The sequence below is a fragment of the Microbacterium sp. Z6_144 genome (genome assembly GCF_057197625.1).
This window is the reverse complement of sequence record NZ_JBXVPT010000001.1, coordinates 224753-281295: the sequence shown is the minus strand read 5'-3', so window position 1 is coordinate 281295 and position 56543 is coordinate 224753. Positions and strand designations below refer to the sequence as shown.

Sequence of the window (56543 nt, the reverse complement as noted above, 5' to 3'; positions counted from 1 at the left end):
ACCGACCAGACCATCACGCACGCGACCATCCGCGTCGAGGAGGTCGTGGACTGGGCCACCCGCGGTGGCGCCAAGGCTCTGGGCAAGTGGGACCAGGTCGGAAGCCTCGAGGCCGGCAAGCTCGCCGACATCGTGCTGATCAAGAACGACAACTCGCCCACGATGTTCCCGATCCTCAACCCCTACTCGCACGTGGTGTACCAGGCGCAGCGCGGCGACGTGCACACCGTGCTGGTGGGCGGCGAGCCGGTCAAGTTCGACGGCAAGCTCGTCTCCGGCGACCTGCAGGGCGTCCGCGCGAAGATCGAGGACACCGTGGAGTACCTGCGGTCGGAGCTCGGTGAGGACACCTGGAAGTCGGGGATGAACCCGGAGATCCCCGAGAAGGAGATCCTCTCCAACCCGTACCAGTACCGTCGTGAGACCGAGCCGTCGCACTGACGCCTGCTCGCACGAAACGGCCCGTCCCTCCGGGGGCGGGCCGTTTCGCGTATCCGACGGTCAGGGCGCGAAGGCGCGGGCCCGCCCCCTCCGTCGACTCGCCACAAAACGTCCGGATTCGGCCGAAAATCGAACGGATCGTGGCGACTCGACGGGCGGGGCGGAGGGCCTGGGAGAATGCGGGGATGACCGCCGCCGAAGGTCCCGTCGTCCGCACCCGCAAGGGGTCGGTGCGCGGCCTCGCGCGCGAGGGGTCGGCGGCGTTCCTGGGCATCCCGTTCGCCCAGGCGCCGGTGGGCGCGCTGCGGTTCGCCGCCCCCGTGCCGCCGGAGCCGTGGGAGGGGATCCGCGATGCCACCGCCTATGGCCCCACACCCCAACGCGGAGACACCGGGGTCACGCTCATCCCCGAGCCGAGCATCCCGGGCGAGGCGACACTGAACGTCAACGTCTTCACGCCGCGGCCGGGGGATGAGGATGCGGCGCTCCCCGTGCTCGTCTACATCCACGGCGGCGCCTACGTCTCGGGGTCGCCGGCGAGCCCGTGGTACGACGGCGCGGCGTTCGCGCGCGACGGCGTCGTGACCGTGACACTCTCGTACCGCCTGGGCTTCGACGGGTTCGGCGCCATCGAGGGGGCGCCGTCCAACCGCGCCGTGCGCGATTGGCTCGCCGCGCTCGCATGGGTGCAGGACGAGATCCGCGTCTTCGGGGGCGATCCGGCGAAGGTCACGCTGATGGGGCAGAGCGCCGGGGGCGGAGCGGTCCTCACCCTGGTCTCCCTGCCGGCGGCGCGCGGGCTCTTCCGCTCGGCCCTCGCGATCTCCCCCACGCTCAGCGATATCGACCGCGAGCGCGCCGGCGCCGCGGCCGGGCGCCTCGCCGCCGCAGCCGGGGTGCCCGCGACGCGGGCGGGTTTCGCGAGCCTCCCCGAGGAACGGCTACGAGAGTTGCAGGACAAGGCCGGAGAACCTGAGACCCGCAATCGCCTCGACGTGCTCACCTCGCTCCTGTCCGAAGGCCTGCCGTGGGGGCCGGTGGTCGACGGTGACCTGATACCCGCGCCCGTCGTGGACGCACTGGCCCGGGGCGAGGGCAGCGGCATCCCGCTCGTCCTCGGCTCGACCGATGACGAGTTCACCATGGCGACCCACGGGGCCCGTCGGCTGCTGAGGCTCCTCCCCCTCGGACTCGTGCTGGCACGGCTCGGCCTCCGCGGGGCCGCCCAGCGCGCGTACCTGCGGGCCAACCGCGCCCAGCGGCGGAAGGGCAGCGCGGCACTCCTCGGGCGTTACGCCACCGACCGGGTCTTCCGCGCCGACATCCCCCGCGTCGCGTCGGCCCGCGGGGACGCCCCGACGTGGGTGTACCGGTTCGCGTGGCCCTCTCCGGTGATCGGATGGGCGTGCCACTGCCTGGACGTGCCGTTCTGGTTCGACTGCCTGGAAGCCCCGGGGGTGGCCGACATCGCCGGCGACGCACCGCCGCGCGGCCTGGCGGATGCGCTGCACTCCAGCGCCGTCGCATTCGTCCGCGAGGGGATGCCGGGATGGGGCGCGTGGTCGGCCGGCCAGGGGACGACGCGTGTCTTCGGCGGCCCCGCATCCGCACCCGCGGTGGTGCGCGACGGTTATGCCTCGGTGACCGCGCTGCGCTGAGGTTCTCGGCGCGCGCCCCGGCGCGCGTCCGCCTGCGCGCTTTTCGGGCGCTGCCGGGTCGGCCGACGCACCGCGCGCCCGCGTCAAGGCCCCTCCCAGCAGGCGCGCCTCAGGCGAGGATCGAAATCGCCGACGCCAATCCGGGCGCACCAATCGGAAGGCAGGACACGCACATGACGGAAGCATTCGACGGCAAGGTGGCTCTCATCACCGGAGCCGCCTCGGGGATCGGCCGGGCCGTCGCGCTCGACCTCGCCGGCCTCGGCGCGAAGGTCGTCGCGGTCGACCTCCAGGAGGATGGGGCGCAGAAGGTGGTCGACGAGATCGTCGCCGCCGGCGGCGAGGCGCGCCCGGTGGCCGCCGACGTCTCCGACGCCCGGCAGGTGAAGGCGGCGGTGGACAGCGCGGTGGAGGCCTTCGGCGGCCTGCACCTCGCGTTCAACAACGCCGGCATCGGCGGACCGCAGGGCCTCCTCGGCGACTACGACGACAGCGACGACTTCGCGGCATACCAGCGACTCATCGACATCAACCTCAACTCCGTGTTCTACGGCATGCGGTACGAGATCCCGGCGATGATCGCCGCAGGCGGCGGCGCGATCGTCAACACGTCCTCCATCCTCGGTCTGGTCGGCGCGGAGACGGCCGCGCCGTATTCGGCGGCGAAGCACGCCGTGGCGGGCATGACCAAGTCGGCCGGTGCCGCCTATGCCGCCCAGGGCGTGCGCATCAACTCGGTGCATCCGGGGTACATCGCCACCCCCCTGATCGACGGGCTGCCACGGGAGGCCTACGACGCCCTCGTGCAGAAGCACCCGATCGGACGCCTCGGCACCGCGGAGGAGGTCTCGCACCTCGTCGTCTTCCTCCTCAGCGACCGCGCCTCGTTCATCAACGGCTCCCAGCACGCGGTCGACGGCGGCTACACGGCCATCTGAGCGGGCGGGCGATGTCGGGAGCCGGCGGTACTGTCCCCGCATGAACAACGACGAGGTCATCGCGTGGCTGCGCGGCGCCGACCCCAGTCTCCGCTGGCAGGTCGAGCGCGACCTGGACCACGCCCCCGACGCGGTGTGGCAGCGGACCCGGGAGCGGGTCATGACGGAGGGGCACGGCGCGGCGCTGCTGACGAAGCAGGCGGATGACGGCCTGTGGGCGGGGGGCGCGTACTTCCCCACCGACGCGAGTCGCGATGAGCCGGGGCAGCCGTGGACGGCCACGACCTGGTCGCTCAACTCCCTGCGGGAGTGGGGCGTCCCCCCGGACGCGCTGCGCCCCGACACCGCGGGCCTGCTCGCACGCAACGCCCGGTGGGAGTACGACGACCTTCCGTACTGGGGAGGCGAAGTCGACGCGTGCATCAACGGCTATACGCTCGCCAACGGCGCGTGGCTCGGCGCCGACGTGACCTCGATCGCGACGTGGTTCGTCCAGCACCGCATGAGCGACGGCGGCTGGAACTGCGACTGGGTCGACGGCGCCACTCGCTCGTCGTTCCACTCGACGCTGAACGCCCTCATCGGAATCCTCGAGTACGAACAACGGGCCGGCGGTACGCCGGAGTTGACGGCGGCGCGCCGGGGGGCGGAGGAGTACCTCCTCGAACGCGGCCTCATGCGGCGACTGTCCACCGGCGAGGTCCACGCCCCGTGGGCGACGCACTTCGCCTATCCGTATCGGTGGACCTACAGCGTGCTGAAGGCCGTCGACTACTTCCGCGCGGCGTCGCTCCACGACGGCACGCCCCCCGACGAGCGGATGTCCGACGCGATCGCGCTCGTGCGCCACGCCCGCGGTGCCGACGGAACGTGGCATCAGCAGCTCCGCCACGAGGGACGAACCTGGTTCGACGTGGACGCCCCGCCGGGCGAACCCTCGCGCTGGCTCACGTTCCACGCCCTACGCGTTCTCGACTGGTGGGATGCGGCGCACCGGCCCGTTTCCATCGTGTGACGTGCAACCCTGGATCATGCGCATCGCACTGACCGGCTCGTCCGGAAAACTAGGCACCGTCGTCGAACGCGAGCTCCGGGCCGCCGGGCACGGCGTGATCGCACTGGATGCGGTGGGCTCGCGCCGGCAGGGGTTCGTGCAGATCGACCTCACCGACTACGGCCAGGTGATCGACGCCCTCGGCGGTGCGGGCGATGACCGGGGCGAACTCGACGCCGTCGTGCACCTCGCGGCGATCCCCGCACCGGGGCTGCGGGCGGACGTGGCGACCTTCCACAACAACATGACCGCGACGTTCAACGTGTTCTGGGCCGCGGTCCGCTCGGGCGTGCGACGCATCGTGTACGCCTCGAGCGAGACCGTGCTCGGTCTGCCGTTCGACGTGCCGCCGCCCTACATCCCCGTCGATGAGGAGTATGCGGCCCGCCCCGAGTCGGTGTACTCACTCGTCAAGCACCTCGAGGAGCAGCTCGCGATCGAGCTCGTGCGGTGGCATCCCGACCTGTCGATCACGGCGCTGCGATTCTCCAACGTCATGGTGCCTGAGGACTACGCCGAGTTCCCCTCCTTCGACGCGGACGCCCGCGCACGCAAATGGAACCTGTGGGGCTACATCGATGCGCGTGACGGCGCCCAGGCCGTACAGCGCGCGCTGGAGGTGGCCCCCGCCGGGTTCGACCGCTTCATCATTGCCGCCGCCGACACCGTCATGACCCGCCCCAACGCCGAGCTGGTGGCCGAGGTCTTCCCCGGCGTCCCCGTGCACGGCGACCTCGGCGAGCACGACACCCTCCTGTCGATCGACAAGGCGCGGCGCCTGCTCGGGTACGACCCGCAGCACTCCTGGCGCGACTCCTGATCCGGTGGGTGTCCACGCCGTGCAGGCAGCGACGCCGCCGCATCCGCGCGTCGTGGACACCCGCGGAGGGCCGGCAGCGACGCCGCCGCATCCGCGCGTCGTGGACACCCGCGGAGGGCCGCGCCGGGGTCAGCCGAGCTGAGGAACCACCTCGCGCTCGAACAGCTCGATGCCCGAGCGGTCGTACGCCGCCTCGGGGAAATAGTGGATGGCGTAACCGAGACCGCGGGCCGCGCGCTCGGCGAGACGCTCCGCGATCTGCTCCGGCGTTCCCACCCCGGGAGAAGCCCGGTACTCGCGCTCGATGACGTCGGCGCGCTCCGGTCCGACGAAGGGGGCCAGGCGAGCGATGACAGCGGTCAACCGCTCTTCGACCTCCGCCTCGCTGGAGGCGATGATCGTGTTGAAGTTCGACGAGCGCGTGATCGCACCGAAGTCGCGCCCGAGCGCCTCGCAGTGACCCCGCAGTACGTCCGACTTGTGGTCGAACTCCTCGAGGGACCCGGCGAAGTTCGTGTACGCGGCGTACTGCGCGGCGATCTTCAGCGTCACCTTCTCGCCGCCACCGGCGATCCATAGCGGGATGCCCCCGTCTTGCAACGGCAACGGCCGGACGATGGCGCCGTCGACCGTGTAGTACGTGCCGTCGAGCGTCGCCGACCCGGTCGTCCAGGCCTGGTGCATGATCTCGACGCCCTCGCGCAGGCGCCCGAGGCGCTCGCCGACGGGTGGGAAACCATAGCCGTACGCGCGCCACTCGTGCTCGTACCATCCGCCGCCGATGCCCATCTCGGTGCGTCCGCCGGACACGATGTCGACGGTCGCGGCCACCTTCGCCAGGTACGCGGGGTTGCGGTAGCTCATGCACGTGCACATCTGCCCGAGGCGGATGCGGTCGGTGGAGGCGGCGAACGCCGACATCAGCGTCCACGCCTCGTGGGTCGCCTCCTCGCTGGCGACCGGCGTGGTGTGGAAGTGGTCGTAGACCCACAGCGACTCCCACGGCCCGGCATCGGCGCTCTGGGCGAGGTCACGCATGGTGGCCCAGTGAAGGGCCGGGTCGATGCCGACGAGGTCGAAGCGCCAGCCTTGGGGAATGAAGAGTCCGAATCTCATGCCCTCACCCTAGAGATTCCTGACAATCTGGCCGCTGGGCTGGACATGACGCAGATGATGTCTTACTTCTGCAGCTTCTGGGGCTCGGAAACCGGCAGAAGTGGGACATCACGAGGGGGGATGAGCGTGGCGTGCGGCATGCGCGCCCGCATCACCGCGACGGCCTCCGGATTGTCGTCCACCAGCACCGCGTCGCGTCCGAGGGCGCTCGCCACTGCGCCGGTCGTCCCGCTGCCGGCGAAGAGGTCGAGCACCCGGTCGCCGGGGCGGCTGGAGGCCTGGATGATGCGGCGGAGGATACCCTCGGGCTTCTGCGTCGGGTAGCCGGTCTTCTCCCGCCCCGACGTCGGCACGATCGTGTGCCACCACACGTCGGTGGGAAGCTTCCCCCGCGCGGCCTTCTCCGGTGTGACGAGACCCGGGGCCATGTACGGCTCGCGGTCCACCGCATCCGAATCGAACCAGTACCGTTGCGGATCCTTGACGTACACGAGGATCGTGTCGTGCTTCGTGGGCCAGCGGCGACGCGACTTGGCCCCGTAGTCGTATGCCCACACGATCTCGTTGAGGAACTTCTCGCGGCCGAACAGGGCGTCCAGCAGCACCTTGGCGTAATGGGCCTCGCGATAGTCGAGGTGCAGGTAGAGCGTGCCGTCGGGGGCGAGGAGCCGCCACGCTTCGAGGAGGCGCGGCTCGAGGAATCCCCAGTAGTCGTCGAACCGGTCGTCATACGCGCGGAGGTCGCCGCGCAGCTTCTCGTACTCGTTCCCGCGGAATCCGAACCTCGCCCCCATCGGGGTCAATGCCTCCGCGTGCACCGAGGCCGTGCTCGGGCCGGACGCCGCCGCCTCGACCTCGGCCTCCGCCTCCGCCTCGGGCAACGCCTCCGCCTCGCGCAACGCCTCCGCCTCGGGCCGAACCGTACTCAGTCTGGATGCTGTTCCCTCGGCCTCGATCCCGCGTGTTTCTGCGGAGGCGGCAGACCCAGGGGCGGTCTCAGACTGAGTACGGTCCAGGGGGAGCATCGTCTCGACCGCACGGGCCCGCGACCGGCCGGTGTTGAACGGCGGATCGAGGTAGATCAGCGTGAAGCTCGCATCGGGCCACGCGCGAGCGGCGGAGAGGTTGTCGCACGCGTGGATGCGGACCGACCCGGCGGGCGCGTCCGGCCGGCCGGGGACCGGGCTCATGGAACCCGCTGCAGCCACGCGTCGGTGGCGAACTTCGACGCCACGAGCGCCTCCGCCTCGGCGTATTCCTCTTCGGTGATATGCCCCGGAACGGCGCCGTACAACTGGGTGAACGTGCTGATGAACCGCTCGATGATCGCCTCGCGGGAGAGTCCCGTCTGGCTCCGGAGGGGGTCGACCCGTTTCGCGGCCGACACCGTGCCCTTGTCGCTGAGCTTCTCCCGCCCGATGCGCAGCACGTCGGTGAGTACCTGGCCGTCCATGTCGTAGCTGAGCGTGGCGTGGTGCAGCACACCGCCGTTGGCGAGGCGCTTCTGCGCGGCCCCGCCGATCTTGCCGTGAGGGCCGGCGATGTCGTTCAGCGGCTGGTACGTCGCGTCGATGCCGATGGAGCGCAGCGCCTGCAGCACCCAGTCGTCGAGGAAGGCGTACGAGTCGGCGAAGGTCATGCCTGCGACGAGGGATGCGGGCACGTAGAGGGAGTACGTGACGATCGAGTTCGCCGCCATCAGCATTGCGCCGCCGCCGGAGATTCGGCGCACGACGTCGAATCCGTGCCGCTCGGCGGCGTCGGGGTCGACCTCGTTGCGAACCGACTGGAACGAGCCGATGACGACGGCGTTCTCGTTCCACTCCCACAGCCGGAGAGTCGGGTTGCGACGACCATCGCCGACCCGCGTGGTGAGCACTTCGTCCAGCGCGAGGTTCATCCGCGGCGAGACGGGACCGTCATGGACGACCTCCCACGAGAAGTCGCGCCATCCCGGTGCCTTGATGAGCGCACGGCGCACGGCCGTGCCCACCGACTCGGGCGTGAAGCCCAGAAGTTGAGCACCCGCGGGCAGGGCGGCGCGGATGGCCGCCGCGATCGCGGCGACGTCGGATTCGACGGGCAGGCCGTTGACGGCCGCGTCGATGTCGCCGAGCGCCGAGTCGGGCTCGAGGAAGAAGTCTCCGGCCAGATGGAAGCCGTCGATGCGGCCGTCGCGGTCTTCCAGGTCGACGACCACGAGCTTGCCCCCGGGCACTTTGTATTCGCCGTGCATGCCCTCAGCCTACGGCGGCGGGCGCCGCACCCCGCGAGAAACGACGATCCGGACGAGACGGCACGCGGCGCGCTGTGTTTCGTCCGGATCGTTGTTTCTCGGCGCAGGTCGCGGCGAGACGCGGCGCGTCGCGGCACTCAGGCGCGGGAGGGGAAGCGGGGGGCGAGCCAGGCGAGCAGGTCGGCGCGGACGTCGGCCTGGGTGACCTCGTTGAAGATCTCGTGGCGCGCGCCGGGGTAGATCAGCGTCGTGACGTCGGTGAACTTCGAGCGGGTGCGGTACGCGTCGGCCAGCCGGGCGACGCTGCGCGGTCCGCCGACCGTGTCGTCCTGCCCGACCATCAGCAGCACCGGGGTGTCGCGGCCGGGGTCGCGCCGCGGTCGTCCGAACAGCCGCGCCGCGTCCACCGGACCGAACAGGCGCAGGAGCGGCACGGACGTGGTGAGCGGGTCGTCGACGAACGCGGCTCCGACCGAGTCGTCGGAGGACAGCCACTGCATCCCGTGGCCTTTCGCGCCCTTCCACGGCCTGTTGAGGTCGCCGGCGTTGAGCCAGCCGGGCATGCGCAGCGCCGATCCGCTCAGCACGAGCGCGTCGTAGGCGTCGGGATGCCGGTCGAGGAGGATCTGCGCGAGGAACGAGCCCCAGGAGTGCCCGAGCAGGATGAGAGGCAGATCGGGACGCTGCGCCCTGATGCGCTGCGTCAGCATCCACACCGCCTCCACGGCCGCGCGATGCCCCCCAGGACCCAGCCGCCCGAGCCGTCGGGCGTCGCCGCCGTGCTGACGCATGCCCGTACGGCCGTGCCCGCGGTGATCGTCGGCGTAGACCGTGTAACCGGCCTCGGTGAGCGCGGCGATGAGTGCGCCGTACCGGCCGGCGTGCTCCCCCACCCCGTGCAGGAGCTGCACGACGCCGCGCGGGTGCGCGGCCTCGGCGACGTCGTAGACGATCGCGACCCCGTGCGCATCGACGAACTCGGGCATGCGCCGAGTCTAGGTGTCGGCGCCGGGTCGTCCGGACGGTGGCTCGGATTTTACTTAGCAAGACTAATGAGCTAGGCTAAGCATCGGTATGACTGAGTCGATTTCACCCCCCACCGACCTCAGCGCCGCAGCATCCGACGTGCGGATGGCGATCTTCCGGCTCGCCCGCCGCCTTCGCGCCGAACGTGCCATCGACTCCATGAGCGATGGGCAGTTCGCGGTGCTCGCCGCCCTGAAGGTCTACGGTCCGCACACCCTCGGCGAGCTCGCCGAGCGCGAGCGCGTGACTGCTCCCTCGATGAACCGCACGGTCAACGGCCTGCAGGAGGCGGGCTACGTGACCCGCACGCCGGTGGACGAGGACCGCCGCAAGGTGCTCGTTGACCTCACGGAGCCCGGGCGCGACGTCGTCGAGGAGACCGTGCGGCGACGGGATGCGTGGCTGGAGTCGGCGCTGGACGAGCTCAGCGACGCCGACCGGGCACTCCTTGCCGGCGCGGCCGAGATCCTGCGGAAGCTGGCCGAGCGATGACCACGACACCTTCACGCACCGCCCGCCCCTCGCGGCGGCGAGCCCCCGAGCGCGGGACTTCCCCGATGTTCCGCTCGTTCGCGGTCTTCAACTACCGCGTGTGGTTCATCGGCGCCCTGGTGTCGAACATCGGCGCGTGGATGCAGTCCACCGCGCAGAGCTGGGTCGTCCTCACCGAGCTGACCAACAACGACGCCGGCGCCATGGGCATCACGATGGCGTTGCAGTTCGCCCCGCCGCTCCTGCTCGTGAGCGTCACCGGGTGGGTGGCCGACCGGTTCGACCGGCGAAAGCTGATCATGCTCACCCAGACGCTGATGCTGCTGCTGGCCATCGCGCTCGGCGTGCTCGTCCTCACGGGCGTCATGACGCTGCCGCTGATGTACTGCTTCGCTTTTGCGCTCGGCATCATCACGGCGTTCGACAATCCCGCCCGCCAGGCCTTCGTGTCCGATCTCGTCGCGCGCGAGAAGGCCTCCAACGCCGTCGCCCTCAACGCCGCGTCCTTCAACACCGCCCGCCTTATCGGCCCCGCCGCGGCCGGCATCATGATCGTCCTGATCGGCAGCGGATGGGTGTTCCTCGTCAACGCCACGACCTTCACCGCGATGATCATCGCCCTCGCGCTCATCCGCGTGCACGAGCTCATCCCGCGGGCCACCGGGACCGGCCGCTCGCGCCTCGCCGACGGGTTCCGCTACGTCGGAAAGCGCCCCGACCTCCTCGTCATCTTCTCGATGGTGTTCCTCCTCGGGGCCTTCGGCATGAACTTCCCGATCTTCGCCTCCACGATGGCGCTCGAGTTCGGCCAGGGCGCCGACGGCTTCGGCCTCCTGAGTTCGATCCTCGCGATCGGCTCTCTCGCCGGAGCCCTGCTGGCCGCGCGGCGCGACAAGGCTCGGATGCGGGTGGTCATCATGGCCGCCGGCGGATTCGGGCTGGCGATGATCGCGTCGTCCTTCGCGCCGACCTATCTGACCTACGCGATCACGCTGGTGTTCACCGGCTTCGCGGTGGTCACGATGCTCACCACCGCGAACGGCTACGTGCAGACCACCACCGATCCCGTGCTCCGCGGGCGCGTGCTGGCGCTGTACATGGCGATCCTCCTGGGCGGAACGCCCATCGGCGCCCCGATCGTCGGATGGATGGTCGACCAGTACGGCACGCGCGTGGCGATCTTCGTCGCCGCAATCATGGCCTTGATCGCGTGCGGGATCGGGGTGGCGTGGACCCTCGCGTCCGGTCGCGTCCACCGCCACGAGAACCGCCGCTTCCGCCTGACCGTGGATGAGACCCGACCGATCGGCACCATCCCCGCCACCGTCCCGGAGGACTTCAGCGACGAGGTTGCCGGCACGACCCCGATCCCGCTTTCCCACCCCGGGGGATCACCGCGCAATGCCCGCGGGGCGACGGTCACCACTCGGCGCCGCCGGTAGCCGGCCGGCTCAGCGCCCCAGCGCAGCCGATCCGATGGCCGCCTACGCCGCATCCGGATACCAGGAGCGCATCGAAGCCGAACGCGTCGCGGAACCCAGGCAGGCTGGGGGCGTGAAGGATCGCTTCTCCCCCTCACCTCTGACCCGAAGGATTCCCGCATGACGAACCCGACCGCCGCCGAGCTCATCGCGCGGAGCAACCGCCTGGGCGCCGACCCGAAGAACACCAACTACGCGGGAGGAAACACCTCCGCCAAGGGCACCGAGACCGATCCGGTCACCGGTGAGCCCGTCGAGCTGCTGTGGGTGAAAGGCTCGGGCGGTGACCTCGGGACGCTCACGGAGAAGGGCCTCGCGGTGCTGCGCCTGGACCGCATGCGCGCGCTCGTCGACGTCTACCCCGGCATCGAACGCGAGGACGAGATGGTCGCCGCGTTCGACTACTGCCTCCACGGCAAGGGCGGAGCGGCGCCCTCGATCGACACCGCGATGCACGGCCTGGTGGATGCGGCGCACGTCGACCACCTGCATCCTGATTCGGGCATCGCGATCGCGACCGCGGCCGACGGCGAGGAGCTCACCGCGACCATCTTCGGCGAGAAGGTCGTGTGGGTGCCGTGGCGCCGGCCCGGGTTCCAGCTCGGCCTGGACATCGCCGAGATCAAGCGGCAGAACCCGCAGGCGATCGGCTGCATCCTCGGCGGCCACGGCATCACCGCGTGGGGCGACACGTCGGATGAGGCGGAGGCGAACTCGCTGTGGATCATTCGGACGGCGGAGGCCTACATCGCCGAGCACGGGCGGTCCGAGCCGTTCGGCGAGGTGCGCGCCGGCTTCGAGGCGCTCCCCGAGGCCGAACGTCGCGCGAAAGCGGCGGCCCTGGCCCCCACTATCCGCGGCCTCGCGTCGACCGACAAGCCGATGGTCGGGCACTTCTCCGACTCCGACGACGTGCTGGAGTTCCTCGCCGCCGAGAAGGCGCCCGCTCTCGCCGAGCTGGGCACGAGCTGCCCCGACCATTTCCTCCGCACCAAGGTCAAGCCGATGCTGCTCGACCTCCCCGCCGACGCGTCCGTCGAGGACTCCATCGCGCGCCTGAAGGAGCTGCACGAGGAGTACCGCGCCGATTACCAGGCGTACTACGACGCGCACGCGGATGCGGACTCCCCCGCCATGCGCGGAGCCGACCCGCTCATCGTCCTGATCCCCGGTGTCGGGATGTTCTCGTACGGCACGAACAAGCAGACCGCACGTGTGGCGGGCGAGTTCTACGTCAACGCCATCCACGTGATGCGCGGCGCCGAGGCGCTGTCGACCTACACGCCGATCTCGGACGCGGAGAAGTTCCGCATCGAGTACTGGGCGCTGGAGGAGGCGAAACTGCAGCGGATGCCGAAACCGAAGTCGCACCAGGGCCGCATCGCGTTCGTCACCGGCGCCGCATCCGGAATCGGCAAGGCCATCGCCACCCGCCTGGCGGCCGAAGGCGCGTGCGTCGTCGTCGCCGACCTGGACCTCGAGAAGGCACAGGCCACCGCGGCCGAACTCGGGAACGCGGATGTCGCGATCGGCATTGCGGCGAACGTGGCCGATGCCGGCGCCGTGCAGGCGGCGATCGACGCGACGCTGCTGGCGTTCGGCGGCATCGACCTCGTCGTGAACAACGCGGGACTCTCGCTGTCCAAGCCGCTGATGGAGACGACCGAGAAGGACTGGGACCTCCAGCACGACGTCATGGCCAAGGGCTCGTTCTTCGTGTCGAAGGCCGCGGCGAAGGCGCTCATCGAGCAGGCCATGGGCGGTGACATCATCTACATCTCCTCGAAGAACTCCGTCTTCGCCGGCCCCAACAACATCGCGTACTCCGCGACGAAGGCCGACCAGGCTCACCAGGTGCGTCTGCTGGCGGTCGAGCTCGGGGAGTACGGCGTGCGCGTGAACGGCATCAACCCCGACGGCGTGGTGCGCGGCTCGGGCATCTTCGCCTCCGGCTGGGGCGCCAACCGCGCCGCGACGTACGGCGTCAAGGAAGAAGACCTCGGCCAGTACTACGCGAACCGCACGATCCTCAAGCGCGAGGTCGTGCCCGAGAACGTCGCCGACGCCGTTTACGTGCTCACCGGCCCGGAGCTGTCGCGCACCACGGGCCTCCACGTGCCGGTCGACTCCGGCGTCGCGGCGGCCTTCCTCCGATGAGCACCCCCGGCCCGGGAGCGCCCCCTGACGCAGAGGCAGTCCCTGACGCAGGGGGCGGTCCCTGACACAGGAGCGGTCCCTGCGCCTGTCGAAGGGCCGCGGGCGCCGGACGCTTCGACAAGCTCAGCGACCGGCACGGGGACGGCGCCCGCCCAAGCTCCGCGACCGGCACGGGGACGCGGCCCGGCACGGGGTGGCCGCGTGGTCGGGGCATCCGGCGGCGCCGTCGCGGCGGTCACCCTCGGGCCACGAGCGGGCGCGTCACGATCGGGCGCGCGCGCCCCGGAGTGTTGTCCCTCGAGCCCCAGGCGCGGTGACCGGCTTCACCCGGGCCTTCGAGCGTCGCGCAAATCGCGGAGATCTCGCGGATCGAGGAGCGCAATATCCTGCGGCGTCCTCGATCCGCGAGATCTCCTATGTTCGCTGAGCTCCGCCCGCCAGGGCGGGGTCTCGGACCGGCACTTTCGGCTCGCGCCCCACCGAGCGCCTGGCCACCGTGCGCGAGCACCGGCCGGTGTCAGATCGGAACGCGGCAGGAATCGCGTTCGACGAGCGTGACCTCCACCATCGCCGGGGACGGCGCGGACCCGGGCGAGGACAGCCGCTGCAGGACGCGCTCGGCGGCAAGCCGCCCCATCCGCTCGGGACTCTGGTCGATCACGGTGATCGCCGGGCGAAGCAGATCGGCGAGCGGGAAATCACCGAACCCGACCAGCGGCATCGGGTCGTCCCGGAGGGCGCGGGCCAGCGCCATCGTCGTCCGCGCATTCGACGAGAAGATCGCCGTCGCCGGGTCGGTGCCCGTCCGCGTGCGGGCGACGGCACGCTCGGCCGCGGCCGCGGTGGACACGTCCGCGTGGATGAGGTCGTCGTCCACGGCGGCACCCGCCTCACGGAGCGCTCGCTGCCACCCCGCGAGCCGGGCACGCTCGGTGGACCGGTCGAGTTCGTCACCCAGGTAGGCGATACGGCTGTGCCCGTGCTCGAGAAGATGCTCGGTCGCGGCGTACGCGCCCCCCTCGTCGTCGGCGGTGAACGTGTCGGTCTGCAGGCCCGTGGCGCCGCGGTCCACGCACACGATCGGCGTGGATTCCTGCCAGCGCTCGAGATACCCCTGGTCCTCGCCGATGGGCGCGATGATCAGACCGGAGAGCTTGCGTCCGAGAAGGGACTCCAGCGTCTCCTGCTCATCTGCGGGGTCTTCCCCCAGGCTCGTCACCAGCGTGGACATCCCCGCCCCGCGGGCCACCGCATCCACCGCCCGGGCGATCGCGGCGAAGAACGGGTCGACGATGTCGGGGACCGCGACGCCGATCACCGACGAGCGACCGGCGCGGAAGGTCGTCGCCAGGACGTTGGGGACGTAGTTGAGCTCGCGCATCACCTGCTGCACGCGCTCGCGCGTGTGAGGCAGCACGTGCGGGTCGTCGTTGAAAACCCGCGACACGGTCTTGGCGCTGACACCGGCCCGCGCGGCCACGTCTCGCATCGTCGTCACGTCGCCATCCTTCCACCCGCGCGCCACGCCTCGCGCCGCGGCGACGGGGACTGTGGAGTCAGCGGTCGTCGACGGCGCCTGTGAGTTCGCGCAGGCGCACCAGCGCGCGGGTGGTGAGAAGCTCTTCCCGGGTCTCCCCGGCGAACGACAGGCTGTCCTTCCACAGGGATCGACCGGCCATCGCGCCGGCGGCGCCGCCGGCCATCGCCGTACGGACCTGCCCGATGAAGGTCTCGTGGTCCACCCCCGCCGAGAGCACCGCCCACGGCACGCCCTGGGCCGCCGCGGTGACTGCAGCGCAGGCCTCAGGGCTTCCGGGGTACTGCAGCTTCAGCACCTTCGCGCCGCACGCGACGGCGAGGGCCGCACCATCGGCGACAAGCGTCGCGAAGGCCGCGGCGTACTCCTCGTCGCTCTCGCCCTCGAGCGGGTAGGTGAGGAGCTCCACGATCAGCAGCAGCCCCTCGGCTTCGCACGCGGCCACGAGGTCGCGGATCTCCTGCGCCACGCGGGAATCGATGTCCTGCCGGTCGGGGCGGATGTACCAGAGCATCTTGGCGACGTCGCCGCCGAGGGCGTGCACGGTCGCAGGCGTCACACCGCCGACGTAGTTCGTGAAGCGGAGGCCGTCGACCACGTCGAAGCCGGATGCGTCCAGGCCGACCACCAGCGCGGTGTCGCGGGAGAGCACGCCATCGTCCACGATCGAGGGAAGGGCGACCTCGGGGTCGAGGAGGATTGCGGGGGCGTGGTTGGCGAGGTGACGGACGAGGTCGGCCTTGACCTCGGCCAGCTCCGCCTTCGTGATCGCCGACGAGCCGTTGGGGGCATCCGGGATCGCCGCCTTCATCCCGTTGCGCTGGTCGGCTGCGACGATCAGCATGTTCCCGCGGGGCGTGGAGATGCGCTGCATGCCGCGTCGTTCGGGTGTGGTCAGCGGGTTCATGAGTGCGTCCTCTTCGATTCGCTTGAGGGGAGAAACCCCGGAAATTCAACCATGACACCGGTGACTTGCTCCCCCTCCATGGTGCCCTCTGGATGGCCGGGTGTCAATGCCGGGCGCGGGGGCGACGACACGGGGCGAGCCGCACACGCGTGATCGGGTGGCCGAGACCGACCACCCGATCGCGCCCAGGCGCCCAGGCGCCCAGGCGCTCAGGCGCTTAGGCGCTCAGGGCGACCGAGGGCGCGGTCCTCGCTGCCCGGACCGCGGGGTAGAGTCCGGCGACCGCTCCGATCGAGATCGTGGCAACGAGCCCCCCGAACAGGACCCACACCGGTACGACGGGGATCCAGCCGTTGGCCGTGGCGATGACAGCGGTCACCGCGCTGCCGATCCCCGCCCCCGCCAGCCCTCCGAGCGCTGACAGCAGGACGGCCTCGGTGAGGAACTGCACGCGGATATGTCGGCGCGTGGCACCGATCGCGCGGCGGAGCCCGATCTCCCTGCGTCGTTCGAGAACCGAGATGATCATCGTGTTGGCCACTCCGATACCGCCGACGACCAGCGCGATCGAACCGAGGGCCAAGAGAAGACCGGTGAACGCCTGGTCCACCGCGCTGGTGGCTGCGAGCGCGTCCGAGGGCCGCGAGACGGCGACGTCTCCCGGGGACTGCGGTTGGAGCGACGGCGCGATGAGCGCGCGCGTGGAGATGACCGCGTCATCCGCCGATCGCTCGTACAGCCGCGTCGGTGCCCCGGAGTGCTCATACTGTGCGAGGGCCATCGGGATGCCGACGAGCGCTGCGAGATCGAGCTCGGGGGCGAGGGGCACCGGGTCGAGCACGCCGATCACCGTCGCGCTCTGACCATCGATCCACACCTCGGAGCCCGGGCCGTCCACGCCCAATCGCGCGGCCGCCGTCGCGCCCAGCACGGTGGTGGGGAGGGTCGCGGTCGCCGCGTTGAACCATCGCCCCGTGCCGACCCGCGCTCCCACGACGTCCAGCAGATCGACTTCGGCCGCTGTGACCGTCAGCCCGCCCGACCGGTTCGGGTCAACGAGCCTGTTGCGGTACACCTTCACGTCGAGATCGGCGGCGGTCGTCGCATTCCCGACTCCCGCCAGCCGTTCCACGCGAGCCGCAGCGTCCGCCGGAAGGGGGAGCGGCGCGACGGGTCCGCGCGCCTCGGCCACCGTCGCCGTGAGCAGATTGGTCCCCAACGACGACAGCTGCTCGTCCAGGCGCGCGCGGCTGGAGGCGGAGCTGCCGACGACGGCCACCATCGCCGCGATCCCGATCGCGATCCCCAGCGCCGACAGCACCGCCCGCAACGGGCGGGCGCGCAGGCCGGACGAGCCGACGTACACCAGGTCGCTCGGCCGCAGTCTCGACCGCGGGAATCGCTCCTCCTCCCCCGGCCCTGGCCGGTCCCGGCCGGTCGGTGAGGTCTGCGCAGACGTATCCGTCACTCGGTGCTCCCTTTCCTGGGGCCGGCCGCCTCCGCCGTGACGCCGGCACGCGCCGTACGTTCGGGGGCGGGGCCACTGTCGAAGATCACGGCACCGTCGGAGATTGCGACGCGACGGGGCAGCCGCTCGGCGAGGGCGGAATCGTGCGTGATGACCACGACGGTCGTGCCCTCGTCGTTGAGGTCGTGGAGCAGCTGCACGATCCCTCTGCCCGACTCGGAGTCGAGGTTGCCCGTCGGCTCGTCGGCCAGGATCAGCGGAGGCTCTCCTGCGACGGCTCGCGCGATCGCGACCCGCTGGCGTTCGCCACCCGAGAGCTGCCCGGGCAGGTGATCCATCCGATGACCGAGCCCCACGCGCTCCAGGGCGCGATGGGCCAGCACCCGTCGCCGCCGCCGGGGCATCCCCGTATACAGCAGGCCGTCCGCGACGTTGTCGAGCGCGTCCACTCCTTCGCGGAGGTGGAACTGCTGGAACACGAAGCCGATCCGGTGGGCCCGTAGGGCCGACAGTGCCGCATCGTTCATCGTGCCGATGTCATGACCGTCGATGAACGCCGCGCCGGATGTCGGGCGGTCGAGGGTTCCGATCACGTTCAGGAGGGTCGATTTCCCCGAGCCGCTCGGGCCGACGATCGCGACGAACTCCCCTGCCCGCACGGTGAGGGTGACGCCGGCCAGAGCCCGCACCGGCGGCGATCCGTACGTACGGGTGACCTGCTCGAGGCGGATGAAGGAACTCATGAGGACGGCACCACGACGGGGGTCCCGTCCTCGATCCCCGGACCGGACACCGCGACCCGGCCGGAGGAGAACGCGCCCAGGGTCACCGGCACCCGCTCGGTGGCGCTCTCCGAGGCATCGGTGAGCACCTCGAGGGCGAAGGAGTCGGCGTCGATGGCGACCAGCGCCTCCACCGGGGCGGTCAGCACATCCGCGCCCAGGGTGGTGGAGAACCGCGCCGTGACGCTCGCCCGGGCGAACTGCGCGGCAGCCTCCGGAGCATCGAGGGTGATCGACACGGGCACGACGAACGTCGACGTGGCCTCCCCCGGGCCGCCGGCCTCTTGCACCTGCTCGGTCGGCTGACCGACGGCCGCGATCACGCCCGGCGTCTCAGAGCCGTCGGGCAGCGCGATGGCGATCGGGGCACCCACCACCGCGAGCTGCTGGTCGGCCAGTCGCAGCGCGAGATCGACCACCTTCACCGTCGACGTCACCTGGTACAGCTCGGCCCCCGGGCCCACGTCCGCTCCGAGAGTCGCGGTGAGCTGGGCGACCCGGATGTCTCCGGGGGCGAAATGCACGGCCGAACGATCCAGACGGCCGGTCTGCTCGACCCCCGCGGCCTTCTGCCACGCCTTCACGGATGCGGCGGTCTCCCGGGTGAACCTCCCGTCCGGCGCGGAGGGGAACAGCCCGAACGCGGCGAGGTTCTGTTCGAGTTGACGCACGTCATCGCCGTCGGTCATCCCGCTCTCGAACGAGCGCCAGGCGGGGAGGTCGCCGCGCAGCAGCAGGACGGGCGCGTTGTTCACCCGGTAGAGCTGACCGCCCGGCGCGATCACCGTCCCGGGCGCCGGAAGCATGGTCAGCACGCCGGCCGGGCCCGCGAACAGGCGCCCGTCCGCCGCGTAATGGAGCGTGCCCTGCACGTTCGTCGTCGCGATCAGGTCGCCCGAGGTGACCGGTGTGGTCGTCGGCGGCTCGGCCGTGCCGGATGCCGCAGACGATGCGGGGATCGATTCCCGCCCGATCAGCACGCCGGCGAGGATCGCGCCGACGATGAGGACGACACCGGTGGCTGCGAGCAGCAGCTTTCCTCGTGGACGCGGGCTGTGCACGTCCACCTCGTCCTCCGCGGCGCGGTCATCCGACGCCGTGTCCCGTCGATTCGTCATGTCTGTTCTCCGAACGTGAGCGGCGGGAGGGGTCAGTCGGTCCGGCAGGCTTCGAAGTCCTCGTCGGTCACTTCCGCCGGGACGAAGCCGGGATCCTCCAGGGTGGGTTCGACGATGTCGTAGCCCTTCTCCCGGAGGCACTCGGCGCGCTCGAGGTTCTGTTCCAGGGCTTCGACACGCTCGTCCTGGCTGACCTCCTGGACGGGCGGGTCACCGATCTCGGCAGCGCACGTGGCGAAGGCGGCCTGGAGGTCGGGCCTGCTCGTGTCGAGGAACCCGTCGGCCGGCGGGTCGGCGACGTCGAGGCCCTGATCGCGGAAACACTGCGCGAGTTGCAGTTCGTACTCGTGGTACGCCGCCGTGTACGCGTCTCCCGTGAGCCCGGAAGAGGTCGACGACGCCGACGGAGCGGGATTCGCCGCGGGCGCGGTGCAGGCGGTGAGAGCCGACAGCAGGGTGGTCGCCCCCAGCAGGAGGGCGAGCGTGGTGCGGCGGGAACGGAGTGAGGTGGGCATCGCGGATCCTTCGGCCTGGCGGAAGCGCCGCAGCGGATGCTGCAACGATGACTCCCACTCCACCCGGAACCCCGTTACGGAGGCGTCTGCGCGTTTGGATACGGTCCCCATACGCCGACCACGCCGACGCACGGGAGACTCGCGCGTCGCGCGGCGCCGTCAGCGCGTGGCGGCGGGCTCGGACAGGCGCGTCGCCGGATCGGGCGCCACGGTCACGACCGGCTCGGGGGCGCCGTCCAGGCTCGGCAGGATCGTGCTGTCCTGCGCGACCGCGTGCGCCCCCCAGGAGGCAGCGCTCCCCGCGGCGGAGGCCAGCGCGTCGGGGCCCCCTTCTCCCAGGCCGACGAGGAACCCGGCCAGGGAGGCATCCCCCGCGCCGGCGGTGTTGCCCAGGCGCACGGCGCGCGCGTGCGCGTGCACGACCCGGTCCGCCGAGACGGCCAGTGCGCCGTCGGCGCCCATGCTGACGTAGGCCAGCTTCAGACCGCGCGCCAGCAGGTCCCGCACGGCGGCGGTGACGTCGCCGATGGTCGACAGCGCCCGGCCGGTGAGTTCGGCGAGCTCGGCGGTGTTGGGCTTGATGAGGTCGAGGTCGGGCGTGCGCTCAAGCAGGCGGGCAAGGCCGGCACCGCTCGTGTCCACGGCCACCCGGATGCCGCGCCGGCGGGCGTCGGCGAACAGCGAGGCCGGATCGACCGGCCGATCCGATCCGGCGAGGGGCGGCAGCGTTCCGCACAGGACGAGCCAGTCGCCCTCCCGCGTCTCCGCGAGTGCCGTCGCGACGGCGCGGTCCCACACGTCGGCCGGGAGGGGCGGAGCGGGGGCGTTCACCTTCGTCGTGGCCCCCGAGGAGTCGAGGATCGCGGTGTTCACCCGCGTGGACCCGGAGACCGCGACGATCCGCAGGAGCCCGGCCTGCGGCGAGCGCTCGGCGAAGGTGTGGTCCTCTTCGCCGAGCACCACCACGGCGGCGGTGGCGACGCCTGCGAGGTCGATCGCGGCAGACAGGTTGACGCCCTTTCCGCTCACCTCGCGCGTGTAGGCGGAGGCGCGGATGAGGCCGCCCCGCTCGAGGTCGGCCACCACGTAGGTCGCATCGATGGCCCCGGCCGGGGTGAGCGTCACCACGCGCGATGCGGTCACGGCTGCTCGCCGCCCGGGAGGTCGCCCTCGACGATGAGCCGCAGCATCCGGGCGACCTCACCGCCGACGGCCTCGCGGGCGGGGCGCACGTAGGCGCGCGGATCGACGACGGCCGCGTCGGCCTCCAGCGCGCGGCGCACGGCGGTGGTGAAGACCACGTTGAGATGTGTGCCGATGTTGATCTTGCGCATACCCGCGCGGACGGCACCGTCGATCCCGATGTCGGGCACGCCGCTCGAGCCGTGCAGCACGAGAGGGACGGCCACCCGCTCTGCCAGCCGGCGGATGAGGTCCTCGTCCAGCAATGCCGCACGCTCGGTCATGGCGTGGGTGCTCCCCACCGCCACCGCGAGCGCGTCGACCCCGGTGGCGGCGACGAAGGCGCGGGCGTCGTCGACGTCTGTGCGCACGCCCGGCGTGTGCGCGCCGCCCTTACCGCCGATCTCGCCGAGCTCGGCCTCCACCCACGCCCCGGCGGCGTGCGCACGTTCGGCGACGGCGCGCGTGCGCGCGAGGTTCTCGTCGTCGGGGAGGTGCGCGCCGTCGAACATCACCGAGCGCACGCCCGCGGCCAGCGCCGCATCCACGAGGGCCTCGTCGGTGGCGTGGTCCAGATGCACCAGCACGGGGACGCGCGCCGACTCCGCCAGGCGCAGGGCCGCGGATGCGGCGGGCTCCAGTGCCCCGTGGAACCGCACCGCGTTCTCGGAGAGCTGCAGCACGACGCCCGTCCCTGCTTGCTCGGCGCCGGCGACGATGGCCTCCGCCATCTCCAGCTGCACGAAATTGAAAGCGCCCACGGCGCGATGGCTCCCCAGGAGCGTGGACATGTGCGTCAGCGTCATGCGCGGACGTCCTTCCGGTAGTCGACCGCGAAGACGCGGTCGGCGCGATGCGCGGTGGTCTGGACGAGGTCGGCGTTGCGCTGGTCGGTGCCCAGCGCCCACGCGCGCGCGGCGTCGGGGGCGCGCCCATAGGCCTCGTGGCGGGCGATGAGCCACCGCTGCCGCTCCGCCTCGTCGGGCTGCACGAACCACACCTCGTCCAGGCACCCGCGCACCCGCTCCCACCCGCCGTGGTCGAGGAGGAGATAGTTGCCCTCGGTGAGGACGACCGGAACGTCGGGGTCGACGCGCACCGATCCGGCGACCGCCGCCTCGAGCCCCCGGTCGAAGACGGGCGCGTAGACAGCGCGGTCGCGCGCCCGGATGCGCTCCAGGGTCGCGATGTACCCGTCGACGTCGAACGTGTCGGGCGCCCCTTTCCGCTCGCCGCGGCCGAGCCGGGCCAGCTCCGCGTCGGCGAGGTGGAACGCATCCATGCCGACGAGGACGGCGTCGGCCCCGAGCTCCGCGAGAAGAGCGTCGGACAGCGCGCTCTTCCCCGCACCGGGCGCACCGGCGATGCCGAGCAGCACACGGTCGCCGGCCGACGCCAGCTCGCGGACGCGGGCGACGAGGTCATCCACGTGCACGGTGGAAACGCTCATGCCGCCGCCCCGATCCGCCCCGCGACGCCGTCGGGGATGAGGGATGCGGCGGCGTCGAGGTCGAGCACGATCTTAGGGCGCGTCGTGCGGCCGCCGGCGAGGAGGTCGAGGGCCTCCCCCGCCCGGGCGGCCGGGAGCACCGCGTCGATGATGGTGTCGGGGCGCACGACGCCGTCGGCGAGGAGGCGTACGGCGCGGGCGAGGAACGGGATCCCGCCGAGCACACCGGTGAGCTCGAGCCCTTTGACCACCACCGGCATGGCGTCCAGGGTCTCCGCCGTCCCGGGTACGCCCACGAGCGCCACGCGCCCCGCTGGGCGGGCGAGCCGCACCGCCAGGCCGAGCGACCCGTCTCCCCCGGATGCCTCGATCACGGCGTCGTGGCGGTCAGCCTCCGCGTTCGCCACCGGCACGAAGGCGGCGTCGCAGGCCCCGGCGCGCTCGGACCGGTCGCCGCGGGCGTACACCGTCACCTCCGCCCCGGCGGCGCGCGCGACCTGGGCTGCCAGCATCCCGAGGGTGCCCGCGCCGATCACACCCAGCGATTCACCGGCCTGCAGCCGCAGTACCGAGAGCGCGTGCAGCACGGTGACCAGCGGCTCGGCCAGCACCGCGGCGGCCGGGTCCAGGTCCGGTGGGACGACGGCGACGTTCTCCGCGGGAACGGCGAGGTACTGGGCCGCAGCTCCCGGCGCATCCCCGCGGACACCGATCTCGTCCCGCGTCGGGCACTGGTCGCGGCGGCCGGCGCGGCACAGGGCGCACCGCCCGCAGCTGAGGAACGGTTCTCCGACGACGCGGTCGCCGGTGGAGACAGCGGTCACGTCCTCGGCGACGGCCACGACGGTGCCGCACCACTCGTGGCCCGGGCGCAGCGGGTACCGGGTCTGCCCCGACTGGAGATAGCCCATCGTCCCGTCCAGCAGAGCCAGGTCGGTGCCGCAGATTCCGGCGCGCTCGACCCGGACCAGCACGTGACCGGGCTGCCGGGCGGGAACGGGGACGTCCTGCCACTGGGCGATCCCCGGCCCGGGGAAGACGAGCGCCGCCATGCGGCCGGTCGGCCACGCCATCAGATGTCCTGACCCGTCGGGAGCAGCACGAGGTCGCGCACGACGACGTGCGCGGGCCGGGTGAGCATGAACACGATCGCCTCGGCGACGTCGGATGACCGGATCCCGGTTCCCGCGGCGATGCGCTCGGCCTCCTCGGGCGAGCCGTGCGTGAAACCCCACAGCGGATTGAGCACGACGCCGGGGGCGATGGCACCGATCCGCACGCCGGTGCGGGCGGTCTGCCGGCGCACCGTGTGCACGAACGACTGCACCGCGTGCTTGCTGGCGGAGTACACCGGTTCCCACTCGATGTCCTGGTGACCCGACACCGAACTGGTCACCACGATGTCGCCGCTGCCCTGTGCGATCAGGGGCGGGAGCGCCGCGCGCACGAGCGTCATCACACCCGTGACGTTGGTGGCCACGAGCGCCGCGATGTCGTCCTGCGCGGTGTCGACCAGATCGCCGCCGACGTAGATCCCGGCGTTGGGCAGGACGATGTCGAGCCGCCCGTGACGCTGGAGGGTGGCGGCGACCACACGGTCGGCGGTCGCGGGGTCGGCCACGTCCGCGACGACCGTCGTCACGCCGTCGCCGAGGTCGGCGGCGAGCTGGGCCAGTTTTTCTTCGGAGCGGGCCACGGCGACCACGTGCGCGCCTTCGGCGACGAGCGCGTGCGCGGTGGCCAGGCCGATGCCCGAGCTCGCGCCGGTGAGGATCGCGACCTTGCCCTGCAGGGTCATCGTGGCTCCTTTCCCGCGAGGAGCGCTCGCCGGTATATCTCGTCGGGTCGGGTGTCGATGCGGGCGACCTCCTCGGGCGGCATGAACTGCACGCCGCCGACCGCGCCCGCCCCCAGGATCACCCGTGCGCACTTCTGCGCCATCGCGGTGATGCCGAGAACCTCCGCGCTGCTGGCCCCGAGCGCGAACATCCCGTGGTTGCGGAGGTAGATCACCGCGGGCGCCGCACCGTGCACGTCCCGGTGGCGGCGGAGGAGAATCCGCACTTCGCGCGCGAGCCGCACCCCGGGGTCGATGTACGGCACGAGGAGCGGCGTGGCACCGAGGACGACGATCTGGTCGGGGAACAGCGCGCCCGACACGAGGAGATCGGCCGATGCGGAGCACAGCAGCGCATTGACGCTGGTCGGGTGGCTGTGGGCCACGACGCTCGCGTCGGAGGCCTCGTACGCCACGACGTGCAGAAGCGCCTCGACCGAGGGCCGCCGCCCCTCGCGTGCCGCGATGGCCGAAAAGAAGGCGTCGACCTCGTCATCGCCGGCCCGGTCGTCCTCGATCAGCGCGAGCGCCTCGGCGAAGGCCACCGGCACGAAGTCGGCCGGCTCGGCGGTGGCCAGATTGGCCCCGCTGGCCTTGACGAGCATCCGGTCGCCCACGCGCACCGAGGTGTTGCCCTCGCCGAGGAGCGCCGCGTCGAACGCGCGGTCACCGAGTCTGCGCGACAGATCGACGAGGGTCTCGCGGGCGGTGTCGGTCATACTGCTCCTCGGATGGGCGATGCGGGTCGGGCCCGATGGTCGTTCGGGGCGGGGAACACGCGGGGCGGCGGCTCGCCGTCATCCACGTCGACGGCTCGGGCGGCCGCGAGGTCGGGGAGGTCGCCGGCAGCGACGGCGAGCTGCAGGAGGACGCCGTGCACCGACGCTTCGGCCGGCCCGGCCGTCACGGGGCGGGAGGCGGCCTGGGCGGTGAGGGCGCACAGCAGGTCGCCCCGCGCGCCGCCGCCGACCAGGCGGATGTCGTCAACCCGCCGGCCGGTGAGGTCTTCGACGTCCGCCACGGTCCGGGCGTACGCGTCGGCGAGGCTCGACAGGATGGCGCGGACGAGGTCGGCGCGAGAGTGCGGTGGAGTCCCCGCGTCCGCCGTGCACCGGACGATCAGGCGGTCCACGAGCGCGCCCGGCGCCTGCAGGGCGGGGTCGGCCGGGTCGAACCGTCCGGCGTACACGGATGCGTCCGCCGCATCCAGCAGTTCCGGGAGGGTTGCCGCCGGCTCGTCGTCCCGGCCGTCCGCAGCGGCCCACTCGCGCGTGGCCTGCTGCAGCAACCACATACCGCTGAGATTCTTCACCAGCAGCGTCGCCCCGTCGGCGCCGACCTCCTGGGTGAAACCGCGGCGACGGCCCGCGTCGCCGAGCACGGGTGCCGGCAGGGCGACTCCCGCGACAGCCCAGCTCCCGCACGCCACCACGGCGGTGAGGCGCTCTCGCTCGTCGACCCCCACGACGGCGGAGAAGGCCGCGGCGGTGTCGTGGGCGGTCACGAACCACACCGGCAGCGGGGCGGGGGCGCCGATGCGCGCGGTGACGTCAGGGGTCGTGTGCCCGGCGAGTCCGCCGGGGTTCACGAGCGGCGGAAAGACTCCCCGCATCCCGGCGGTGAGCGCGGGCGACCAGTCCTCCCGCGCCCGATCCACCAGCGCCGTCGTGGACGCCAGCGACCGTTCGGCCGCGACCCGGCCGGTGAGGAGGAAGACGAAGGCGTCGGCGATCAGGAGGATCGTGTCTTCCGGGGCACCGATGCCGTCACGGACGTCCTGGCGGAGTTGGTGCGCGGTGTTGATCGCCTGATCCAGGACCCCCGTGGCGGCGTAGTCCGCGGCCAGGTCGCGCCCTGCCGACACCGTCGCGGCGAAGGCGGCGTCGACGTCCCGATGATGCCGCGCGAACGGACGGAGTGCGCCGTCCTGTCGGCGGGCGTAGTCCACGCCCCACGAGTCGATGCCGATTCCCCGGACGCTCGCGCCGAGGGACGCGGCGGCGGCGCATCCGTCGGCGAGTCCGTCGAGAACCGCCTCCCGAAGCGCGTCGAGATCCCATCCGAGTCCTTCGGGCTGGACCGTAGGACGGTTGGCGAATCGTGCGACCTCGCGCACGGCGACCCGGGCCTGTCCGGCGTCCAGGATGCCGAGCATCACCCGGCCGCTGGAGGACCCGAGGTCCACGGCGAGGAAAGCGGAAACCGGCGCGGCGGGCATGCTCAGATCGCGGTGTAGCCGCCGTCGATCACCAGCGTCTGCCCGGTGAGATACGACGAGGCCGACGAAGCCAGCAGCAGCACGAGGCCGTCCAGGTCGGAGGGGTCGCCCATCCGGCCGGCCGGGATCGCGGAGACCCACTGGGCCGCGAGGTCGGGGTTGGCCTCGGTGAACTGGCGCGTCATGTCCGACAGGATGTAGCCCGGCGCGATCGCGTTGACACGCAGCGCCGGCGCCCACTCGACGGCGAGCGAGCGGGTCAGCTGGTCGACGGCGGCCTTGGACGCGTTGTAGGACGCCTGCCGCTGGGGGATGTTGACGACCCGCCCCGACATCGAGGAGATGAGGATGGCGGAGCCCTCACGACCCTCGGCCAGTAGCGGCCGGGCGAAGGCTTGCGCGCTGTAGAAGGTGCCGCTGAGGTTGACGTCGATCACCTTGCGCCAGGTGGCCGGTTCGACCTCGGCGGAGTCGCCCCAGATGGTGATGCCGGCGGCCGTGATGAGGATGTCGGCGACCCCCAGGGCCTGACGGGCGTGGGCGAATGCCGCGTCGACGGAGGCGGCATCGGTGACGTCGACCAGGGCCGAGGCGGTTCGGACGCCGTGCTCCTGCGCCAGGCGGTCGGCCGACTCGGCGACCTCGGGGAGGAGATCGAGCAGCGCGATATCGACGTTCTGCCGTGCCAGCGCGGCAGCGAGCGAATAGCCGATGCCGCGGGCGCCGCCGGTGATGACAGCCGTGCGTCCGGCCAGGTCGGGAAAGTTCATGGTGCTCCGTAGGTGGTGCTGCCGCCGAAAGATGCCGTGGCGGCCGGAGCGTTGTGCCCCGGCCGCCACGAGCGGATCAGCAGGAAGACACGTAGGCGGCTTCGCCGCCCTCGCCGTCGATGTTGTCCTCGGTGATGATGGTGAAGCCCGTCTGGATCATCTCCTCGGTCTCCTCACCCTCCAGCGCCGCGATCGCCTGCTCGACGCCGTCGGCGCCGATGGTGGCCGGCTCCTGGGCGACGAGCGCCTGGACGACGCCGTTGCGCAGCTGCTCGACCTGGGCGGGACCGGCGTCGAAGCCGACGATGGTGACGTCACCGGTCTTGCCGGCCTGCTGCACACCGGTGGCCGTGCCCTCGGCGGCGAACAGGTTGGCGGCGAAGATGCCGACGATGTCGGGGTCCTTCTGCAGCGCTGCCGTCACGATCTCGGCCGCGGTGGCCGGCTCGTTGTGGCTGTACTGGATGCCGAGGAACTCGAAGTTCTCGTCCTCCGCGACCGCCTGCTCGAAGCCCTCGGCGCGGGCGTCGGAGGTCGAGATGCCCGGGTCGATCGAGACGACCAGGACCTTGCCGCCGTCGGGGTGGGCCTCCTTGATGGCGTCGAACGCGGCAGCGCCGCCGCCGACGTTGTCGCTGGAGATCTGCGAGACCGCCATCGACGGGTCCTCGAGGGTGGTGTCGACGAGGACGACCTGGATGCCGGCGTCGGCGGCGGCCTGGATGGGCGCTGCCATCGCCGTCACGTCCGTGGGAGCCACGAGGAGGGCGTCGGGCCGGGAGGCCACGACGGAGTCCACGAGCGGCTTCTGCAGGGTCGGGTCGAACTTCTCCGGGCCCTGCACGGTAACGGTGGCACCGGCGGCCTCGGCCGCCTCCTTGATGCCGCACTCCATCGAGATGTAGAACTCGTCGCCGGCGACGCCCTGGACGAAGGCGATGGTGTAGCCCTCGTCCGAGTCACCCCCGCCCGAGCCGGCGTTTCCGCCTCCTGACGAACATCCGGCGAGCATGAGCGCGGCGGATGCGCCGAAGACAGCGATGCCGAGACCTTTCTTACTCCACGTCATTGTGATCAACCGTTTCTCTTGTGTGGTGGGTTGGTGCAGTCGCCACGGTCACCCGCGTCGACTTCCGCTGACGAACCTGCGCCAGAGGCTTTGGGTGTTGCCCCGCATCGCGGCGGAGCGACGGGCCTGATCGACGTACACGGCGGCGACGAGCACCGCGCCGACGGCGACCTGCTGCCAGAACGGCTGGACGCCGGTGATGACGAACCCGTTCTGCAGCACGGCGGGGATGAACAGACCCACGACCGTGCCGAAGATGGTGCCGATGCCGCCGAACAGCGACGTTCCACCGATCACGACGGCCGCGATGACGTTGAGGTTCGTCTGCGACTGGCCCGCGATGGCCGTGGTGCTGAACTGCGACAGCGAGAGGATGCCGGCGAACCCGGCGAGGCCGCCGGAGATCGTGTAGATGCTGATGAGCTGCCGGTCGACCTTCACGCCCACGCGCCGCGCCGCGACCTCGCTCGAGCCGACCGCGAAGGTGTGGAGGCCGAAGCGGGTGTAGTGCAGCACGATCGCGCCGATGATGACGAGGACGAGCGCGATGACGGAGATCGTGGGGATGGTGCCGAACACGTTGCCGTAGCCGATCGTGGTCGTCAGCACCGTGGGGACCGCCCGGACGTCGACGCCACCGGTGATGATCTGCGCGAAGCCGAGGGCCATTCCGAGCGACCCCAGCGTGACGATCAGCGGCGGGATCTTGCCCTTGGCGATGAGGAAGCCGTTGAACAGCCCCCACGCGACGCCGGAGGCGATCGCGACGAGGATGCCGACGATGGCCACGCCCCACCCCTGGCCGCCCATCTCGCGCATGACCATCGCCGACACCACGCCGGAGAAGACCAGGACGGAGCCGATCGAGAGGTCGATGCCGGACGTGATGATGACGAAGGTCATCCCGATGCCCAGCACCGCGAGGATGGAGGCGTTCTGGATGATGAGGCGGAAGTTCGACCACTGCGCGAACGTGTCGGGCGCGAGGGCGCTGAAGATCGCCACGATCACCAGGAGCACCAGGAGGATCTGGAACGCCTGCGCCTTCAGGAGGTGCTTGAGGAAGCTCTCCTTCGGTTCGGCGGTGCCGATGGCCATGGTCTCGGTCGGCGGGCTGGACGTGCTCACTGGTTCCCCTCCTTCGTGATCGCGCCGGTCATGAGACCGACGAGCTCCTCCATGGATGTGCTCTTGGCGTCCAGGACCGCGGCGCGGGTGCCCAGTCGCAGCACCTGGATGCGGTCGGCGACCTCCATGACGTGCGGCATCGAGTGGCTGATCAGCACGACGGCGATGCCCTTGTCGCGGACACGACGGATGGTGTCGAGCACGTTCTGGGTCTGGCGCACGCCGAGAGCTGCGGTCGGCTCGTCGAGGAACACCAGGCGGTTGGCCCAGTGCACCGCGCGAGCGATGGCGATCGCCTGGCGCTGCCCGCCCGACATCTCGCCGACGGGCGAGGTGAGCGAGCGCACGGTCGCACCGAGATCGGCGAAGGCTGCCCGGGACTGATCGCGCATCTCTTTGGTCTTCATGAAGCCGAAGGCGCCGCCGATGCCCGACGCCGGCAGCTCGCGGCCCAGGTACATGTTCTGGACGGGGTCGAGGTGGGGGGCGAGGGCGAGGTCCTGGTACACCGTCTCGATCCCCAGCGCGCTGGCCTGGGACGGGGAGGTGAGTTCGATCGGTTCGCCGTCGAACTTGATCGTGCCGCTGTCCACGGCGAGGTTGCCGGAGAGCGCCTTGACGAGAGTGGACTTTCCGGCTCCGTTGTCGCCGATGAGCGCGGTGACTTCGCCGGGGTACACCTCGAAGTCGGCCTCGTTGAGCGCACGGACGTGTCCGAACTGGCGGGACAGTCCCCGCGCCTCGAGTACTGGGGTGGGCATGTCAGCTCCTTTCTGTGCAGATGCGGATGTGCAGGTGGTTCACGGTGGCTCCGTTCATTCGATCCGCCCCGCCGGTACGGCGACGGAGGCGGCGTCGGCGGGCGTGGAGTGCGCGGCCAGGAACGACGCGGCGAACTCCGGGAAGTCCTTCGTGGCCGCCGAAGCGGCGTAGGCGGCGAACAGCGCAGCCCCGTACGCGGTGCCCTCGTCGTGCGCGGAGAGGGAGACGGCGGGGAGGATGAGCTCGCGGGCACGCACGACGCTGGCCATCTTGGACCAGCCGCCGGTGAGCAACGTCGCCGTGGGCGCCGGAACCTCGCGGTCCATGACCTCCATGACTTCGGCGCACATGTCGTTGCCGTGGAGGAGCGCGGCGATGAACAGCTCCTCGGGCGACAGGCCGTCGCTGTTGGCCGCGATCTGGAGGACGCCGTCGTCGTTACGCGCACCGCTGACCTGCAGACCGCCGTCGGCGAGCCCGCCGCGGGTGGGCAGCGCCATGACCCGCTCGTCGAGGGCGCGACGGCCCTCCGCGTCGGCGACCCCCAGAAGCTGGAGGACCCGTCGCATGAGGAGGCCCGACTTCGTGCCGGCCAGAAGAACGTACTTGCCCGGAAGCACGTGCCGCACGGTGTTGATGCCGGCCAGCGCGAGACGCTCGCGGGCGTCGAACGGCAGCACGGCGTCGAGCACCCGCACGAGCGCCTCGGCCGTCCCCATCGAGTCGTAGAGCTCGTCGCTCGCGGTCGCACCGGCCGCCACCGCCGAGACGAGGTGGTCGTGGCCGGCGACGGTGAGCACCGCGCCGGCGAAGGGACGCGGCATCCGGTCGTCGGTGAGAACGCCCACCGGCGTTCCGGCACCGACACGTTCGGCCAGCAGGTCGTCTCCCGCGCCGAGGACCTCCAGGGCCGCATCCCACGGACGGCTGTCGTCCTGGTCGATGATGCCCGTGCGCGAGACGAGGGAGTACTCGGCCACGCGGGGGCCTCCGAGGGAGCGGATCACGTACTCGGGCACGTTCAGGAAGGTGCGCCCCTTCAGGTCGATCCCCTGGTCGCGCAGGTACAGGAGCTTCGAGATCGTGGCGAGCGGCCCGACCGGCAAGCCGGTGCGGCCGAGGAACTCGGCGCGGAAATCACGGGGCGTCTGCAGGATCTGCTCGCCGCCGCGCGGATCGAACCACGCCATGATCGGGGCCGCCGGCACGTCGGCGCCGTCGAGCAGCACTCCCGCTTCGGCCATCCCCGAGACGCCCACCGCGCGCACCCGGTACGCGCCCTCGCGCGTCAGCGTCGTGTCGGCCTCCCGGGCCAGCTCGTGCACGACGTCGACGACGCGCTCGGCCGGCATCTCGGCCTGGCCGTGGTCGAGGTTGACCCACGGCGACCGGCGGCTGACCACGAGCACCTCGCGCCCGCCGAGGGTGGCCACGAGCATCTTGATGCTCGTGGATCCGATGTCGATGCCGACGACGTATTCGCTCACTGCAGCTCCCCGGCCGCGAGCGTGGCGGGCCATCCGGCGCCCGGGCGCGCGATCAGCACCTCGGCCTCGCCGTCGACGCGCCACGCACCGAAGTCGTGCGGCACGGCGACGGCCTGACCCCGCTCGAGCGACACCGCGTCGGCGTCCGAGACGAGCGAGCCTGCACCCGCGGTGACGAGCACCACGGCGAAGCCGGCGTCGACCGGCTCGGAGGCGGAACCGGCGCCGGTGGCCACGGCGAGGCGGAAGTACGGATCGGCAGAGGCGGGCAGCACGCTGCGGATGTCGCGACCCAGCCGCGTCTCACCGGCGGTCGTGACGAGCGCGGCCAGGGCGTCGGGGGCGAGGGCGGCGGTGGAGACGGCGGGCATGACCGTGTCGAACCCGAGGTCGAGGTGCGACTCCTCCCGCGTGGAGGTCGTCACCGACCACTCCAGCAGGATCGAGAAATCGGTGGGCTCCTGCACCTCGGCCACGAAGATGCCCCCGTCGATGGCGTGGGCGGTGCCGGCGGGGACGAGGACTCCCATCCCCTCGTGCACCTCGACGCGGTTGAGGTGATCCAGCATCCATTCGCTGTCCTGCGCATCGCGGCGGCGGTCGAGCTCGTCGCGGTCGACCGCCTCCCTCCAGCCGACGTGCACGGCGGAGCCGGGTTCGGCATCGAGCACGTACCAGGCCTCGGTCTTGCCGTACGGGCAGTCCAGGTGAGCGGCGGCGAATCCGCGCTGCGGGTGGACGTGGACGGGGAGGCGCTGGCGCGCGTCGAGGAGCTTCACGAGGATGCCGACGTCGGAGGCGTCACGGCCGCTGCCCGCGCCGATCCAGGCGGCGGGGTCACCGGCGACGAGGTCGCGCAGCAGCGCGCCGTCTCCGGTGACGGCAAGACCGGTGACGGGGTCGCCGAACCGCGACACGGTGGCGCCCAGCCACTCCTCCGGCTGCCGGTCGCTCTCGGGCACGATCCCTCGCAGGGCGGCGATGCGGTCGCCGCCGAGGTAGAAGTGCTGCACGGGGTTGGGCGGAAGCAGGACGGGCTTCATGATGCGGCTCCGAGTGAGGAGGTGGCCACGGCGGCGCGCGGGGGCAGTTCGCCCGAGCCGCGCGCGACGAGGGAGGTGGGCAGGACGATCCGTTGCGGTTCGGATGCGGGGTCGTCGAAGAGTTCGAGCAGGCGCTGGAACGCGGCCGTGGCGATCGGGCGGGGCGTGTGATTCACGCAGGTGATCGCCGGGGTGAACAGGTCGGCGAGCTCGAAGTCGCCGAACGAGATCAAGGCGAGGCCCTCGATGCCGGCGGCGCGGATGGCGTCCATCGTCGCGATGGACGCCCGCGAGGTCGCGCACAGCACCGCCGTCGGTGCATCCGTCCGGGCGAGAAGGGCCGCCGAGGTCGAGGCCATCGCCGCCCGGCTGCGGGCATGGCCGACGATGAGCGACTCGTCGACGGGGATGTCGGCCTCGGCCAGGGCCGCCCGAAAACCGTCGAGTCGGGCGCTGTTGGTCGGATACGCAGGATCGTCGCCGATGAACCCGATGCGGCGGTGGCCGTTGTCCACGAGGCGGCGGGTGGCGTCCCGGGCGGCGCCGAAGTCGTCGACGATCACGGAGTCGATCCCGTCGCGGGCGCGGTCGACGCTGACGATGGGGAACCGCCGGCGGAGCATCTGCAGCTCCTCGGCGCTCACGCCGACCGGCGCGATGATGAGTCCGCGCAGCTGGTGCCCGGCGAGGCGCTGGAGATGTTCGCGCTCCCGCTCGGCATCGAAGCCGGTGCTGGCGAACAGCAGGCTCATCCCCCGCTCGATCGCGAGTTCCTCCAGAACGCTCACCAGGTCGGCGAAGAAGGGGTCGGCGATCGCGTCGATCATGACGCCGATCGCGTCCTGTCCGCCGGTCTTGAGCGAACGGGCGGTGGAGTTGGGGAAGAACCCCAACTCGGAGATGGCCGCGAGGACGCGCTCGCGGGTGGCTTCGCGGACGCCGGGCTCGTCGTTGACCACGCGCGAGACGGTCTTGATGCTCACCCGTGCGCGGTCGGCGACGTCGGTGATGCGCGCTCGGCGCGGCGCGCCGGCGCGTTCGCCCGCTGCGGTGGCTTCCGCGTCGTCCTGTGCCATGTCCTGCTCCGACATCGTTGTCATTGTGGATTCTCGTGAAGCCCGACTTCACCCGTCGATATAGTGAGCCTCACACGACAACGTTGTCAAGTCCCTCGAAAGTCGGTGCGATGATCTTCCTCGCTGTGAGCGGCGCCGCCGGCGCCGGCAAGTCGACCCTTGGACGGGCGCTCGCGCGCCGCCTTCGACTCCCCCTGCTCGACCTCGACACCCTGACCAACCCGCTGCTGGAGGAGGTCGTCACGCCCCGCCTCGGCGGCGCGCACTGGAACGATCCCGCGTTGCGCGACACGGTGCGCCCGGCCCGCTATCGCGTGCTCCTGGACGCGATAGCGGACCAGCGCGAGAGCGGCGTGGGCGCCGTGGCCGTGGCGCCGTTCACGGCCGAACTGGGCGGTGGCGACCACTGGCGCCGGCTCGTGGCAGCGTGCGGTCAGGAGCCGGTGGTGGTGTGGATGACGGGGAGCCGCGAGACGCTCGCGTCCCGCCGCGCCCAGCGTTCGGCCGACCGCGATGCCCACGCGATGGCGGCCCCGGATGAACCGCCCGCGGTGCCGCACGTGCGGATCGACGCCGCTCTCTCCACAGCCCAGCAGGTCACGCGCGTGCTCCGCGCCCTGGGCGTGCACCGCGAGGTCGACCGCCATGCTCCGCTGTGGTCGCGCCCGTTCGACGCCGGGCTGTTCGACCTCGACGGCACGCTGATCGACTCCACGCCCGCGGTCCTGCGCTCCTGGAGCATGCTGGCGGCGGAGTACGGCGTCGCCCTCGACCCCCTCGCATCCGGTCACGGTCAGCCGGCGGCGCACCTGATCGCGCAGATGTTCCCGCCCGAGCGAGCGGCCGAGGCACTCGCGCGCATCTCGGCGATCGAGGAGGCGGAGACGGCGGACGTGGTCGCGATTCCCGGGTCGGCGGAGTTCTTCGCCACGACGCCGCGCCGCGCCATCGTCACGAGCGGCACCCGTCTCATCGCGGGCAACCGGCTCGAGGCGGCGGGGCTCCCGCGCCCGGACGTCGTGGTGACCTTCGACGACGTGACCCGCGGGAAGCCCGATCCCGAACCCTTCGCCCTCGCCGCCGAGCGCCTGGGCGTCGACCCCCGCCGATGCGTCGCGTTCGAGGACGCACCGGCGGGCATCACGGCCGCCCGCGCAGCCGGCTGCGCGGTGGTCGCGATCACCGGCACGCACGACGCCGCCGAGCTCGCCGATGCCGACGTCGTCGTCGACCGGCTGGACGAGCTCGAAGTCGTGCGCGACGGTGAGCGCTTCCACCTGCGCGTGCGCGACTGACGCCTGCGCGGTGTTGACGCCTGCGCGGTGTTGACGCCTGCGCGGCGCTGACGCCTGCGCGGGCGGGACCGACGGCCCGCCCGCGCGGTCGTGTCAGCGTGCGGTGTAGCCGCCGTCGATGGGCAGCGAGACCGCGCTGATCATGCTGGCCGCGTCGCTGAGGAGGAACACGATCGGGCCTGCGATGTCATCCTCGGTCGCCCACCGGCCCAACGGCATCTGCTCCAGGAAGGGCCCCTCGATGTCTGCGCGACCCCAGTACCACGCCGACATCGGGGTCATCACGACCGTCGGGTTGACGCTGTTGACGCGGATGCCGTGACGCCCGAGTTCGAGCGCCGAGACGCGGGTGATGTTGTCCAGCGCGGCCTTGGAAGATCCGTAGGACACGTGGCCGGTGAGGGCGACCAGGCCGGCCTGGCTGGAGACGTTCACGATCGCGCCCCCGCGACCGATCCGGATCATCTCCCGAGCGGTGTACTTCGTCACCAGCAGCGCTCCGCGGGCGTTCACCGACATCACCTTGTCGAAGATCGCGATGTCGGTGTCTTGCGGCGTGGCAATCTCGCCGCCGAATCCGGCGCAGTTGACCACGCCCCAGACATCCATGCCCTCGAGCGCTTCGCGGACGGAGTCTTCCGACTCCAGGTCGAAGGCCAGCGGGCGCGCGCCGGTCTCCTGGACGATCGCCTCGAGCGACTCCGCCGTGCGACCTGCGGCGACGACGTCCGCTCCCTGGGCGACGAGCTGGCGGACGGTTGCGCCGCCGATGCCCCCCGCCGCTCCCGTGACCAGAACGGTTCGACCTTCGAAGTCTCCCATTGCGTGTGATTCCTTCCTCGTTAGACTCTCGGCCGTGACCGACTTGAACAACTCGACGCTGAGTAACGCAAACGACAACGTTGTCATCCCACCGTACGATCGAGACCGAACTCTATCCGGCATCGTGCACTTCGGTCTAGGCGGGTTCAGCCGAGCCCACCTGGCGATGTACCTGGATACCCTTCTCAGCGAAGGCGGCTCGCCGGAATGGGCGCTGTGCGGCGTCGGCCTCCTCCCCGGCGACGCGCGCATGCGCGATGTCCTCGCCGCGCAGGACCGGCTGTACACCCTCGTGACCCGCGCGCCGGATGCAACGGCGACGGCCCGGATCATCGGGTCGGTTGCGGAGTACCTGTTCGCGCCCGGCGACCGCGAGGCCGTGATCGCCAAGCTCGCCTCGCCGGACGTCCGGATCGTGTCGCTGACGGTGACCGAGGCCGGCTACGGGGTGGACGACGCCACCGGAAGATTCGATCTGGACCGTGCAGGCGCCCGCGCCGACACCGCGCCCGGCGCGGTGCCGACCACCGTGTGGGGCTTCCTCGCCGCCGGCCTCGCGCGGCGTCGCGCGCAGGGCGTGCCCCCGTTCACCGTGCTCTCCTGCGACAACATCCAGGGCAACGGCGCGGTCGCGCGCGAGGCGCTCGTCTCGTTCACCACCTCGGTCGACCCAGGGTTGGCCGAGTGGATCGCCGCAGAGGTGTCGTTCCCCAACTCGATGGTCGACCGCATCACGCCGGCGACCACGCCGGGCGACATCGACGCGGTCGAGCAGCTCACGGGGCTTCGCGACGCGTGGCCGGTGAGCTCGGAGGCGTTCGCGCAGTGGGTGATCGAAGACCGCTTCCCCGCCGGCCGGCCCGACCTGGGGGTGGTGGGTGCGCAATTCGTGGACGACGTCGCCCCGTACGAGAAGATGAAGCTCCGTCTCCTCAACGCCTCGCATCAAGCGATGTCCTACGTCGGGCTCCTCGAGGGGTTCTCGTTCGTGCACGACGTGGTCGATGACCCCGACTTCGCGGCGTTCCTCGCGGGCTACATGCGGGAGGAGGCCGCACCGACGCTGGATCCGGTACCCGGCATCGACCTCGCGTCCTACCAGGCCGAGCTCCTCGCTCGATTCTCCAATCGCGCCATCCAGGACACCCTCGCCCGTCAGGTCGTGGACGGCTCCGACCGCATCCCGAAGTTCCTGGTCCCCGTCATCGAGGATCGCCTTGCCGCCGGCGAATCGGTGACGCGGTGCGCGCTCGTGCTGGCCGCGTGGCAGGCATGCCTGGCCCGCGGGGCCCGTGACCACGACCGGCGGCTCATCAACAGCGACGTGCGCCTGGACGCCCTGGAAGCCGCCGCCCTCGCCGACGACGAGCGGCCCGGCGCGTTCCTGACCCTCGTCCCCACCCTCGGCGTGGACGACCCGCGCCTGCACGCGGCGTACGTGCGGGCTCGGGATTTGCTCGCCGAGCGCGGGGCGCGGGGAGCGGTGCGCGCCCTCGCGTGACCCATCGCGGCCGGCACCGCCGCTACCCCAACGAGCCGGTCGCCTCGATCTCCACGCCCAGCGTCAGGGACGCCCCCGGGGCGAGCGGACGCAGCAGCCCCTCTTCCCGGGCGGCGGTCCGCCCGAGGATGGTGGGAACCAGCGCCGGCTCGATGCCGAGGACGACCATCCCCGGCTCGGCCACGCGCCATTGGAACATCCCCGGCAGCTGGGCGGTGTCGAACCGCACCGCGACGCTGAGCCCCCCCAGGTTCGTGACCTCTACGGCGACGGAGCGGTCGGCGGGAAGGTGGTGGGCGAAGACCTGCTCCGGGTACGGATGCTGCGGGGCCGGGAACGTGTCCCACGTGGCGGCGCCGGCCGCGGCATCCGCGTCCCGGGGCTCCACCGCGGTCGCGGGGCTGTGCACCCGGGTGCCCTCATCGATCAGCGGCCAGCCGAAGTTGAGGTGGTAGAGCACCATGGGCTCGACCGGATCGGGACCGCGGTTGGTCAGGATGTCGGCCACCCGGATGCCCCGGCGGTGGAGCGACACGGTGATGCGGCGGCGGAGCTCGAGGTGCTCGCCGAACACCGCGGCCTCCCGCACCACGCCCTCCACGACCACCTCCTCCTCGGTCGCCTCCGCCCGCACGACCGTGGCCGGCAGCGTCGTGTAGCGCCCGTGCATCGGATGATCCGTGCCCCCGTCGCTCGAGGCCGGCCCGACATTCAGCAGACCACAGGTGGTGAGCAGGCCCCCACCGAAGGCGCGTGCCCACCCCTCCCCGTCGGCGTCGTACGCGTTCGCCCGGGGGAAGCCGGTGGGCGAGATCCACGCCAGCGGGACTCCGCCCACCCGGACCTGGCCGATGTCGAGGCCGCGGTCAGGGAGCAGGTCGACGTCGACGTCTCCGGCGACGAGGCGGATGCGGCGCGTCCCGGCCGCGGGACCGTCGGTGATCAGCGACGACTCCACCGAGGCCGTCTGGGCGAGTGACCCCCGGCGCTCGCGCGCCCGGTCGATCGGCATCCCGAAGAGTTCCGCCACCATGTTTTCCTCCTCCGTCGATGCGTCACGGTAGCAGCGGGCACGCCGCGCCACGCGCGACCCTGCACTCCCCACCGCCCCGCCGCCCCGCGGCCGGCCCGCGCGGCCCTGGGCGCCGCCGCCCCGCCGAACCGTACTCAGTCTGCGCGGCCGGCGCCGTCCCGACATCCGCGTGAATACGCCGCGCGCGCATCCGGGACTATCCATCGAGACTGAGTTCGGTCCGGGTCGCGCCCGGTACGGCTCGGTTGACAACGTTGTCTCAGCCTGCTCATACTGTGAGGGCCGCCGCATCGGTGCGGCTCCCGCATCCAGCTCTCGGAGAACGACCTCCCATGACGAAGCACCGGCTCAACCGCCTCTTCCACCCGCGATCCGGGCGCGCCCTCGACGTCGCCGTCGACCACGGCGCGTTCCACGAGCACGCGTTCCTCTCCGGCATCGAAGACATGCGCGCGACGGTCGCCACCCTCGTCGACGCGGGCCCCGACGCGATCCAGCTGACACTCGGCCAGGCGCCGCTCCTGCAGTCCGTGCCAGGGAAGCACAAGCCCGGGCTGGTGCTGCGCACCGACATCGCGAACGTCTACAACAGCCCGTTGGAGTCGCCGCTGCACAGCATCCACGTGCCCGACGCGATCGAGGTCGCGGTGCGCCTGGACGCCGTCGCGGTGTGCGTGAACCTTCTCGACCTTCCCGGGCACCCCGAGGTGCGCGAGCAGTGCATCCGCTCGATCCTCGCCCTCCGCACCGATGCGGAGCGGTACGGGATGCCGCTCATGATCGAGCCGCTGGTGATGCAGACCAACTCCGACAAGGGGGGCTACACCGTCGACGGCGACACGCGCAAGATCGTCACCCTCGTGCGCCAGGCCCGCGAGCTCGGCGCCGACCTCATCAAGGCCGACCCGACCGACGACATCGACGACTACCACCTCGTCGTGCAGGCCGCCGCCGACACCCCCGTGCTCGTGCGCGGCGGCGGACGGGTGGATGACCGCACACTCCTCGAGCGCACCCAAGCGGTTCTCGCCCAGGGCGCGCGCGGCATCGTCTACGGCCGCAACGTCATCCAGCATCCGCATCCCGCCGGTATCACCGCGGCGCTCATGGCCGTGGTGCACGACGACGTCTCCGTGGACGAGGCGCTCGCGCTGATCGGGGCAGAGCGATGACCGCCGCCCGGCGCGTGAACGTCGGCATCATCGGCGGCGGCCTCATGGGCCGCGAGATCGCGGCGGCACTGCGACGGTGGCCCGCACTCCTGGACCATCCCGCCGATCCGCAGCTGGTGGCGATCTGCGACATCAACCCCGCCGCGATGGAGTGGTTCGACACCATCGACACCGTGCGTCTGAAGACGACGGACTACCGCGAGCTTCTCGCCGATCCCGACATCGACGTCGTGTACATCGCCGTGCGGCACGACCTGCACGAGCAGCTCTACGTCGACACCATCCGCTCGGGCAAGGCGCTGCTCGCCGAGAAGCCGTTCGGGATCGACGGGGCGGCAGCGGATGCGGTACTCCGCGCGATCGACGAAACCCCGGGGTCGTTCGTCCGCGTCTCGAGCGAGATGCCGTTCTTCCCGGGAGCGCAGGCGGCCGTCGACTACATCCGCAGCGGCGCACTCGGCCGCGTCATCGAGGCGAAATGCACCTTCCTGCACTCCAGCGACCTCGACACCGCCAAGCCGCTCAACTGGAAGCGGCAGAAGCAGTTCTGCGGCGAGGCCGGCGTCATGAACGACCTGGGGATGCACACGTGGCACGTGCCGCTGCGCCTGGGCTGGGCGCCCGACCGGGTCGTCGGCATCCTGCAGGACATCGTCACCGAGCGTCCGGGACCCGACGGCACCCTGCTCCCCTGCGACACCTGGGACAACGCGGTCATCCACAGCTGGACCACCCACGAGGGTGCTCCCTTCGTGCTGTCCACCGAGACCAAGCGCATCGCTCCGGGAGAGAAGAACACGTGGGAGTTCGAAGCGATCGGCATGGACGGCGGGGTGCGGTTCAGCACGAAGAACCCGAAGTCGGTCGAGGTGTTCGCCGTCATCGACGTCCCCGGCGGTGGCCGTGAGCAGAGCTGGCAGCGCATCGACGCCGGCAGCCAGTCGGTGTGGCCGACGGTCACCGGCGCGAACTTCGAATCGGGATTCAGCGATGCCATCCTGCAGATGTGGGCGGCCTTCCTCGCCGAGTACACCGGCGACCTCGGCGACCGGTTCGGGACGGTGCGCCCCGACGAGGCGGCGCTGACCCACCGCATCTTCGCCGCGGCGATCGCCTCCTCCGAGCAGGGCGCGCTCGTGCCGGTCATCCGCTGATCCGCGCCGCGGGCGTGGCGGATCCCTAGGATCGATCCGGAACGTCGCAGGAAGGACTGGATGCGCAAGAGCGGTCGACCCACGATGGTGGACGTGGCAGCCGACGCCGGGGTGAGCCTGAAGACCGTCTCCCGCGTGATCAACGGCCAGCCCAACGTCGACGCCGCGCTGATCGAGCGGGTCAACGCATCCATCGCCCACCTCGGCTTCCACCGCAATGCCCTCGCGGCGAGCCTGCGCTCGGGAAGCCGCGACACGATCGGCTTCCTCGCCGCCGACCTGTCCAACACCTTCTACACGACCATCGCCGCGGCGGTGTCGACGATCGCGGTGTCGCGGCGGATGCAGGTGATCATGGCCTCGAGCGAAGAGGATGCCGCGGCCGAACGTACGCTCGCTCTGGACCTGTGCCAGCGCCGCGTCGGCGGGCTCCTCCTCGTTCCCGCCGGCCACGACCAGTCATACCTGGCGGGCGAAGTGGCCGCCGGAACGCCCGTGGTGTTCCTCGACCGCCCGGGCGCGGGCCTGGCCGGAGACGCCGTGCTCATCGACAATCGCGGGGGCGCGCGGGATGCTGTCGCCGAGCTGCTGAACGATGGGCACGAGCGGATCGCCGTGCTGCTGGACTCGCCGTCCATCTTCACGATGGCCGAGCGGAGGGAGGGCGCCCTCGACGCTTTCGCGCGGGCCGGCCGGACGCCCGACTCGGCGCTGGTCGTCACGGGCCTGCACACCCCGGCTGCCGCGCGCGACGCCATGGAGCGCCTCCTCGGCTCCGATCGACCCCCCACGGCCGTCTTCTGCGGCAACAACCGCTCGACCATCGGCGCCCTCGAGGCGATCCTCCCCCGCGATGCGGATGTCGCGATCAGCGGGTTCGACGACTTCGAACTGGCGGAGGTGCTGCCCCGCCGCATCCGCATCGTCGACTACGACGCGGAGCACCTCGGACGGGCCGCGGCCGAGATGCTCTTCGCCCGCATCGACGGCTCCGCCGACTCCGAGCCCTCCCGCTTCCTCCTGCCCACCCGCCTCGTCACGCGCGGCGGCTACGCCCGCTGACCCGCCCGCGCCCGCGCCTGCGCCGCGCCGCGCCGCCCATGCGCGAGAAACGACGAACGGGTTGAGACGCCCCGCGGCGCGGGCTTTCTCGTCCGGGATGTCGTTTCTCGCGCAGGAGCGGGAGGGCGGGAAGGGCGTGCGGGGGCGTTACGCCTCGCGGGTGATCGTCACCTTCACGCGCAGCTGCGACTTGAACGGGCCGGCGTAGACGCCGCGCAGCGGCGGGACGTCGTTGTAGTCGCGGCCCCGGCCCACCAGCACGTGCCGGTCGCCGATCTCGATGTTGTTGGTCGGATCGAAGCCCTGCCAGTCGCCGGCGAACCACTCGATCCACGCGTGGGACTCCCCGGTCACGGCGACGCCCACCTCGGCGCTGGGGCGCGGATGCAGGTAGCCCGACACATAGCGGGCGGGGATGCCGACCTCCCGCAGCGCCCCGAGGGTGATGTGCGCGATGTCCTGACACACGCCCTTGCGCGCCTCCCACGCCTCCGATGCCGTCGAGTGGACGCCGGTGATGCCGTGCATGTACTCCACCGCATCCCCGATCGCCTCGGCGATCGCGTGCGCGGCGCGCCCGGGATGATCGTGCTGCGCCGCGATCGTGCGGGCGATGTCGGCGACCTCGGGGTGGGCCCGCGTGCGCGGGGACTGCACGAGCTGCTCGACCGTGCCCATCGATCGCGCCGCCTCCGTGGCGAGCCCGTCCCATGTGAGGTCGAGATGCTGGATGGGGCGGGGCCGCACCTCGACGAGCGAGCGGGCCGTGATCGCCAGCGACGCGTGCGGGGAGAGCACGTCGAACGCGCTGACGCGCGTGCCGAAGTAGTCCACGTACGTGTTCACCGTCGTGGACGGCTCGATCTCCAGCGCGGAGCTCAGGACGAACTGGCTGTCGGTCGAACCGGGCAGCATCCGGGCCTCGTTGTACGACGCCGAGACATCGCCCTGGTACGAGAAGCCCGTCGAGTGTTCGATGCGGAGTCGCTTCATGCCTGCCACCTGCGCGTACGGGGGTGGACCCCCGCTGGGTGAGAGTGTCGAACCATCACGAGATCTCTCCGATCCAGCTGGGCTCGGCCTGGGCCGGGAAGAACCGCGAGCGGATGGCTTCGGATGCTTCGCGCGTGACTTTCTGCACACGCTGCATGTGCAGCGGCAGCTCACCGAGGATGTCGCTGATCGGCCGGTACTCGAGGTCGTTGCGGATCTGTCCGAGCGCCCGCAGCACCGTGTTGGAGTGACCGACACGATCGGCCCGCGGGTCGATGGCGCTCATGCACTCCTCGGCACGCTGGATCGAGTAGATGATCGAGCGGGGGAAGAGGCGGTCCAGCAGCAGGAACTCCGCCGCATTACGGGCGCTGGGCATGCCGCGGTACGTCCGCAGGTACGCCTCGTACGCGCCGCACGAGCGCAGGATAGTCGTCCACGACGGGCCCGACGCTTGCGTGAGCGAGCGGGTGGCCAGGAGCCGCGCGGTCATGTCGGCGCGCTCGATGCTGCGCCCCAGCGTGAAGAACTGCCACGCCTCATCCCGGCTCGTCGACGAGTCGACGATGCCCACCGCGAGCGCAGAGCGTTCGCGCACCCACCCGAAGAACTCGTGCACCTTGTCGGTCTGCAGGCGCCGCGGCATCCGCGAGTTCGTCGTGTTCAGCGTCTCCCACAGCTCACTGGACACGATCTCGCGGGCACGGCGGGCGTTCTCGCGCGCGGCGGTCAGGGCATACGCGATGCTCGCCGGGTTCATGCGATCCACGGCCAGGCGCTGCAGCACCTCGCCGCGCCGCACCTTGTCGTCGCCTTCGGGGACGACCGACCCCATGACGCTCAGCAGCGAACGGCACGCGGTGTCTTCGTCGATCCAAGGATCTTCGAGCAGCAGCTGCAGGTGGATGTCGAGGATGCGTGCCGTGCCGTCGCTGCGCTCGATGTAGCGCCCGATCCAGAACAAGCTTTCCGCAATGCGGCTCAGCATGAGCCGTCCTCCCTGGTCCCTCGCCCGCGTGTCTCACCTTCCGCAGACCGTGTCTCAGCATCTGCAGAATGGGGCACTGATTCCTGCAGAATGTGAGACACGGTGCGGGCGGGGCGGGCGGGGCGGGCGGCGGGAACTTGACGGGCCTGCTGCTGTTGCTCGTGCTGTGGACCGTGCTCGGATGCGGCCGGCTCGGCCTGTTGCTGCTGCTCCTGCTGCTCCGTGCGGCTGCGGGGGCGGTCGTGCGGCGAGTGCGTCACCTCGGGCTGCCCGTCGTAGACGATCGGGATCGAGGCGGTGATCGTCGCCGCCTGATCGGCCACGAGTCCGGCGAGGCCGATGCCCTGGCCGTACTCGACGTGGGTGGGAGCCGACCCGCCGACGATCCACGTGTCCTTGGATCCGCCGCCCTGGCTGGAGTTGACGACGAGCTGCCCCTCGGGAAGCGCCACGCGCGTGAGCCCGCCGGGAAGCACCCACACGTCGTCGCCGTCGTTCACGGCGAAGGGGCGCAGATCGGCGTGACGCGGCCGCATCCCGTCTTCCACCAGCGTGGGGATGGTGGACAGCATCACCACCGGCTGAGCGATCCACCCGCGCGGGTCGGCGATCAGGCGCTGCCGGAGCTGTTCCAGCTCCGACGGGGAGGCGTCGGGACCGACGACCAGGCCCTTGCCGCCCGACCCGTCGACGGGTTTGACGACGAGTTCGTCGAGTCGGTCGAGCACCTCTTCCAGCGAACCCGGATCTTCCAGGCGCCACGTGTCGACGTTGCGGAGGATCGGCTCTTCCGCGAGGTAGTAGCGGATGAGCTCGGGCACGTAGGTGTAGAGGAGCTTGTCATCGGCCACGCCGTTGCCCACGGCGTTGGCGATGGTCACGTTGCCCAGACGGGCGGCGAGCATCAATCCCGGGGCACCGAGCATCGAGTCGGCACGGAACTGGAGCGGGTCGAGGAATTCGTCGTCGACGCGGCGGTAGATGACGTCGACGCGCTTGGGTCCGCGCGTCGTGCGCATGAACACCTTGCCGCCCACGCACAGCAGGTCGCGTCCCTCGACCAGTTCCACGCCCATGAGCCGGGCGAGGAGCGTGTGCTCGAAGTATGCCGAGTTGTACACGCCGGGGGTGAGCACGACCACGTTCGGGTCGTCGATCCCGCCCGGGGCGGAGGCGCGGAGCGCGGCGAGAAGCTTGTTCGGGTAGTCGCCGACCGGGCGGACGCGCAGGGAGGTGAACAGCTCGGGCAGGGTCTGCGCCATGACGCGGCGGTTCGAGATGACGTAACTGACGCCGCTGGGCACGCGCACGTTGTCTTCGAGCACGCGCATCTCGCCGTGCTCGTCGCGGATGAGGTCGATTCCGGCGACCTGGATGCGGACGCCGTTGGCGCTGCGGATGCCGGCCGCGTGGCGGTAGAAGTACTGCGACGACGCGATCAGCTGCGCGGGGACGACGCCGTCGCGCACGCAGTGCTGGCTGCCGTAAGCGTCGTCGAGGAACGCCTCGAGCGCGCGGACGCGCTGCTTGACCCCCGACTCGATCCGCGACCACTCGTCGTAGTCGATGATCCGCGGTACCGCGTCGAGTGGGAAGGGTCGCTCCTCCCCGGCGAAGTCGAAGGTCACACCCTGCGCAAGGTAGGAACTGGCGAGCGACTCGGTGCGTCCGCGCAGCTCGTCCTGCGTCATCTGGGCGAGTGCCCGATAGAGCTCGCGATACGCCTCGCGGGATTCCGTGTGCGCCCCAGGATGCGCCGGATCACCGAACATCTCGTCGAAGGGCGGGATGCCGGACGGGGTCTTGCGTGGGGCCAACGTGGCGCCGTAGCCGTCGAACAGGTCACCCATGTCATGAGCCTATCCGGGGCCGTGTTGCCGAAATGTTTCCGACCCAGGGGCTTGCGCGCCGCCCTCTCGCCGCCCAGGGTTCCCGACCGCTCGCCCCCTCGCGGACCCGGGGTCGACACCCCCTGCCGCAGTCCACTTCCCCCGCGGAGGTGGCGCACGTGCGTCACGGCGCATTTGCGGCACCCGCGGCGCACATCGACTGGCCACACTGAAGGCACCCCCTGGTCACCACACGTTCGGAGACGCATGTCCGCTCGTCCCATCCGCATCCCCTGGCGAGGCACTCTCGCTGCCGCCCTGTCGACCGCGCTCGTCCTGACGGGTGCGACCGCGTCCCTGGGCGCCGCATCCCCGCCTCCGCCGTCGCCCGATCTCGCCGCGTCGGCGGGCGCCGGCGAGAAAAGCGTGACGCTCGTCACCGGCGACGTCGTCACCGTCGGCGACGCGGCCGCGGGACGCAAGACCGTCTCGGTCGCCCCGGCCGAGGGGCGCGAAAGCGTGACCTTCCAGACGACCGAGGTAGACGGAAGGTTCCTCGTCATCCCCAGCGACACCGTTCCCTATCTGGCCGCGTCGCTCCTGGACCGGCGACTGTTCGACATCACCGGGCTCATCGAGGACGGCTACGCCGAGCGTGATGCGCTTCCCCTCATCGCGACCTACGCCGACCCCGAGGCCGTCCGCACCCAGTCCTTCCCGGAGGCGACGGCCACCCGCCCGCTCCCCTCGATCGACGGCACGGCCCTCGAGACGGGAACCGATTCCCTGGCCGAGCTCTGGCGCACCCTGACACCCGGCGAGACCGGAGTGGCCGACACATCCAGCAGCGTCTCCCTCGGCAACGGCATGTCGGGTCTGTGGCTGGACGGGATCGTGCGCCCGACGCTGGAGCAGAGCGTGGGCCAGATCGGCGCACCCGACGGCTGGGCGGCGGGCTACACCGGCGACGGCGTCAAGGTCGCGGTGTTGGACACGGGTGTGGATGCCACGCACCCCGATCTCGCCGACCGGGTCGCGGCGGCGGAGGACTTCTCCGAGAGCGCGACGGGAACCAGCGACCTCTTCGGCCACGGCACTCACGTGGCCTCGACGATCGCAGGAACGGGGGCGGGCAGCGAGGGCCGCGAGCGCGGCGTCGCCTACGATGCCGACCTCCTCATCGGGAAGGTCTTGGCCGACGACGGGTTCGGCCAGTTCTCCTGGGTGATCGCCGGCATGGAGTGGGCAGCGGCCGAAGGCGCCGACATCGTCAACATGAGTCTGGGTGGCGGACCGACGGACGGCACCGACCCGCTGAGCGTCGCGCTCGACCGCCTCGCGGCCGAGACCGGCACGCTGTTCGTCGTCGCTGCCGGGAACGAAGGCGGTGTCGAGACCGTCGGTGCCCCCGGTACCGCGGCCCGTGCACTCACAGTCGCCGCCGTGGACGCCGAGGGCGCGATGGCCGACTTCTCCAGCCGTGGACCGCGCTATGGAGACGGAGCCCTCAAGCCCGACATCTCGGCGCCGGGAGTGGACATCGTCGCCGCCCGAGCGGCGGGCACCGACATGGGCGACGCGGTGAACGACCTCTACACAGCGGCCTCCGGCACCTCGATGGCGACCCCGCACGTCGCCGGGGCAGCAGCGCTTCTGGCCCAGCAGCGGCCCGAACTGACCGGCGCCGAGCTGAAGGAACTGCTGATGAGCTCGGCCACCTCCGCTCCCGACGCGTCGGTGTGGGAGCAGGGCGCGGGCGAGGTCGACGTGACCCGCGCCATCGGCCAGCAGGTGCGCGCCAGCGGGTCGGTCGACTTCGCGCACGTGAGCGAGGATGCACCCGTCACCCGGACGATCACCTACCGCAATGACTCGTCCGACGCCGTCCGGCTGGCCCTCGCACTGGACGTGCGCAACGCGGATGATCGCAGCGTGACGTCGGACGCGTTCACGGCGCCTGAGAGCGTCGATATCCCCGCCAAGGGGTCGGCGGACGTCACGGTGACCCTCGATTCGGGCCTCCTGCCCCGCGCCAACTGGTCGGGCGCCCTGACGGCCACCTCGGCCGACGGCGAAGTCAGCGTGCAGACCGCCGTGGGCGCGATCCGCACCGGGCCCAAGCACCGCGTCACGGTCACCGCCGTCGGTTTCGAGGGTGAGCCGGTGACCGCTCCCGTCGACTTCTTCGGCGAGCGCCTGGGGACCGATGTGTTCGATTGGGTGGGCGAGAACGAGGGGCCACGGCAGATCTTCCTCGAGGAGGGCTCCTACCTCCTCAGCGGTCTCATCACCAACGGAGGCGGACAGCACCCGCGCACGGCGGCGATCGTCGATCCCAACGTGGAGGTCACCGGCGACATGTCGATCGTGCTCGACGCTCGGAAGACGCGTGAGGTGACCGTGCGCACCCCGCAGCTCGCCCAGCAGCAGACGGTGCACAGCTTCTACGCCTACCGGAAATTCGCGAGTGGTCGCGCCGTCAGCGCAGGAGTCCGCGAGTTCGGCGAGACCGGCGTGTGGGTCACCCCCACGAAGGAGGTCACCGACGGCGCGTTCGAATTCTCCTCACGTCGGCAGATGGTGCGCCCCTCCGCCGTCCTCGAGACCCGCGGTTTCGACGGGGTCCCCGTGATGAACCTGATCGCGACGTCTCCCCAGTGGGATCGTCCGCGGACGCTGGGGCTCGTGGCCCCGGGACCCGACTTCGCCGGCGTACGCGGGCGAATCGCCGTCATCGAGGCAACCGACGCCAGCGAGCAGGACGACCTGGTCGCCCGTGCGGCCGCGGCGGGTGCGGCAGCGGTCATCCTCGTCTTCCCCGAGGAATTCTCCATCCGCGACGTCTTCGACCCGAGTGCCGAACGAGATCCCATCCCGGGGATGGTGACGAACGCCCGCGACGGCGAGAAGCTCCTCGCGCTCGCTCGAAAGCGCGGCGCGACGGCGAAGCTCGAGGTCAGTCGGTCGAGCCCCTACCTCTACGACATCCAGCACTCCGTCTCGGGGAGCATCCCGGACGGGATCGAGATCGAGGTGACGAAGGCGAACACTCACCGCGTCCGCACCACCTACTCCGACACCGGCGGCTTCCCGTGGACGGATGAGCAGCGATTCAGCTGGCGGCCGTGGCAGGAGTATGCGCTGAACGACACGTCGCGGATCGTGGCGACACCCTCGACGCGGGAGGAGTGGGTCACGGCGGATGACTCGCTGTGGCAGCACAGAGTCCTCGCATCGCGCTTCGACCTCAACTGGGGGGCTCTGCAGGGCGGGGTGGCGGGGCTGCCCCGGACGTATGAACCCGGACACTCCGAGGAGACCTGGTACGGCACCGTGATGCGCTCAGCCGGCGTGGCGGGCGTGCCCTCCACGCGCACCGACGATGTGATGTCGCTGCGGATCCCGGAGTACGTGGATGCGGAGGGCCACTTCTCGATCGGCGAGACATCGAGCACGGCGGCGCGGCTCTTCCGCGACGACACCCTGGTCGCCGAGACGACCTCGGGCGTGGCAGACGTCGACGTGCCGGGCGGGGCGGGCCGTTACCGGCTCGAGCTCTCGGCACGGCGGGATACCCCCGAGTGGCGCTGGTCGCCCGCGGTCGATACGGCGTGGACCTTCCGCTCGGATCGCCCGGCGGACGGGAAGACGGCGGAACTGCCGCTCATCCACGTCTCGTACGAGCCTCCGGTCGACGACACCGGAACAGCATCCCGGCGCTCGCACACGCTGCCGATCCGCATCACGGATGCAGCCGGCGCGACGGTCCGCGATGCGAAGGTGGAGGTGTGGCTCTCCTCCGACGCGGGTGCGACGTGGAAGCCCGCACGCGTGAGCGGCCGCAAGGGCGACGTGAAGGTCGAGGTGCCGCGCGGAGACGCGCCCGTGTCCGTCCGGGTCGTCGCGTCCGCCGGCAAGGATCGCCAGGTCGAGCAGACCGTCATCGACGCCTACGGGCGAGGCTGACACCGGAGGCTTGACACCGGAGGGGCTGGCTCGGATCAGAGCCAGCCCCTCCGTGCTGCCTGGAAGGCCAGCGCGGGCCGACTGTCTACACCGGCGAGAGCCATGAGGCGCATGAGGCGGCGCTGGACGGTGCGCCGGCTGATGTCGAGGAGGGTGCTGATCGACTTGTCCGGCATGCCGGCCACGAGAAGCGAGAGAAGAGCCTGATCCTCCTCCGTCACATCCGGAGACTCGGTGCGGTCGTCCTCCGCGGCACCGGCCAGGCGGAGCGGGGTCGCGCCCTCCCACACACTGTCGAAGAGGGCGAGGAGGGCGTCGAGGAGCTGCCCGGGACCGATCACCGCGGCCGTCGGCTCGGCCACCCCGCGGTCGGCGTCCGGAAGCAGAGGGCAGAGCGCGGTGGTGCGGTCAACGATCGCCAGCCGGACGGGGAGGGTAGGCACCACCCGGCTCTCCTCACCCCACCCCATCGCCTGGGCGACCCCGTCCATCTCGCCCGGCATCTCCAGCAGTGCCCGCTCGTACACGGCTCGATAGCGCACGCCGCGCTCCAGGGCCGCACGCTCCTCGCCGTTCTCGGTACCGGCCATCGCCAGCGGGTTGGCCCGGCAGAACCAGAGGATCTCCTGCCGCGCGGAGGACTGCAGCGCGCGCAGGGTCTCGCGCAGCGGCTGCGCGCCGGTGACCACCTCGACCACGAAGCGCGGGTCGCGGCGCCGGTTCGCAGTCCGGTAGGTCTCGCTCAGCGAGGCGACCAGAAGCCGCGACGCATCCAGCGCCTGCTGGTGACGAGCCAGCGGGGCGGCGAAGGCGACATCGGGTGATACGGCCTCGACCGTCCCGTCCGGCGACGCACCGTGGCTGACGAGCCCCCTGTCACGCAGCCGCTCGACCAACCGACGCGCATCGGGCAGCGGCACTCGCATCGCCTCGGCCACGCGCGCGGCGTCGGTCGCCCCCGACCCGAGGATCACCCGGTAGGCGGTCTCCTCGTCAGGGTCGAGCAGACCGCGGTCCGCCGGCCCGTCGCCGTCCCGCGCCTGCGACGCACGCTCCGCCGTGGTGCCCCACGCAGCCCCGCCCGAGGCCGGAGTCGCTCCGTGGCCCGGGAACGGTTCACCCATGCAGCGAGAGTAACCGCCCGCATATTGCGGACATGTTTCCCTCCACAGCCTCCGCGTCAGGCCGCCAGGACGATGGTGAGCTGCTCGACGGCCCAGTCGAGTTCGGTCGCGCGGATGACGAGGGGCGGCGCGATGCGGATGGTCTGTCCGTGCGTGTCTTTCACGAGTACGCCGCGCTTCAGAAGCCGCTCGGCCACCTCGCGGCCCGTCCCCACCGCGGGGTCGATGTCTACACCGGCCCAGAGCCCCGCGATGCGCACCGCCGTGACCCCCGAGCCCACGAGTTCGGCGAGCTTGCCCTCGAGGTGCTCGCCGAGCGCGGTGGCACGCGTCTGGAATTCTCCGGAGGCGAGCATCTCGACCACCCGCAGACCCACGGCCGTGGCGAGCGGGTTGCCGCCGAAGGTCGACCCGTGTTCGCCCGGCCTGATCACGCCCAGCACGTCGCGGTCGGCGACGACGGCCGAGAGGGGCAGGATGCCGCCGCCCAGCGCCTTGCCGAGGAGGTAGACGTCGGGGACGACGCCCTCGCGATCGCACGCGAAGGTCGTGCCGACGCGCCCGAGGCCGGACTGGATCTCATCGGCGATGAACAGCACGTTGTTGGTCGTCGTCATCTCCCGCACGGCGCGGAGGTAGCCCTCGGGCGGGATGATCACACCGCCTTCGCCCTGAATCGGCTCGATCAGCACCGCGGCGGTGTTCTCGTCGATCGCCGCTTCGATCGCGGCCGCATCCCCATAGGGCACCCGGATGAATCCGGGCGCGTAGGGGCCGAAGTCATCGCGGGCGGAGGGGTCGTCGCTGAAGCCGATGATCGTGGTGGTGCGGCCGTGGAAGTTGCCGTCCGCGACGATGATGGTCGCCGCATCCGGGGCGATGCCCTTCACGCGGTAGCCCCACGCGCGGGCCACCTTGATGCCGGTCTCCACCGCCTCGGCGCCGGTGTTCATCGGCAGCACGAGGTCTTTGCCGCAGAGGTCCGCCAGCGCCGCCGCGAAGGGGCCCAGCCGGTCGTTGTGGTACGCGCGGCTCGTGAGAGTGACTCGCGTCAGCTGTTCCTGGGCTGCGGCGAGGATCGCGGGATGCCCGTGGCCGAAGTTCAGTGCCGAGTACGCCGACAGCAGGTCGAGGTACCGCTTGCCCTCCACGTCGGTGACCCAGACGCCTTCGCCGCGCGAGATGACGACGGGAAGGGGCGAGTAGTTGGCGGCGACGTGCTCGGCCTCGCCGGCGATGATCCGCACGGTTCCGGTGTCGAGCGGCGTGCTCACCGGGTTCCTCCGCGCAGCTCGAGCGTGCAGCACTTGATGCCGCCGCCGCCGAGGAGCAGTTCGGACAGGTCCAGGAGAACCGGGGTGTACCCGCGTTCGCGGAGCTGCGCTTCGAACCCGGTCGCCCGCGGCGAGATGATCACGTTGCGTCCGTCGCTGGCGGAATTCAGCCCGAACACGGCGCCGTCGGCATCCGAGACCTGGATGGCGTCGGGGTAACGTTCGCGCAGGACGCCCTGGCTGCGCTCGTCGAAGGCGCTCGGGAGGTACGCGATGTTCGCGCGCTCCACACCACCGGCCGCTGAGCCTGTCGAGGGGCCCTGGACCGGGTCGAGGACGGAGATCGCGGTGTCGAGGTGGTAGAACCGCGGGTCGGTCAGGGTGAGCGAGACGACCTCGCGGCCGAAGACATCCCCGACCTCGCGGTGGCTGTCGCCGGTGGAGCGGAACCCGGTGCCGGCGAGGATGGTGTCACCCACGAGGAGGAAGTCGCCCTCGCCCTCGTTGACCTCGGCCGGGTCTACGACCTCGAAGCCGTTCTCGCCGAACCACCGCATGAACGCCGGGCCCTCCGGCCCGCGCTCGGCGAAGCGGAACTTCGCACCGTACGCGATGCCGTCGATCACGAAACCGCCGTTGGCGGTGTACACCATGTCGGGGAGGCCCTCGAGGGGGTCGATGAGCTCGACGTCGTGGCCGAGGGCGCGGTACGTTTCGTACAGGCTCTGCCACTGCTGGATGGCGCGCGCCGTGTCGGTGGGCCGCGTGGGCTCCATCCACGGGTTGATGCTGTAGCTGACGGTGAAGTGCTCGGGGCGGCACATGAGGTACCGCCGGTGCTGCTGGATGGGGTCGGTGCTCGCAGCTGGAGCGATGGATTCGTGCGCGGACATACGGCTCCTCGGATGAAGGTCGGCGGACGCTGTCCACAGGCCCGGTGGAGCTGGGGAAGCCGACGATCCGGACACGCCGCGACCATTGTGCCACGCGGCATCCGGCAAAGACGAGAGGATGCCTCCCCCCAGCGAGAAACAACACTCCGGGCGAGACGGCACGCGCCGCGCCGTTTCTCGTCCGGAATGCCGTTTCTCGCGGTGGGGGCCGCCGGGGCGCGGGTCAGTCGGCGAGGACGACCACCTTGCCGATGGTGTGCCCGGCGTCCACCGAGGCCAGGGCGGCGCGCGCCTCCGACATCGGCCAGGTCGCCTCGATCTCCGGGGTCAGGCGGCCCGCGGCGGCCAGCTCGAGCAGGTCGGCGGTGACGGCGGGCTTGGTCACGGCGGCGATCGGGCGGAAACGTCCCCGCACGACGAGGGTTCGCAGCATCCGCGGAATCGGGCTGAGGATGCCGCTGCTTCCTCCCACCACCGCGACCGTGCCGCGTGGGCGCAGGAGATCGCGGAGGGTCCGCAGCGGCGGCTCGCCGGCGATGTCGATGATCGCGTCGAAGGACGCCGGCGGGAGCTCGTTGAGCGGGGTGCGGCGGTAGTCGAACGTGCGCGTCGCGCCCAGCCCGCGGAGGGTCTCCTCGGCCCTCGCCCCGCACGTCGCCCACACCTCGGCGCCGCGCCCGGCGGCCAGCTGCACCGTAAAGGTTCCGACTCCCCCGCCGGCGCCGACGACGAGCACGCGGTGGCCGGAGGCGACGCGGCAGGCGTCGAGTGCGGCGACGGCGGTGTTCCCCGCGATCGGCAGCGCCGCTGCGACCGTCACGTCGACCGACGGCGGACGGCGAGTGAGGCGAGAGACACGGGCCACGGCGAAGTCGGCGAGCGTTTCGCTGCCGGCGCCCACGACGCTGTCGCCGACGGCGAAGCCCTCGACGCCCGGGCCGAGCGCGAGGACGGTGCCCGCCACGTCCATACCGCGTCCGCGGATGCGAGGGCGGCGGAGCCCCGCGAACAGCCGGATCAGCGGCGGGTCGCCGCGCATCATCCGCACGTCGCCCGAGTTGAGCGACACCGCCTCGACGCGCAGCAGCACCTCGCCGCGTCCGGGACGCGGAAGCTCGGCGGTCTCGGCGGCGACGGCGTCGGCCGAGCCGTAGGCGTGCTGGCGCCACACGGTCCGGGTGCGGGGCAGGGTTCCGGCAGCATCCATGGCTTCATTCCTCGGGGTAGGAGAACACGTCGTCCAGCGGAACACCGAAGACGCGGGAGATCTGGAAGGCGAGCTCGAGCGTGGGCGAGTAGCGCCCCTGCTCGATCGCGATGAGGGTCTGGCGGGTGACGCCGACGCGGCGGGCGAGTTCGGCCTGTGTCATGTCGCCGTGGGCGGCGCGGAGGGCGCGGATCTCGTTGGTGACACGGGTGGGCTTGACCATCAGACCAGCCCGCGCCGGTACGCGATGACCCGCGCGATGCCGCCCACGAAGGCCGAGAGCGCAAAGCCGAAGAAGAGGGTGTTGGCGGTCCAGAACCCGTCGGCTTCGACCGCGCACAGCACGATCCCACCGAGGCCTGCGATGACCATGAACGCCTGCCCCACGCGGTCGCCCAGGTGCGCGATGTCGCGGTCGCGTTGGTCGGACCGGCCGACCCCGTCGGGGTCGCGCATGCCCGCGAAGATCCCCCACAGGATGCTGACGAGGATCGCTCCGACGATCGAGATGCCGATCGTCCAGAGCATGATCGGCGCCCAGTCGACCTCGGTCAGCGGGCCGCCGTCGGCCTGCTGCAGCACGAGGACGACGTAGACGGTCAGAGACACGATCGTCACCACCAGGCTCGACCACGTGTTGCGCTCTTGGTAGACCATGTCATCCTCCGATGTACAGAATTCTTTACATCGGAAGCATGCCACGCGCGCATTCCCATGTCAAGAATTCTTTACACCCTCGTTCCCGCGCCTCTTCGCCCCCCCCCGCGAGAAACGACGTTCCGGACGAGACGGCACGCGTCGCGCCGTTTCTCGTCCGGATCGTCGTTTTTCGCCGGGCCTGCGGGGGGCCGGCAGGAGCGGGCGGGCGGGAGGGGGCGGGCGGGAGGGGGGCGGGAGGGTCAGATGATGGCGGCAGTCCAGGGGTCGGGGGTGCCGTACCGGTGCGCGGTGATGCTGATCGACTGCTCGTGGAGGAACGGCAGCAGCTCGATCCGGCCGGCCGTGGTGACCTCGTCGGTGTAGACCGCCAGGTCGGGGTCGCCGTCGACGGCGTGCGCCAGCGCGCGGTGAAGCGCCGCGACGGAGCCGGCCGCGCCGACCAGCCGCACCCGCGGGGCGCGCGGCGGGGATGCTCCATCCTCGGCCGGCACGCTGGCCCCACCCCCGGCCACCATCCGCTGGATCCACTCCTCGTCGGTCTCGACCGACACGGGCACGCCAAGCTCGCCGAGCGAGCGGCGCACCTCGGCGGAAAGGCCCACCGGGGCGCTGAGGGTGAACCCGGCCCCGGCGCGCACACCGGCCAGAACCACCCGCAGCACGGCCTGCCACGGCGCATCCGCCGTCGCCCGCACCGCGACATCCACCGGCCGATAACGCAGGAGGTTGCGTTCGATGCCCAGGTGCGACACGTCCTTGACCCGCCCGAAGTCGCGGTCCCACGCGATCGCGTCCGAGAGGGCGCCGCGGCGCAGCCACTCGAACGCCTCGTAGTCCAGCGACGACTGAGCCGCCTCGATGACCCCGGTGATGCGGGAATCGAGACCCCGCAGATGCAGCGTGGAGGACGGCGGCGCGCCCGCGGTGCCGCGCCACGAGCCGAGCCCCACGAGGTAGTTCGGGCCGCCGGCCTTCGCGCCCGGTCCCACCGACGAGCGCTTCCAGCCGCCGAAGGGCTGCCGCTGCACGATCGCGCCCGTGATGCTCCGATTGACGTAGAGGTTGCCCGCCTGCACGCGGTCGAGCCACAGCGCCAGGTCGTCGGGATTCTGCGTATACAGGCCGGCGGTCAGACCGAACTCGACGGCGTTCTGGAACTCGAGCGCCTGCGCGAGCGAGTTCGCGTGCATGACCCCGAGGACGGGGCCGAAGAACTCCTCGCGGTGGAACCGCGAACCGGGGGCGACGCCGGTTCGGATGCCCGGCGTCCAGTAGCGCCCGGCCTCGTCAGGGCCGAAGTCGAGTTCTCGCGGCTGGATGAGCCACCGCTCGCCCTCGCCGAGGGTCGTGAGCGCCCACTGCAGCGTGCCGCGCGGCTCCTCGATGACCGGGCCCACCTCGCTCAGTGGGTCGGAGGCGGGGCCCACGCGGAGCGACGTCGTGGCGTCCACCAGCTGCTGCGCGAAACGGCGCGAACGGGCGACGGGTCCGACGAGGATCGCGAGCGATGCCGCCGAGCACTTCTGCCCGGCGTGCCCGAAGGCGCTGCGGACAAGATCGGATGCGGCCAGGTCGAGGTCGGCGGAAGGCATCACGACGACGGCGTTCTTCCCGCTCGTCTCGGCGAGGAGCGGGAGGTCGGGCCGCCACGAACGGAACAGCTGCGCGGTCTCCCACGATCCCGTCAGCACGACGCGTTCCACGGCGGGGTGCTCGATGAGCGTCCGGCCGAGGGCGTCTTCGTCGAGGTCGACGAGCGCGAGCACATCGCGGGGAACGCCCGCATCCCACAGCGCCTCGGC

The 56543-nt window shown here is 71.3% G+C and carries 50 protein-coding genes (2 of these 50 running past the window's edge); 14 read left to right on the top strand and 36 right to left on the bottom strand.

Annotated features, from left to right (window positions below; translation table 11 throughout):
- The 5 genes from AC2DGY_RS01325 to AC2DGY_RS01305 all read left to right on the top strand — a co-directional run.
- A protein-coding gene (locus AC2DGY_RS01325; RefSeq protein ID WP_484507897.1) for an amidohydrolase family protein crosses the window boundary here: on the top strand, positions 1–441 show its 3' portion. 999 nt of this gene lie to the left of the window's left edge; only the last 441 of its 1440 coding nucleotides appear in the window; the start codon falls outside the window, past its left edge; it ends in the stop codon at positions 439–441.
- A gap of 185 nt (positions 442–626) precedes the next feature.
- A complete protein-coding gene (locus AC2DGY_RS01320) occupies positions 627–2099 on the top strand; it encodes a carboxylesterase/lipase family protein (protein ID WP_484507896.1) in 1473 nt (490 codons plus the stop codon).
- A gap of 173 nt (positions 2100–2272) precedes the next feature.
- Positions 2273–3037 carry an SDR family NAD(P)-dependent oxidoreductase gene (locus tag AC2DGY_RS01315; RefSeq protein ID WP_484507895.1) on the top strand — a complete coding sequence of 255 codons (765 nt, stop codon included), beginning with the start codon at positions 2273–2275 and terminating at the stop codon, positions 3035–3037.
- 40 nt (positions 3038–3077) lie between these two features.
- Positions 3078–4052: a squalene cyclase gene (locus AC2DGY_RS01310; RefSeq protein WP_484507894.1), complete on the top strand. Its 975-nt coding sequence runs from the start codon at positions 3078–3080 to the stop codon at positions 4050–4052.
- 16 nt (positions 4053–4068) lie between these two features.
- The gene (locus AC2DGY_RS01305) at positions 4069–4911 is read left to right on the top strand and encodes an NAD-dependent epimerase/dehydratase family protein (protein WP_484507893.1); all 843 of its coding nucleotides are present in this window, start codon (positions 4069–4071) and stop codon (positions 4909–4911) included.
- A gap of 129 nt (positions 4912–5040) precedes the next feature.
- Here the strand turns inward: AC2DGY_RS01305 and AC2DGY_RS01300 are convergent, their stop codons facing one another.
- From AC2DGY_RS01300 to AC2DGY_RS01285, 4 genes are all read right to left on the bottom strand, one after another.
- The gene (locus tag AC2DGY_RS01300) at positions 5041–6027 is read right to left on the bottom strand and encodes an LLM class F420-dependent oxidoreductase (protein ID WP_484507892.1); all 987 of its coding nucleotides are present in this window, start codon (positions 6025–6027) and stop codon (positions 5041–5043) included.
- Between the two features lie 62 nt (positions 6028–6089).
- Positions 6090–7217 (bottom strand): DNA-methyltransferase, encoded by a 1128-nt coding sequence (locus tag AC2DGY_RS01295; RefSeq protein WP_484507891.1) that lies wholly within the window; start codon positions 7215–7217, stop codon positions 6090–6092.
- Positions 7214–8263, bottom strand: a complete 1050-nt coding sequence (lplAB, locus tag AC2DGY_RS01290; protein WP_484507890.1) for a lipoate-protein ligase LplAB — start codon at positions 8261–8263, stop codon at positions 7214–7216. Before lplAB ends, AC2DGY_RS01295 begins: the two co-directional genes overlap by 4 nt.
- Positions 8264–8400: 137 nt before the next feature.
- Entirely contained in the window at positions 8401–9249 is an 849-nt protein-coding gene (locus AC2DGY_RS01285; RefSeq protein ID WP_484507889.1) for an alpha/beta fold hydrolase, read from the bottom strand.
- Between the two features lie 88 nt (positions 9250–9337).
- Between AC2DGY_RS01285 and AC2DGY_RS01280 the strand changes: the two genes are divergently transcribed.
- The 3 genes from AC2DGY_RS01280 (at position 9338) to AC2DGY_RS01270 (ending at position 13419) form a co-directional block, all read left to right on the top strand.
- Complete coding sequence (locus AC2DGY_RS01280) at positions 9338–9781, top strand: MarR family winged helix-turn-helix transcriptional regulator (RefSeq protein ID WP_484507888.1); 444 nt, start codon at positions 9338–9340, stop codon at positions 9779–9781.
- 65 nt (positions 9782–9846) lie between these two features.
- The gene (locus tag AC2DGY_RS01275) at positions 9847–11223 is read left to right on the top strand and encodes an MFS transporter (RefSeq protein ID WP_484507887.1); all 1377 of its coding nucleotides are present in this window, start codon (positions 9847–9849) and stop codon (positions 11221–11223) included.
- Positions 11224–11382: 159 nt separating this feature from the next.
- Complete coding sequence (locus AC2DGY_RS01270; RefSeq protein WP_484509960.1) at positions 11383–13419, top strand: bifunctional aldolase/short-chain dehydrogenase; 2037 nt, start codon at positions 11383–11385, stop codon at positions 13417–13419.
- 517 nt (positions 13420–13936) lie between these two features.
- On the opposite strand, the gene AC2DGY_RS01265 is transcribed toward AC2DGY_RS01270, so the two are convergent.
- The 20 genes from AC2DGY_RS01265 to AC2DGY_RS01170 form a co-directional block, all read right to left on the bottom strand.
- Positions 13937–14908 (bottom strand): LacI family DNA-binding transcriptional regulator, encoded by a 972-nt coding sequence (locus AC2DGY_RS01265; RefSeq protein ID WP_484509959.1) that lies wholly within the window; start codon positions 14906–14908, stop codon positions 13937–13939.
- 67 nt (positions 14909–14975) lie between these two features.
- Positions 14976–15863, bottom strand: a complete 888-nt coding sequence (locus AC2DGY_RS01260; RefSeq protein ID WP_484507886.1) for a hypothetical protein — start codon at positions 15861–15863, stop codon at positions 14976–14978.
- Positions 15864–16080: 217 nt separating this feature from the next.
- The gene (locus AC2DGY_RS01255) at positions 16081–17331 is read right to left on the bottom strand and encodes an ABC transporter permease (protein WP_484507885.1); all 1251 of its coding nucleotides are present in this window, start codon (positions 17329–17331) and stop codon (positions 16081–16083) included.
- The gene (locus tag AC2DGY_RS01250) at positions 17328–18074 is read right to left on the bottom strand and encodes an ABC transporter ATP-binding protein (protein WP_484507884.1); all 747 of its coding nucleotides are present in this window, start codon (positions 18072–18074) and stop codon (positions 17328–17330) included. The genes AC2DGY_RS01255 and AC2DGY_RS01250 overlap by 4 nt, the downstream gene beginning before the upstream one ends.
- Positions 18071–19231: a peptidoglycan-binding protein gene (locus tag AC2DGY_RS01245; protein WP_484507883.1), complete on the bottom strand. Its 1161-nt coding sequence runs from the start codon at positions 19229–19231 to the stop codon at positions 18071–18073. Before AC2DGY_RS01245 ends, AC2DGY_RS01250 begins: the two co-directional genes overlap by 4 nt.
- Positions 19232–19263: 32 nt before the next feature.
- A complete protein-coding gene (locus AC2DGY_RS01240; protein WP_484507882.1) occupies positions 19264–19746 on the bottom strand; it encodes a hypothetical protein in 483 nt (160 codons plus the stop codon).
- Between the two features lie 159 nt (positions 19747–19905).
- Entirely contained in the window at positions 19906–20889 is a 984-nt protein-coding gene (locus AC2DGY_RS01235) for a 1-phosphofructokinase family hexose kinase (protein ID WP_484507881.1), read from the bottom strand.
- On the bottom strand, positions 20886–21734 hold the full coding sequence (locus tag AC2DGY_RS01230; RefSeq protein ID WP_484507880.1) for a class II fructose-bisphosphate aldolase: 849 nt from the start codon (positions 21732–21734) through the stop codon (positions 20886–20888). The genes AC2DGY_RS01235 and AC2DGY_RS01230 overlap by 4 nt, the downstream gene beginning before the upstream one ends.
- Positions 21731–22378: a nucleoside/nucleotide kinase family protein gene (locus tag AC2DGY_RS01225; protein ID WP_484507879.1), complete on the bottom strand. Its 648-nt coding sequence runs from the start codon at positions 22376–22378 to the stop codon at positions 21731–21733. Before AC2DGY_RS01225 ends, AC2DGY_RS01230 begins: the two co-directional genes overlap by 4 nt.
- Positions 22375–23451, bottom strand: coding sequence for a zinc-dependent alcohol dehydrogenase (locus AC2DGY_RS01220; RefSeq protein WP_484507878.1), 1077 nt, complete (start codon positions 23449–23451; stop codon positions 22375–22377). The genes AC2DGY_RS01225 and AC2DGY_RS01220 overlap by 4 nt, the downstream gene beginning before the upstream one ends.
- Entirely contained in the window at positions 23451–24176 is a 726-nt protein-coding gene (locus AC2DGY_RS01215; RefSeq protein WP_484507877.1) for an SDR family oxidoreductase, read from the bottom strand. Before AC2DGY_RS01215 ends, AC2DGY_RS01220 begins: the two co-directional genes overlap by 1 nt.
- On the bottom strand, positions 24173–24934 hold the full coding sequence (locus AC2DGY_RS01210; protein ID WP_484507876.1) for a class II aldolase/adducin family protein: 762 nt from the start codon (positions 24932–24934) through the stop codon (positions 24173–24175). The genes AC2DGY_RS01215 and AC2DGY_RS01210 overlap by 4 nt, the downstream gene beginning before the upstream one ends.
- On the bottom strand, positions 24931–26433 hold the full coding sequence (locus AC2DGY_RS01205) for a rhamnulokinase (protein ID WP_484507875.1): 1503 nt from the start codon (positions 26431–26433) through the stop codon (positions 24931–24933). The genes AC2DGY_RS01210 and AC2DGY_RS01205 overlap by 4 nt, the downstream gene beginning before the upstream one ends.
- Positions 26434–26435: 2 nt before the next feature.
- The gene (locus AC2DGY_RS01200; protein WP_484507874.1) at positions 26436–27203 is read right to left on the bottom strand and encodes an SDR family oxidoreductase; all 768 of its coding nucleotides are present in this window, start codon (positions 27201–27203) and stop codon (positions 26436–26438) included.
- A gap of 76 nt (positions 27204–27279) precedes the next feature.
- Complete coding sequence (locus AC2DGY_RS01195; RefSeq protein WP_484507873.1) at positions 27280–28272, bottom strand: ABC transporter substrate-binding protein; 993 nt, start codon at positions 28270–28272, stop codon at positions 27280–27282.
- 48 nt (positions 28273–28320) lie between these two features.
- Positions 28321–29400 carry an ABC transporter permease gene (locus AC2DGY_RS01190; protein WP_484507872.1) on the bottom strand — a complete coding sequence of 360 codons (1080 nt, stop codon included), beginning with the start codon at positions 29398–29400 and terminating at the stop codon, positions 28321–28323.
- A complete protein-coding gene (locus AC2DGY_RS01185; protein ID WP_484507871.1) occupies positions 29397–30161 on the bottom strand; it encodes an ATP-binding cassette domain-containing protein in 765 nt (254 codons plus the stop codon). The genes AC2DGY_RS01190 and AC2DGY_RS01185 overlap by 4 nt, the downstream gene beginning before the upstream one ends.
- Before the next feature lie 54 nt (positions 30162–30215).
- Positions 30216–31649 carry an FGGY-family carbohydrate kinase gene (locus AC2DGY_RS01180; RefSeq protein ID WP_484507870.1) on the bottom strand — a complete coding sequence of 478 codons (1434 nt, stop codon included), beginning with the start codon at positions 31647–31649 and terminating at the stop codon, positions 30216–30218.
- A complete protein-coding gene (locus AC2DGY_RS01175; RefSeq protein ID WP_484507869.1) occupies positions 31646–32692 on the bottom strand; it encodes a class I mannose-6-phosphate isomerase in 1047 nt (348 codons plus the stop codon). The genes AC2DGY_RS01180 and AC2DGY_RS01175 overlap by 4 nt, the downstream gene beginning before the upstream one ends.
- On the bottom strand, positions 32689–33792 hold the full coding sequence (locus tag AC2DGY_RS01170) for a LacI family DNA-binding transcriptional regulator (RefSeq protein WP_484507868.1): 1104 nt from the start codon (positions 33790–33792) through the stop codon (positions 32689–32691). The genes AC2DGY_RS01175 and AC2DGY_RS01170 overlap by 4 nt, the downstream gene beginning before the upstream one ends.
- 86 nt (positions 33793–33878) lie before the next feature.
- On the opposite strand from AC2DGY_RS01170, the gene AC2DGY_RS01165 reads away from it, so the two are divergent.
- On the top strand, positions 33879–35063 hold the full coding sequence (locus tag AC2DGY_RS01165) for an HAD-IA family hydrolase (RefSeq protein ID WP_484507867.1): 1185 nt from the start codon (positions 33879–33881) through the stop codon (positions 35061–35063).
- Positions 35064–35156: 93 nt separating this feature from the next.
- On the opposite strand, the gene AC2DGY_RS01160 is transcribed toward AC2DGY_RS01165, so the two are convergent.
- Complete coding sequence (locus tag AC2DGY_RS01160; RefSeq protein WP_484507866.1) at positions 35157–35885, bottom strand: SDR family oxidoreductase; 729 nt, start codon at positions 35883–35885, stop codon at positions 35157–35159.
- Positions 35886–36009: 124 nt separating this feature from the next.
- Here AC2DGY_RS01160 and AC2DGY_RS01155 point away from each other — a divergent pair, with 124 nt between their 5' ends.
- The gene (locus tag AC2DGY_RS01155) at positions 36010–37386 is read left to right on the top strand and encodes a mannitol dehydrogenase family protein (RefSeq protein WP_484507865.1); all 1377 of its coding nucleotides are present in this window, start codon (positions 36010–36012) and stop codon (positions 37384–37386) included.
- Positions 37387–37408: 22 nt separating this feature from the next.
- Here the strand turns inward: AC2DGY_RS01155 and AC2DGY_RS01150 are convergent, their stop codons facing one another.
- Positions 37409–38419, bottom strand: coding sequence for an aldose 1-epimerase family protein (locus AC2DGY_RS01150; protein WP_484507864.1), 1011 nt, complete (start codon positions 38417–38419; stop codon positions 37409–37411).
- A 332-nt stretch (positions 38420–38751) separates the two neighbouring features.
- Here AC2DGY_RS01150 and AC2DGY_RS01145 point away from each other — a divergent pair, with 332 nt between their 5' ends.
- The 3 genes from AC2DGY_RS01145 to AC2DGY_RS01135 are packed head-to-tail and all read left to right on the top strand — an operon-like array spanning position 38752 to position 41807.
- Positions 38752–39591: a class I fructose-bisphosphate aldolase gene (locus AC2DGY_RS01145; RefSeq protein ID WP_484507863.1), complete on the top strand. Its 840-nt coding sequence runs from the start codon at positions 38752–38754 to the stop codon at positions 39589–39591.
- Positions 39588–40745 carry a Gfo/Idh/MocA family protein gene (locus AC2DGY_RS01140; RefSeq protein ID WP_484507862.1) on the top strand — a complete coding sequence of 386 codons (1158 nt, stop codon included), beginning with the start codon at positions 39588–39590 and terminating at the stop codon, positions 40743–40745. The genes AC2DGY_RS01145 and AC2DGY_RS01140 overlap by 4 nt, the downstream gene beginning before the upstream one ends.
- A 60-nt stretch (positions 40746–40805) precedes the next feature.
- On the top strand, positions 40806–41807 hold the full coding sequence (locus AC2DGY_RS01135; protein WP_484507861.1) for a LacI family DNA-binding transcriptional regulator: 1002 nt from the start codon (positions 40806–40808) through the stop codon (positions 41805–41807).
- Between the two features lie 147 nt (positions 41808–41954).
- On the opposite strand, the gene AC2DGY_RS01130 is transcribed toward AC2DGY_RS01135, so the two are convergent.
- From AC2DGY_RS01130 to AC2DGY_RS01120, 3 genes are read right to left on the bottom strand one after another with little or no spacing between them, the layout of a single operon-like run.
- The gene (locus AC2DGY_RS01130; protein WP_484507860.1) at positions 41955–42800 is read right to left on the bottom strand and encodes a transglutaminase family protein; all 846 of its coding nucleotides are present in this window, start codon (positions 42798–42800) and stop codon (positions 41955–41957) included.
- 55 nt (positions 42801–42855) lie between these two features.
- Positions 42856–43788, bottom strand: coding sequence for an alpha-E domain-containing protein (locus AC2DGY_RS01125; RefSeq protein ID WP_484507859.1), 933 nt, complete (start codon positions 43786–43788; stop codon positions 42856–42858).
- Positions 43782–45638, bottom strand: a complete 1857-nt coding sequence (locus tag AC2DGY_RS01120) for a circularly permuted type 2 ATP-grasp protein (RefSeq protein ID WP_484507858.1) — start codon at positions 45636–45638, stop codon at positions 43782–43784. Before AC2DGY_RS01120 ends, AC2DGY_RS01125 begins: the two co-directional genes overlap by 7 nt.
- 246 nt (positions 45639–45884) lie before the next feature.
- On the opposite strand from AC2DGY_RS01120, the gene AC2DGY_RS01115 reads away from it, so the two are divergent.
- Entirely contained in the window at positions 45885–49583 is a 3699-nt protein-coding gene (locus AC2DGY_RS01115) for a S8 family serine peptidase (protein WP_484507857.1), read from the top strand.
- A 35-nt stretch (positions 49584–49618) separates the two neighbouring features.
- On the opposite strand, the gene AC2DGY_RS01110 is transcribed toward AC2DGY_RS01115, so the two are convergent.
- The 7 genes from AC2DGY_RS01110 to AC2DGY_RS01080 form a co-directional block, all read right to left on the bottom strand.
- Complete coding sequence (locus tag AC2DGY_RS01110; protein WP_484507856.1) at positions 49619–50707, bottom strand: hypothetical protein; 1089 nt, start codon at positions 50705–50707, stop codon at positions 49619–49621.
- Between the two features lie 56 nt (positions 50708–50763).
- Positions 50764–51981, bottom strand: coding sequence for an ornithine--oxo-acid transaminase (gene rocD / locus AC2DGY_RS01105; RefSeq protein WP_484507855.1), 1218 nt, complete (start codon positions 51979–51981; stop codon positions 50764–50766).
- Positions 51978–52874, bottom strand: a complete 897-nt coding sequence (ddaH, locus tag AC2DGY_RS01100; RefSeq protein WP_484507854.1) for a dimethylargininase — start codon at positions 52872–52874, stop codon at positions 51978–51980. The genes rocD and ddaH overlap by 4 nt, the downstream gene beginning before the upstream one ends.
- A 223-nt stretch (positions 52875–53097) precedes the next feature.
- The gene (locus AC2DGY_RS01095; protein ID WP_484507853.1) at positions 53098–54081 is read right to left on the bottom strand and encodes an NAD(P)-dependent alcohol dehydrogenase; all 984 of its coding nucleotides are present in this window, start codon (positions 54079–54081) and stop codon (positions 53098–53100) included.
- A gap of 4 nt (positions 54082–54085) precedes the next feature.
- Positions 54086–54304 carry a helix-turn-helix transcriptional regulator gene (locus AC2DGY_RS01090; protein ID WP_484507852.1) on the bottom strand — a complete coding sequence of 73 codons (219 nt, stop codon included), beginning with the start codon at positions 54302–54304 and terminating at the stop codon, positions 54086–54088.
- On the bottom strand, positions 54304–54738 hold the full coding sequence (locus AC2DGY_RS01085) for a hypothetical protein (protein ID WP_484507851.1): 435 nt from the start codon (positions 54736–54738) through the stop codon (positions 54304–54306). The genes AC2DGY_RS01090 and AC2DGY_RS01085 overlap by 1 nt, the downstream gene beginning before the upstream one ends.
- A 242-nt stretch (positions 54739–54980) precedes the next feature.
- On the bottom strand, positions 54981–56543 hold the final stretch of the coding sequence (locus AC2DGY_RS01080) for a proline dehydrogenase family protein (RefSeq protein ID WP_484507850.1). It continues 2118 nt past the right edge of the window; 1563 of the gene's 3681 nt are visible here — the last part of the coding sequence; the start codon falls outside the window, past its right edge; the stop codon is at positions 54981–54983.

What these genes read in the sequence shown, in the direction of transcription:
- AC2DGY_RS01320 (WP_484507896.1), top strand. Translation starts at nt 627, where the DNA reads ATGACCGCCGCCGAAGGTCCCGTCGTCCGCACCCGCAAGGGGTCGGTG.
- AC2DGY_RS01315 (WP_484507895.1), top strand. Translation starts at nt 2,273, where the DNA reads ATGACGGAAGCATTCGACGGCAAGGTGGCTCTCATCACCGGAGCCGCC.
- AC2DGY_RS01310 (WP_484507894.1), top strand. Translation starts at nt 3,078, where the DNA reads ATGAACAACGACGAGGTCATCGCGTGGCTGCGCGGCGCCGACCCCAGT.
- AC2DGY_RS01305 (WP_484507893.1), top strand. Translation starts at nt 4,069, where the DNA reads ATGCGCATCGCACTGACCGGCTCGTCCGGAAAACTAGGCACCGTCGTC.
- AC2DGY_RS01300 (WP_484507892.1), bottom strand. Translation starts at nt 6,027, where the DNA reads ATGAGATTCGGACTCTTCATTCCCCAAGGCTGGCGCTTCGACCTCGTC.
- AC2DGY_RS01295 (WP_484507891.1), bottom strand. Translation starts at nt 7,217, where the DNA reads ATGAGCCCGGTCCCCGGCCGGCCGGACGCGCCCGCCGGGTCGGTCCGC.
- lplAB (WP_484507890.1), bottom strand. Translation starts at nt 8,263, where the DNA reads ATGCACGGCGAATACAAAGTGCCCGGGGGCAAGCTCGTGGTCGTCGAC.
- AC2DGY_RS01285 (WP_484507889.1), bottom strand. Translation starts at nt 9,249, where the DNA reads ATGCCCGAGTTCGTCGATGCGCACGGGGTCGCGATCGTCTACGACGTC.
- AC2DGY_RS01280 (WP_484507888.1), top strand. Translation starts at nt 9,338, where the DNA reads ATGACTGAGTCGATTTCACCCCCCACCGACCTCAGCGCCGCAGCATCC.
- AC2DGY_RS01275 (WP_484507887.1), top strand. Translation starts at nt 9,847, where the DNA reads ATGTTCCGCTCGTTCGCGGTCTTCAACTACCGCGTGTGGTTCATCGGC.
- AC2DGY_RS01270 (WP_484509960.1), top strand. Translation starts at nt 11,383, where the DNA reads ATGACGAACCCGACCGCCGCCGAGCTCATCGCGCGGAGCAACCGCCTG.
- AC2DGY_RS01265 (WP_484509959.1), bottom strand. Translation starts at nt 14,908, where the DNA reads ATGCGAGACGTGGCCGCGCGGGCCGGTGTCAGCGCCAAGACCGTGTCG.
- AC2DGY_RS01260 (WP_484507886.1), bottom strand. Translation starts at nt 15,863, where the DNA reads ATGAACCCGCTGACCACACCCGAACGACGCGGCATGCAGCGCATCTCC.
- AC2DGY_RS01250 (WP_484507884.1), bottom strand. Translation starts at nt 18,074, where the DNA reads ATGAGTTCCTTCATCCGCCTCGAGCAGGTCACCCGTACGTACGGATCG.
- AC2DGY_RS01245 (WP_484507883.1), bottom strand. Translation starts at nt 19,231, where the DNA reads ATGACGAATCGACGGGACACGGCGTCGGATGACCGCGCCGCGGAGGAC.
- AC2DGY_RS01240 (WP_484507882.1), bottom strand. Translation starts at nt 19,746, where the DNA reads ATGCCCACCTCACTCCGTTCCCGCCGCACCACGCTCGCCCTCCTGCTG.
- AC2DGY_RS01230 (WP_484507880.1), bottom strand. Translation starts at nt 21,734, where the DNA reads ATGACGCTGACGCACATGTCCACGCTCCTGGGGAGCCATCGCGCCGTG.
- AC2DGY_RS01225 (WP_484507879.1), bottom strand. Translation starts at nt 22,378, where the DNA reads ATGAGCGTTTCCACCGTGCACGTGGATGACCTCGTCGCCCGCGTCCGC.
- AC2DGY_RS01220 (WP_484507878.1), bottom strand. Translation starts at nt 23,451, where the DNA reads ATGGCGTGGCCGACCGGCCGCATGGCGGCGCTCGTCTTCCCCGGGCCG.
- AC2DGY_RS01215 (WP_484507877.1), bottom strand. Translation starts at nt 24,176, where the DNA reads ATGACCCTGCAGGGCAAGGTCGCGATCCTCACCGGCGCGAGCTCGGGC.
- AC2DGY_RS01210 (WP_484507876.1), bottom strand. Translation starts at nt 24,934, where the DNA reads ATGACCGACACCGCCCGCGAGACCCTCGTCGATCTGTCGCGCAGACTC.
- AC2DGY_RS01205 (WP_484507875.1), bottom strand. Translation starts at nt 26,433, where the DNA reads ATGCCCGCCGCGCCGGTTTCCGCTTTCCTCGCCGTGGACCTCGGGTCC.
- AC2DGY_RS01200 (WP_484507874.1), bottom strand. Translation starts at nt 27,203, where the DNA reads ATGAACTTTCCCGACCTGGCCGGACGCACGGCTGTCATCACCGGCGGC.
- AC2DGY_RS01195 (WP_484507873.1), bottom strand. Translation starts at nt 28,272, where the DNA reads ATGACGTGGAGTAAGAAAGGTCTCGGCATCGCTGTCTTCGGCGCATCC.
- AC2DGY_RS01185 (WP_484507871.1), bottom strand. Translation starts at nt 30,161, where the DNA reads ATGCCCACCCCAGTACTCGAGGCGCGGGGACTGTCCCGCCAGTTCGGA.
- AC2DGY_RS01175 (WP_484507869.1), bottom strand. Translation starts at nt 32,692, where the DNA reads ATGAAGCCCGTCCTGCTTCCGCCCAACCCCGTGCAGCACTTCTACCTC.
- AC2DGY_RS01170 (WP_484507868.1), bottom strand. Translation starts at nt 33,792, where the DNA reads ATGACAACGATGTCGGAGCAGGACATGGCACAGGACGACGCGGAAGCC.
- AC2DGY_RS01165 (WP_484507867.1), top strand. Translation starts at nt 33,879, where the DNA reads ATGATCTTCCTCGCTGTGAGCGGCGCCGCCGGCGCCGGCAAGTCGACC.
- AC2DGY_RS01160 (WP_484507866.1), bottom strand. Translation starts at nt 35,885, where the DNA reads ATGGGAGACTTCGAAGGTCGAACCGTTCTGGTCACGGGAGCGGCGGGG.
- AC2DGY_RS01150 (WP_484507864.1), bottom strand. Translation starts at nt 38,419, where the DNA reads ATGGTGGCGGAACTCTTCGGGATGCCGATCGACCGGGCGCGCGAGCGC.
- AC2DGY_RS01145 (WP_484507863.1), top strand. Translation starts at nt 38,752, where the DNA reads ATGACGAAGCACCGGCTCAACCGCCTCTTCCACCCGCGATCCGGGCGC.
- AC2DGY_RS01140 (WP_484507862.1), top strand. Translation starts at nt 39,588, where the DNA reads ATGACCGCCGCCCGGCGCGTGAACGTCGGCATCATCGGCGGCGGCCTC.
- AC2DGY_RS01135 (WP_484507861.1), top strand. Translation starts at nt 40,806, where the DNA reads ATGCGCAAGAGCGGTCGACCCACGATGGTGGACGTGGCAGCCGACGCC.
- AC2DGY_RS01130 (WP_484507860.1), bottom strand. Translation starts at nt 42,800, where the DNA reads ATGAAGCGACTCCGCATCGAACACTCGACGGGCTTCTCGTACCAGGGC.
- AC2DGY_RS01125 (WP_484507859.1), bottom strand. Translation starts at nt 43,788, where the DNA reads ATGCTGAGCCGCATTGCGGAAAGCTTGTTCTGGATCGGGCGCTACATC.
- AC2DGY_RS01120 (WP_484507858.1), bottom strand. Translation starts at nt 45,638, where the DNA reads ATGGGTGACCTGTTCGACGGCTACGGCGCCACGTTGGCCCCACGCAAG.
- AC2DGY_RS01115 (WP_484507857.1), top strand. Translation starts at nt 45,885, where the DNA reads ATGTCCGCTCGTCCCATCCGCATCCCCTGGCGAGGCACTCTCGCTGCC.
- AC2DGY_RS01110 (WP_484507856.1), bottom strand. Translation starts at nt 50,707, where the DNA reads ATGGGTGAACCGTTCCCGGGCCACGGAGCGACTCCGGCCTCGGGCGGG.
- ddaH (WP_484507854.1), bottom strand. Translation starts at nt 52,874, where the DNA reads ATGTCCGCGCACGAATCCATCGCTCCAGCTGCGAGCACCGACCCCATC.
- AC2DGY_RS01095 (WP_484507853.1), bottom strand. Translation starts at nt 54,081, where the DNA reads ATGGATGCTGCCGGAACCCTGCCCCGCACCCGGACCGTGTGGCGCCAG.
- AC2DGY_RS01090 (WP_484507852.1), bottom strand. Translation starts at nt 54,304, where the DNA reads ATGGTCAAGCCCACCCGTGTCACCAACGAGATCCGCGCCCTCCGCGCC.
- AC2DGY_RS01085 (WP_484507851.1), bottom strand. Translation starts at nt 54,738, where the DNA reads ATGGTCTACCAAGAGCGCAACACGTGGTCGAGCCTGGTGGTGACGATC.